51 protein-coding genes, 6 pseudogenes and 1 riboswitch (1 of these 58 running past the window's edge) are annotated in these 57,671 nt (G+C 35.2%); of the genes and pseudogenes, 39 read left to right on the forward strand and 18 right to left on the reverse strand.

Annotated features, from left to right (window positions below; all coding sequences use genetic code 11):
- Positions 1-386 precede the first annotated feature (386 nt).
- Positions 387-565, forward strand: a riboswitch (Lysine riboswitch).
- A gap of 129 nt (positions 566-694) precedes the next feature.
- Positions 695-1,582, forward strand: coding sequence for a 4-hydroxy-tetrahydrodipicolinate synthase (gene dapA, locus ACN6NE_RS19805; RefSeq protein ID WP_129707587.1), 888 nt, complete (start codon positions 695-697; stop codon positions 1,580-1,582).
- Between the two features lie 261 nt (positions 1,583-1,843).
- Here the strand turns inward: dapA and ACN6NE_RS19810 are convergent, their stop codons facing one another.
- Complete coding sequence (locus ACN6NE_RS19810) at positions 1,844-2,689, reverse strand: DMT family transporter (RefSeq protein ID WP_474326794.1); 846 nt, start codon at positions 2,687-2,689, stop codon at positions 1,844-1,846.
- A 346-nt stretch (positions 2,690-3,035) separates the two neighbouring features.
- On the opposite strand from ACN6NE_RS19810, the pseudogene gltC reads away from it, so the two are divergent.
- The 16 genes and pseudogenes from gltC to ACN6NE_RS19890 form a co-directional block, all read left to right on the forward strand.
- A pseudogene (gene gltC / locus ACN6NE_RS19815) lies at positions 3,036-3,790 on the forward strand (glutamate biosynthesis transcriptional regulator GltC); the annotation flags it as partial.
- Positions 3,791-4,333: 543 nt separating this feature from the next.
- A complete protein-coding gene (gene nikA, locus ACN6NE_RS19820) occupies positions 4,334-5,959 on the forward strand; it encodes a nickel ABC transporter substrate-binding protein (protein ID WP_129707591.1) in 1,626 nt (541 codons plus the stop codon).
- A 16-nt stretch (positions 5,960-5,975) separates the two neighbouring features.
- Complete coding sequence (gene nikB, locus ACN6NE_RS19825) at positions 5,976-6,920, forward strand: nickel ABC transporter permease subunit NikB (protein ID WP_013082614.1); 945 nt, start codon at positions 5,976-5,978, stop codon at positions 6,918-6,920.
- A complete protein-coding gene (gene nikC / locus ACN6NE_RS19830; RefSeq protein ID WP_129707596.1) occupies positions 6,917-7,750 on the forward strand; it encodes a nickel ABC transporter permease subunit NikC in 834 nt (277 codons plus the stop codon). The genes nikB and nikC overlap by 4 nt, the downstream gene beginning before the upstream one ends.
- A gap of 16 nt (positions 7,751-7,766) precedes the next feature.
- Positions 7,767-8,594, forward strand: coding sequence for a nickel import ATP-binding protein NikD (gene nikD, locus ACN6NE_RS19835; protein WP_474326797.1), 828 nt, complete (start codon positions 7,767-7,769; stop codon positions 8,592-8,594).
- 31 nt (positions 8,595-8,625) lie between these two features.
- Positions 8,626-9,447, forward strand: coding sequence for a nickel import ATP-binding protein NikE (nikE, locus tag ACN6NE_RS19840; RefSeq protein ID WP_268577628.1), 822 nt, complete (start codon positions 8,626-8,628; stop codon positions 9,445-9,447).
- A 101-nt stretch (positions 9,448-9,548) separates the two neighbouring features.
- Positions 9,549-10,865 carry an MATE family efflux transporter gene (locus ACN6NE_RS19845; RefSeq protein WP_474326799.1) on the forward strand — a complete coding sequence of 439 codons (1,317 nt, stop codon included), beginning with the start codon at positions 9,549-9,551 and terminating at the stop codon, positions 10,863-10,865.
- A 156-nt stretch (positions 10,866-11,021) separates the two neighbouring features.
- Positions 11,022-11,108, forward strand: a pseudogene (locus ACN6NE_RS19850) (IS6 family transposase); the annotation flags it as partial.
- Positions 11,109-11,467: 359 nt separating this feature from the next.
- Entirely contained in the window at positions 11,468-12,163 is a 696-nt protein-coding gene (locus ACN6NE_RS19855) for a Na-translocating system protein MpsC family protein (RefSeq protein WP_016766397.1), read from the forward strand.
- A 177-nt stretch (positions 12,164-12,340) separates the two neighbouring features.
- Positions 12,341-12,556, forward strand: coding sequence for a hypothetical protein (locus ACN6NE_RS19860; protein ID WP_129707605.1), 216 nt, complete (start codon positions 12,341-12,343; stop codon positions 12,554-12,556).
- A 139-nt stretch (positions 12,557-12,695) separates the two neighbouring features.
- The gene (locus ACN6NE_RS19865; RefSeq protein ID WP_129707607.1) at positions 12,696-13,385 is read left to right on the forward strand and encodes a Na-translocating system protein MpsC family protein; all 690 of its coding nucleotides are present in this window, start codon (positions 12,696-12,698) and stop codon (positions 13,383-13,385) included.
- A gap of 120 nt (positions 13,386-13,505) precedes the next feature.
- Positions 13,506-13,934, forward strand: a complete 429-nt coding sequence (locus ACN6NE_RS19870) for an ATP-binding protein (RefSeq protein ID WP_129707609.1) — start codon at positions 13,506-13,508, stop codon at positions 13,932-13,934.
- Between the two features lie 504 nt (positions 13,935-14,438).
- On the forward strand, positions 14,439-15,827 hold the full coding sequence (locus ACN6NE_RS19875) for an aminotransferase-like domain-containing protein (RefSeq protein ID WP_474326803.1): 1,389 nt from the start codon (positions 14,439-14,441) through the stop codon (positions 15,825-15,827).
- A 112-nt stretch (positions 15,828-15,939) separates the two neighbouring features.
- Entirely contained in the window at positions 15,940-17,268 is a 1,329-nt protein-coding gene (locus tag ACN6NE_RS19880; protein WP_474326805.1) for an MFS transporter, read from the forward strand.
- A gap of 499 nt (positions 17,269-17,767) precedes the next feature.
- Positions 17,768-19,030 carry a glycoside hydrolase family 18 protein gene (locus tag ACN6NE_RS19885; RefSeq protein ID WP_129707615.1) on the forward strand — a complete coding sequence of 421 codons (1,263 nt, stop codon included), beginning with the start codon at positions 17,768-17,770 and terminating at the stop codon, positions 19,028-19,030.
- Positions 19,031-19,149: 119 nt separating this feature from the next.
- Positions 19,150-19,485, forward strand: coding sequence for a L,D-transpeptidase (locus tag ACN6NE_RS19890; protein WP_129707617.1), 336 nt, complete (start codon positions 19,150-19,152; stop codon positions 19,483-19,485).
- A gap of 147 nt (positions 19,486-19,632) precedes the next feature.
- Here the strand turns inward: ACN6NE_RS19890 and ACN6NE_RS19895 are convergent, their stop codons facing one another.
- From ACN6NE_RS19895 to lgt, 3 genes are all read right to left on the reverse strand, one after another.
- Positions 19,633-20,592 carry an aldolase catalytic domain-containing protein gene (locus ACN6NE_RS19895; RefSeq protein ID WP_129707619.1) on the reverse strand — a complete coding sequence of 320 codons (960 nt, stop codon included), beginning with the start codon at positions 20,590-20,592 and terminating at the stop codon, positions 19,633-19,635.
- 580 nt (positions 20,593-21,172) lie between these two features.
- Positions 21,173-22,219 carry a YeiH family protein gene (locus ACN6NE_RS19900; RefSeq protein ID WP_474326808.1) on the reverse strand — a complete coding sequence of 349 codons (1,047 nt, stop codon included), beginning with the start codon at positions 22,217-22,219 and terminating at the stop codon, positions 21,173-21,175.
- Between the two features lie 248 nt (positions 22,220-22,467).
- Positions 22,468-23,283, reverse strand: a complete 816-nt coding sequence (gene lgt / locus ACN6NE_RS19905) for a prolipoprotein diacylglyceryl transferase (protein ID WP_129707625.1) — start codon at positions 23,281-23,283, stop codon at positions 22,468-22,470.
- Between the two features lie 260 nt (positions 23,284-23,543).
- Between lgt and ACN6NE_RS19910 the strand changes: the two genes are divergently transcribed.
- From ACN6NE_RS19910 to ACN6NE_RS19935, 6 genes and pseudogenes are all read left to right on the forward strand, one after another.
- On the forward strand, positions 23,544-24,113 hold the full coding sequence (locus ACN6NE_RS19910) for a MarR family winged helix-turn-helix transcriptional regulator (RefSeq protein WP_129707627.1): 570 nt from the start codon (positions 23,544-23,546) through the stop codon (positions 24,111-24,113).
- Positions 24,114-24,203: 90 nt separating this feature from the next.
- Positions 24,204-25,232 (forward strand): serine hydrolase domain-containing protein, encoded by a 1,029-nt coding sequence (locus ACN6NE_RS19915; RefSeq protein ID WP_474326810.1) that lies wholly within the window; start codon positions 24,204-24,206, stop codon positions 25,230-25,232.
- Between the two features lie 232 nt (positions 25,233-25,464).
- A complete protein-coding gene (locus ACN6NE_RS19920; protein ID WP_231504547.1) occupies positions 25,465-26,292 on the forward strand; it encodes a mechanosensitive ion channel family protein in 828 nt (275 codons plus the stop codon).
- 266 nt (positions 26,293-26,558) lie between these two features.
- A pseudogene (locus tag ACN6NE_RS19925) lies at positions 26,559-26,948 on the forward strand (class I SAM-dependent methyltransferase); the annotation flags it as partial.
- A 174-nt stretch (positions 26,949-27,122) separates the two neighbouring features.
- A pseudogene (locus tag ACN6NE_RS19930) lies at positions 27,123-27,410 on the forward strand (cupin domain-containing protein); the annotation flags it as partial.
- A gap of 178 nt (positions 27,411-27,588) precedes the next feature.
- A pseudogene (locus tag ACN6NE_RS19935) lies at positions 27,589-28,296 on the forward strand (SDR family oxidoreductase).
- Between the two features lie 189 nt (positions 28,297-28,485).
- On the opposite strand, the gene ACN6NE_RS19940 reads toward ACN6NE_RS19935, so the two are convergent.
- The 3 genes from ACN6NE_RS19940 to ACN6NE_RS19950 form a co-directional block, all read right to left on the reverse strand.
- On the reverse strand, positions 28,486-29,655 hold the full coding sequence (locus ACN6NE_RS19940) for an MFS transporter (RefSeq protein ID WP_474326811.1): 1,170 nt from the start codon (positions 29,653-29,655) through the stop codon (positions 28,486-28,488).
- Between the two features lie 217 nt (positions 29,656-29,872).
- Positions 29,873-30,619, reverse strand: coding sequence for an SDR family oxidoreductase (locus ACN6NE_RS19945; protein ID WP_129707633.1), 747 nt, complete (start codon positions 30,617-30,619; stop codon positions 29,873-29,875).
- 82 nt (positions 30,620-30,701) lie between these two features.
- Positions 30,702-31,655, reverse strand: coding sequence for an alpha/beta hydrolase (locus tag ACN6NE_RS19950; protein ID WP_474326813.1), 954 nt, complete (start codon positions 31,653-31,655; stop codon positions 30,702-30,704).
- A gap of 511 nt (positions 31,656-32,166) precedes the next feature.
- Between ACN6NE_RS19950 and ACN6NE_RS19955 the strand changes: the two genes are divergently transcribed.
- From ACN6NE_RS19955 to ACN6NE_RS19965, 3 genes are all read left to right on the forward strand, one after another.
- On the forward strand, positions 32,167-32,712 hold the full coding sequence (locus tag ACN6NE_RS19955; RefSeq protein ID WP_129707637.1) for a TetR/AcrR family transcriptional regulator: 546 nt from the start codon (positions 32,167-32,169) through the stop codon (positions 32,710-32,712).
- Between the two features lie 137 nt (positions 32,713-32,849).
- Entirely contained in the window at positions 32,850-33,323 is a 474-nt protein-coding gene (locus ACN6NE_RS19960) for a stress protein (RefSeq protein WP_474326815.1), read from the forward strand.
- 156 nt (positions 33,324-33,479) lie between these two features.
- On the forward strand, positions 33,480-34,817 hold the full coding sequence (locus tag ACN6NE_RS19965; RefSeq protein ID WP_474326817.1) for a DUF1565 domain-containing protein: 1,338 nt from the start codon (positions 33,480-33,482) through the stop codon (positions 34,815-34,817).
- Between the two features lie 379 nt (positions 34,818-35,196).
- Here ACN6NE_RS19965 and ACN6NE_RS19970 read toward each other — a convergent pair whose 3' ends face one another.
- A complete protein-coding gene (locus ACN6NE_RS19970; RefSeq protein ID WP_474326819.1) occupies positions 35,197-35,649 on the reverse strand; it encodes a VOC family protein in 453 nt (150 codons plus the stop codon).
- A 67-nt stretch (positions 35,650-35,716) separates the two neighbouring features.
- On the opposite strand from ACN6NE_RS19970, the gene ACN6NE_RS19975 reads away from it, so the two are divergent.
- The gene (locus ACN6NE_RS19975; RefSeq protein WP_474326861.1) at positions 35,717-36,031 is read left to right on the forward strand and encodes an ABC transporter six-transmembrane domain-containing protein; all 315 of its coding nucleotides are present in this window, start codon (positions 35,717-35,719) and stop codon (positions 36,029-36,031) included.
- Positions 36,032-36,232: 201 nt separating this feature from the next.
- Here ACN6NE_RS19975 and recA read toward each other — a convergent pair whose 3' ends face one another.
- Positions 36,233-37,267: a recombinase RecA gene (recA, locus tag ACN6NE_RS19980; protein WP_474326821.1), complete on the reverse strand. Its 1,035-nt coding sequence runs from the start codon at positions 37,265-37,267 to the stop codon at positions 36,233-36,235.
- Between the two features lie 396 nt (positions 37,268-37,663).
- Between recA and ACN6NE_RS19985 the strand changes: the two are divergent.
- Together ACN6NE_RS19985 and ACN6NE_RS19990 are read left to right on the forward strand one after the other, a co-directional pair.
- Positions 37,664-38,005, forward strand: a pseudogene (locus ACN6NE_RS19985) (VOC family protein); the annotation flags it as partial.
- 292 nt (positions 38,006-38,297) lie between these two features.
- Complete coding sequence (locus ACN6NE_RS19990; RefSeq protein ID WP_474326823.1) at positions 38,298-39,653, forward strand: TrkH family potassium uptake protein; 1,356 nt, start codon at positions 38,298-38,300, stop codon at positions 39,651-39,653.
- 265 nt (positions 39,654-39,918) lie between these two features.
- On the opposite strand, the gene guaC is transcribed toward ACN6NE_RS19990, so the two are convergent.
- Entirely contained in the window at positions 39,919-40,902 is a 984-nt protein-coding gene (guaC, locus tag ACN6NE_RS19995; RefSeq protein WP_057242603.1) for a GMP reductase, read from the reverse strand.
- 380 nt (positions 40,903-41,282) lie between these two features.
- Between guaC and ACN6NE_RS20000 the strand changes: the two genes are divergently transcribed.
- Positions 41,283-41,477, forward strand: coding sequence for a hypothetical protein (locus ACN6NE_RS20000; RefSeq protein WP_474326826.1), 195 nt, complete (start codon positions 41,283-41,285; stop codon positions 41,475-41,477).
- A gap of 142 nt (positions 41,478-41,619) precedes the next feature.
- Here the strand turns inward: ACN6NE_RS20000 and ACN6NE_RS20005 are convergent, their stop codons facing one another.
- The 4 genes from ACN6NE_RS20005 to ACN6NE_RS20020 all read right to left on the reverse strand — a co-directional run bounded on the left by ACN6NE_RS20005 (position 41,620) and on the right by ACN6NE_RS20020 (position 45,753).
- Positions 41,620-42,471 carry a TIGR03943 family putative permease subunit gene (locus tag ACN6NE_RS20005; RefSeq protein ID WP_474326828.1) on the reverse strand — a complete coding sequence of 284 codons (852 nt, stop codon included), beginning with the start codon at positions 42,469-42,471 and terminating at the stop codon, positions 41,620-41,622.
- Positions 42,472-42,486: 15 nt separating this feature from the next.
- Positions 42,487-43,356, reverse strand: a complete 870-nt coding sequence (locus tag ACN6NE_RS20010; RefSeq protein WP_129707651.1) for a permease — start codon at positions 43,354-43,356, stop codon at positions 42,487-42,489.
- 433 nt (positions 43,357-43,789) lie between these two features.
- Positions 43,790-44,752 (reverse strand): TIGR03943 family putative permease subunit, encoded by a 963-nt coding sequence (locus tag ACN6NE_RS20015; RefSeq protein WP_474326830.1) that lies wholly within the window; start codon positions 44,750-44,752, stop codon positions 43,790-43,792.
- Between the two features lie 14 nt (positions 44,753-44,766).
- Positions 44,767-45,753: a permease gene (locus tag ACN6NE_RS20020; protein WP_474326832.1), complete on the reverse strand. Its 987-nt coding sequence runs from the start codon at positions 45,751-45,753 to the stop codon at positions 44,767-44,769.
- Positions 45,754-46,486: 733 nt separating this feature from the next.
- On the opposite strand from ACN6NE_RS20020, the gene ACN6NE_RS20025 reads away from it, so the two are divergent.
- The 6 genes from ACN6NE_RS20025 (at position 46,487) to ACN6NE_RS20050 (ending at position 50,978) form a co-directional block, all read left to right on the forward strand.
- Positions 46,487-46,834, forward strand: coding sequence for an EamA family transporter (locus ACN6NE_RS20025; RefSeq protein ID WP_129707657.1), 348 nt, complete (start codon positions 46,487-46,489; stop codon positions 46,832-46,834).
- 316 nt (positions 46,835-47,150) lie between these two features.
- Positions 47,151-47,459 carry an HMA2 domain-containing protein gene (locus ACN6NE_RS20030; protein ID WP_240702638.1) on the forward strand — a complete coding sequence of 103 codons (309 nt, stop codon included), beginning with the start codon at positions 47,151-47,153 and terminating at the stop codon, positions 47,457-47,459.
- An 18-nt stretch (positions 47,460-47,477) separates the two neighbouring features.
- Positions 47,478-48,011: an HMA2 domain-containing protein gene (locus ACN6NE_RS20035; protein ID WP_474326835.1), complete on the forward strand. Its 534-nt coding sequence runs from the start codon at positions 47,478-47,480 to the stop codon at positions 48,009-48,011.
- Positions 48,011-50,092: a heavy metal translocating P-type ATPase gene (locus ACN6NE_RS20040; protein WP_240702646.1), complete on the forward strand. Its 2,082-nt coding sequence runs from the start codon at positions 48,011-48,013 to the stop codon at positions 50,090-50,092. Before ACN6NE_RS20035 ends, ACN6NE_RS20040 begins: the two co-directional genes overlap by 1 nt.
- A 4-nt stretch (positions 50,093-50,096) precedes the next feature.
- Entirely contained in the window at positions 50,097-50,687 is a 591-nt protein-coding gene (locus ACN6NE_RS20045) for an HMA2 domain-containing protein (protein WP_129707663.1), read from the forward strand.
- 66 nt (positions 50,688-50,753) lie between these two features.
- The gene (locus ACN6NE_RS20050; RefSeq protein ID WP_129707665.1) at positions 50,754-50,978 is read left to right on the forward strand and encodes a hypothetical protein; all 225 of its coding nucleotides are present in this window, start codon (positions 50,754-50,756) and stop codon (positions 50,976-50,978) included.
- Between the two features lie 257 nt (positions 50,979-51,235).
- Here ACN6NE_RS20050 and ACN6NE_RS20055 read toward each other — a convergent pair whose 3' ends face one another.
- The 3 genes from ACN6NE_RS20055 to ACN6NE_RS20065 form a co-directional block, all read right to left on the reverse strand.
- Positions 51,236-51,961 carry a ZIP family metal transporter gene (locus ACN6NE_RS20055; protein WP_129707667.1) on the reverse strand — a complete coding sequence of 242 codons (726 nt, stop codon included), beginning with the start codon at positions 51,959-51,961 and terminating at the stop codon, positions 51,236-51,238.
- Between the two features lie 997 nt (positions 51,962-52,958).
- Positions 52,959-53,519, reverse strand: a complete 561-nt coding sequence (locus ACN6NE_RS20060; protein ID WP_474326838.1) for a cysteine dioxygenase — start codon at positions 53,517-53,519, stop codon at positions 52,959-52,961.
- Between the two features lie 50 nt (positions 53,520-53,569).
- The gene (locus tag ACN6NE_RS20065; protein WP_474326840.1) at positions 53,570-54,499 is read right to left on the reverse strand and encodes a DMT family transporter; all 930 of its coding nucleotides are present in this window, start codon (positions 54,497-54,499) and stop codon (positions 53,570-53,572) included.
- 485 nt (positions 54,500-54,984) lie between these two features.
- On the opposite strand from ACN6NE_RS20065, the gene ACN6NE_RS20070 reads away from it, so the two are divergent.
- Complete coding sequence (locus ACN6NE_RS20070; protein WP_474326842.1) at positions 54,985-55,383, forward strand: IDEAL domain-containing protein; 399 nt, start codon at positions 54,985-54,987, stop codon at positions 55,381-55,383.
- A 491-nt stretch (positions 55,384-55,874) separates the two neighbouring features.
- Here the strand turns inward: ACN6NE_RS20070 and ACN6NE_RS20075 are convergent, their stop codons facing one another.
- Positions 55,875-56,252: a winged helix-turn-helix transcriptional regulator gene (locus ACN6NE_RS20075; protein WP_129707675.1), complete on the reverse strand. Its 378-nt coding sequence runs from the start codon at positions 56,250-56,252 to the stop codon at positions 55,875-55,877.
- A gap of 102 nt (positions 56,253-56,354) precedes the next feature.
- Between ACN6NE_RS20075 and ACN6NE_RS20080 the strand changes: the two genes are divergently transcribed.
- Complete coding sequence (locus ACN6NE_RS20080) at positions 56,355-57,014, forward strand: MBL fold metallo-hydrolase (RefSeq protein WP_474326844.1); 660 nt, start codon at positions 56,355-56,357, stop codon at positions 57,012-57,014.
- Between the two features lie 11 nt (positions 57,015-57,025).
- Positions 57,026-57,671 carry the 5' portion of a carbon-nitrogen family hydrolase gene (locus ACN6NE_RS20085; protein ID WP_474326846.1) on the forward strand. 161 nt of this gene lie beyond the right edge of the window, so only the first 646 of its 807 coding nucleotides appear in the window; the start codon lies at positions 57,026-57,028; the stop codon falls past the right edge of the window.

Here is a 57,671-nt window from a genome sequence, read left to right on the forward strand (position 1 = left end):
CCCTATATGAGTTGCGCTTATTTAGGTACAAATCAATAGCCTTCAACTTATCTTCAAATGTATGTCTAGACATACAAGCACCCCAATCATTAGAGTTTCTTTGTCTAACAATTGGGGTGCAGTTCAAAGCGGGTGGCTTTTTATTATGTGCACAATATGTAAGTTAAAATATGTGGTGAATAGCAAAAAGAAAGGTGGAATAGTAATATGAGTGATACTGAGATCGTAGGTTTGAGTCAATAATTCGGAGGCATTCTCTCAAAAATAAGTGTAAGGACTTAATTACATGGTGTCCATGAAATTATACTTAAATGATTCTTGCGTGAAAGGAAATTTACTGTTATATTAGATTCAATTAAATATTTTCTTATTTCAATATTTTTTGAAGTGAGGATAGAGGTGCAAAGATCATAAGTATACAATTTGAGGAGAATGAGATCCAATGACAATTGTGGAAAGGGGTATTTGCCGAAGCCGAAAGAATCTCATGTTCTTGAAGCTGGTTCTGCTATTGAATAAATACAGAACTGTCATATAGGAAACTATATGGAGGGCTATCTTATGCACGGAAACTATTTTTGATAAATATTGTTTCTACTGCAGCAACGAATCCCTCGTTGCTGCTTTTTTTTGTGCTTCTTATGAATGAGCCTAACCCCTCTAATTTAAAAATTTTTATAAAGGGTGTGTAGTTATGAAATTTGGCCAAGTATTAACAGCAATGGTTACGCCGTTTGACGATAATGGTGAAATTGATTTTAACGCGACGAAAACGTTAGTTGAGCATTTAATTACAAATGGCACAGATGGCCTAGTTGTAGCTGGTACAACTGGAGAGTCTCCAACATTAACCACCGAAGAGAAAATTGAATTATTCAAATGTGTTGTAGAGGCTGCTGCGGGAAGAGTCCCCGTCATCGCTGGAACTGGCTCAAACAACACGAAAGCATCAATCAGCTTAACGAAACTTGCAGAGGAAACAGGAGTCGATGGTATCATGCTCGTTGCTCCATACTATAATAAGCCTTCTCAAGAAGGGTTGTACCAACACTTTAAAACGATTGCCGAATCAACCTCTTTACCAGTTATGCTTTATAATATCCCAGGACGAAGCGTAGTTAACATTTCTGTTGAAACAATTGTTCGTCTATCAGAGATCCCTAATGTTGTGTCAATTAAGGAAGCAAGTGGCGACTTGGATGCCATGGCAGAGATCATTAGCAAAACACCTAGTGACTTTACCCTATATAGTGGCGATGATGGGTTAACAATACCAGTATTAGCAATTGGCGGAGCAGGAGTTGTTTCAGTTGCTTCCCACATCATTGGCAATGATATGCAAAAAATGATCAATGCCTTCAAAAATGGCGATGTCCAAAACGCTGCTACTACACACCGCAATCTGCTTCCACTTATGAGAGCATTGTTTATTGCGCCAAGTCCTTCACCGGTAAAAGCTGCATTAAATCTAAATGGCACACATGTTGGTGGTGTTCGCTTGCCAATGGTTCCTTTAAGCAATGAAGAGCAAAGTGCACTAGAAAAAGTTCTGCAAACTAGCGGCATTAACGTTACCTGTTGAAATAAATAAAAACAGATTAGGAGAGAGAGCATAGCTAAAACGACCGATTCAATCGACGCATTAAGGCAAGATTGTGCCAAAAGCTCAAGATGGATGAATCATCATTTAGCTAACTCCTAAAAACAGAAAAACTCCCTTAACACATTGGGGGAGTTTTTCTGTTTTTTCTATGTATGTATACTATATACATCTTCAGTTGCCATACAGAGGGAGACCTATTTCACTATATGTTCGTTCTTCTGTCGGTATTGGTGCAAAAACTTATATCTTAGTCAACACAACTCCGCATAAAGTAAGAATAATTCCTATTAATTGATATTTTTTAAGTCTTTCTTTAAAGATAACTAAGCTCCCAATTAAAACAACAATACAATTTAAACTAATGATTGGATAAACCACACTGGATGGCCCTTCCTTTAGGGCGAATAAATAACAGCTGTAACCAATCGTACTTAATATACCAACTAGTATACCTATCTTTATTTCGATTTTATGTGCAGTTATTTTTTTAAGTTCTTTCCGAGCTAATAAACTTAAATAGACAGCTCCTCCGCCATACATCGAAACAAGCATTTCACCCATGCTAAAGTGCTGATACGTGCTGAATTTCATAATAACACCAACTGTGCCGATAGATAGAAGAGCTAAACAGCAGCTTAAAATCCATAATTTATACTCTACATGTGCCGTTTTGTTTGGTTGATACTGAATAATACAAGCTGCCAATATAATAATGACGATACCAATCCAATTTGTTAAAGGAATGGATTGAGGAAATAATAAGGATGTAGCTAGAACAACAATGACTGTATTCATCGCAATAATGGTAGATGTAATACTTGCAGGTCCTTTCTCAAAGGCTTTCAACATTTGGATATTACCATTGGCATTTAAGATACCGATTAGTGCCCCCGTTAAAATAGGTAAAATGTGAAATTCAAAACTTCCTTTAATAAGAGTAAATAATAAGAGGATAAAAAAAGAAATCCAATAAAAGAAAAGTTGAATACACACTTTAGATAAATGTTGAAGGGCACCCCATTTAAATAAAGTATTGTTTACTCCGAAGCATACAGCTGTCCCTAAAGCAGATATAAACCATAACATAGTGTGTAATTCCTTCCCAGTAGTTTTTATACTACTAAATTATACAATTTATATAATAGTTTTAATATTTCAATTTAATGAAAAATAACTTCGGATAACTCTTTTGTAAAAGTATAAAGAGGAGAAGTATAAATTTATTACGAATCAACGGGTTTTGCTCTTTTATTAAAACCTCGTTTCCTATCATTCTTACACCTTTTTACTGTCCAATAAAATGCGATGAATTTTTCAAATCCATTCACCATTTTCTTCTCATTAAAACCTAAAGCTTTGTATCCTAAAACTCAAATGGACGTTTTAGAAGATGAGGTGCGGGAATCAAGTGAAGTAAGACAATGATTAAATACAAGGAAGAAGGGTACATTTAACGCCAATTGGAAAAATATTTTTTGAATGAATGAAACATGCCATGAATGTGATAGACGATGCGAGATGTGAGGTTAAGGAATATTTAGATCCTGAAAAAGGAACAATACGCATTACTTTTCCGATAAGTTTAGCAGCGTATACATTACCAACTGTAATCTATGCATTTAGATTGCGCTATCCGGAAGCAAAATTTCAGTTAAAACAAGCGCTTTACCAGGAATTAATTGAAGGTGTGATTAAAGGAGATTTTAATCTTGGTCTGATAGGTCCACTTCCTCTCAAAGAAAAAAACTTCAACAAAAAGTTTTATTTACAGAAAATATTGTGGCTCTTTTGCCAATTCACCACCGCCTTGCAAAAGAATCCTCCGTAAAACTTCAAGAACTAGTAGACGAACCGTTTGTTTTATTACCTCAGGGTTTTGTCTTTCGAGATATTGTTTTGAATGCTTGTCAGAATCTTGGTTTCATACCAAATGTTGCCTTTGAAGGGGATGATATCGATGCGTTGAAAGGGTTAGTTTCTGCTGGTTTAGGTGTAACACTCATGCCAGAAGTCACGCTAGTCGATAGCTTGCCACGCTCAACAGTGAAATTACCATTGGTTGAACCAAGCGTAACAAGGACTGTAGGCGTTATTACCCCAAAGGAACGAGCACTACTTCCAACGGAAAAGTTATTTTATGATTTCCTTCAGGAATTTTTCACTAGATTAGATGATTTTAAGAGTTGATTTATACTCAAGAAAAAGCACGTGATTAGCAGAGAAAAGTAATATATTATATTTTTCGTTACTATAATCCCTTTTTCTAGAATCTGAACAAAAAAGAATTCCTTGAAAACAAGGGACTTAAGAAAGGCTACGATTATGAATTATGCAGCTTTTATACATATGCTTATTCTTATAATAAATCGCTTTCATGAAAAAATATGTTGTAATTGATTTACTAACACATATTTCATATCTAGTTTTATAAAAAGCTGCCTCTCCTGACGCTCCGAGGCAGCTTTTTATCTCGTTAACATGTTAATAATAGCTGTTCAGTCAACTTTACTTTGGTTTGTATAACAATTTTTAAATACTCAAGTCTTTTGATTTTTTCTTAAATCTCAAGGGCTTTTTCTTTAAAAAGGGCAAGCATTCCGTCCGGAAAAGTTACTTTCACAGATAGATAACAATATTAAAAATAAAGTTTTCAATATTACATTGACAAGAATGCGAATCCTGCTTACAATTGAAAACGATTATCAACATCAAGTGGGAGGAGACACCGTTATGTCTAAGGGTAAAACTAGTCTGAAAATTAAGTTAACATTTGTGTTTATTTTAATTTTGTCAACATTATTAGTTGGTTGTTCAAATAATAATAATGGGGAATCAACATCGAAAGGCAGTCATGATAATATGCTTACGATTGCTTGGCCGAGAGATGTAGGGGAAATGAACCCACATGTCTACAACCCTTCACAATTATTTGCTCAATCTATGGTGTATGAACCATTAGTAAGCTACCAAGCTGGCGGTAAGATAAAACCAAGTCTAGCTAAGTCATGGGAAATCTCTGAGGACGGTAAAGTATACACGTTTCATTTGCGTGAAGGTGTAAAATTTTCTGATGGGACAGATTTTAATGCAGAAATTGTTAAAAAGAATTTTGATACTATTTTGAATAATACTAAATTACATAGTTGGTTGGGTTTCATTACGAAAGTATCTCAAACAGAAGTAGTGGATAAAAACACTTTTAAATTAACGTTGACTGAACCATATTATCCAACAATTCAGGAGCTAGCTGTAGTTCGACCAGTTCGTTTTTTAGGTGAAGCTGGTTTTCCTAAAGATGGTGATACTTCAAAAGGTATTGTTAAACCCGTAGGTACAGGTCCATGGATTTTAGAAAAGTATAAAGCTGACGAATATGCTATTTACAAACGCAATGAAAATTATTGGGGAGAGCTTCCAAAAGTAGAAAAAATCAAAGTGAAAGTTATTCCGGATGCGGAAACGAGAGTACTGGCATTTGAAAAAGGTGATTTGGACATGATTTATGGAGAAGGAGTTATCAGTCTAGATACGTTTAAACAATTAAAGTCTACTGGAAAATATGAAACTAGCGTTTCTGAACCGATTGCAACAAGACAGCTTGTTATGAATACAAAAACAGAACAGCTTTCAGATGAACGTGTACGTGAAGCGCTGCATTATGGTTTTAATAAAGAAGCGATGGTTAAAGGAGTTACTTCAGGTTTAGAAGAGGAGGCAGACCATATCTTACCTACAAATCTACCTTATACTAACGATATTGATGTTAAGTCAGTAGGATATGATGTAGAAAAAGCAAAGGCACTATTAGACAAAGCAGGATGGAAACTTCCTAAAGGAAAAACGGTTCGTGAAAAAGATGGAAAATTGCTTGAAATTGAGCTAATGTATGATTCAGCAGAATCCATTCAAAAGGCAATGGCAGAAACTCTTCAATCTGAATGGGCGGCAATTGGTGTGAAATTAAACATTGTGGGCGTTGAATTAGCAGACCAAGTTCAAAGATTTAAAGATAATAAATTTGATATTAATTTCTTTAGTAACTATGGAGCTCCTTATGATCCTCATACATTTTTAAACATTGTCGCATCAAAAGGATATGGATTTAATGAAGCTATTTCAGCATATCCAAATAAAGATGAGTTAATCAAACAAATGGTGAAGGTTCCTCAAACAACAGATGAAAAAGAGCGTCAACAGCTTTATGCGTCTATTTTAAAGTCGCTACAAGATCAAGGAGCTATTATTCCTGTTTCTTATATTAAGAAAACAGCCATTTATCAAAAAAACGTAACAAACTTTAAGTTCCCTGCTAATCGTGACGAGAATCCATTCACAGGAATTAGCATCAAACAGTAAATAGCAGGAGGTTTTCATGGGCAATTATATACTAAAACGAATTATGTCCATCATTCCAGTTTTTCTTTTGGCTGCCCTTCTCACGACTGGAATGATTCATCTTTCACCGGTGGATCCAGCTGAAGCTTATTTAACAGCAGCACACATCCAGCCGACCGATGAGATCTTGGCTCAAAAAAGACATGAGTTTGGTTTAGATCAGCCATTCTTTATTCAATATGTAAACTCTATTATGAAGATATGCCAACTTGATTTTGGCATATCTTATGTTTCAAATAAGCCCGTTTGGAATGAAGTTATATATCGAATACCAGCTACCGTTCAACTAGCCATAGCGAGTATATTAATAGCGGTGTTTGTCAGCGTGCCTCTTGGGTTTCTCGCAGGAGTAAAGAAAGGCAGCGTTATTGATCATTTTAGTCGTTTACTCTCCTTTTTTGGTGCGTCTATTCCAACTTTTTGGCTGGGCTACATACTGGTTTTTTTCTTTTCTGTTAAGCTTAATCTTTTTCCAGTAGAGGGAATCGGAACATGGCAGCACCTTGTACTGCCTTCCATTACGCTAGCTCTTCCTTTAATAGCAATGTATACAAGATTGTTACGTGCGAGTGTTCTTGAAAACTTGCAACAACCATATGTGCTATTTGCTCGAACTAGAGGACTTAAAGAAAAAACGATTATGACAAAACATGTGCTGAGAATTGCTATTTCCCCAATGATAACTGGGCTTGGAATGAATCTTGGAAAATTGCTTACGGGCACAATTATCGTTGAATCGGTCTTTTCTTGGCCTGGATTTGGGCGTTATTTCATTGAAGCTATTTTTAATCGTGATATACCTGTTATACAATGCTACGTGCTAATAGCAGCCAGTTTGTTTATTTTGAGTAATTTAATTGTAGATATAGTTCAAATGTATATAGACCCGCGTATTTCCAGGAAAGAAGGACAGCATCGATGATAACAAGTATACGTACGATATTTAAAAGTCAAAAAGTAATTCCCATATGTTCAACAATATTAGGTATTCTTTTTATCATCACCATATTGGCCCCTTGGATTACACCAAATGATCCCATTGCCGTCAATTTAGCTTATAAATTGCAGCCTCCAAGCTGGGATTTTCCATTAGGAACTGATCATTTAGGAAGATGTAACTTGTCACGTATTTTATATGGGGCACGTATCTCATTAGGTTTTGCTATACTTATTTTCATTTCATCGTTAGCAATTGGTTTAATTATTGGAACGTTTTCAGGTTATAAAGGCGGCTGGATTGATCATATTTTAATGAGATTTTGCGATGGTGTTATGGCTTTTCCAAGCCTTATTCTTGTACTAGGATTGGTTGGTATATTTGGACCTGGACTGTCACAAGTAATCTTAGCGCTGATGCTTGTACAATGGGTTTATTACGCGAGAATGTTCCGAGGAATGGTCCTTAGTTTGAAAGAACAGAACTTCATCTCCGCTGCGAAGATCAGCGGTTCTTCTCAATGGAAGATCATTAAAAATCATATTATCCCCAATGTGTTACCTCCGCTTGTTGTAATGGGTACGTTGGAAATGGGATGGGCTATCATGGATATATCTGCTATGTCTTTTCTGGGATTAGGCGTCCAGTCTCCTACACCTGAATGGGGAGCAATGATTCACGAAGGAAAATCATATATTCGAACGAATCCAGAACTGATGCTTTATCCAGGTTTGTCTATTATGCTTGTTATTGTTACATTCAATCTATTAGGCGAAGCGTTATCAGAACGTTACGGTGTCAAACGTCGATTTTGAAAAGGAATGAAGAAAGTTGGGAACAGAAGAGTCAAAAGTGTTACAAGTTAGAGATTTACGTGTTCAAATAAAAACAAAAAATGGTGTTACAACTCTTGTTCAAGATATAAATTTTGAACTGAAGCCTGGGGAAATTCTTGGTCTTATTGGTGAAAGCGGTTGTGGTAAAACCGTTACAAGCATGTCCATTCTCCAGCTCCTCAATCGTAAGGAAACAACAATTGAAGGGAGCATAATGCTAAAAGGCCAAGAATTAAATGGTTTAGCTGAGAAAGAAATGCGTAAGATTCGTGGAAAGGATATAGCCTTTATTATGCAAAACCCGATGAATGCTTTTACGCCAGTTTTTACTATTGGACACCAATTTATTGAGGCTATTCGCTCTCATACGCATTGGAATAAAAAACAGGCAACAGAGCTTGCCGTTGAGTCAATGAAACAAGTGAATTTACCTGACCCTGACAAGCTTTTGAAATACTATCCTTTTCAACTGAGTGGGGGTATGCTTCAACGAGTAATGATTGCTATTGCCGCAAGCCTGCATCCCGCTATTATTATTGCAGATGAACCGACAACCGCGTTAGATGTAAACAATCAGAAGAATGTACTACATCATTTAGATAAAATTCGTTCTGAATATGGTTCAGCAATTTTATTAATCTCTCACGACCTAGGAGTTATCTCTGAAATGGCAGATGAAGTAGCCGTTATGCAACATGGGAAAATAGTAGAAAAAGCAGGTATATTTCAGCTATTTGATTCACCAACGCATGAGTATACAAAGAAACTGCTAAATGCAAGGCCAGCATTATATTTAGAAGAACCTGTGATCAACTTAATTTGATATGTAAAAGCATTTTATAAGAGGTGAACAAGTGAGTTTATTACAAGTAAATGAAGTCACTCATAGCTACGGAAACCGAACATTTTTCAAATGGCAAAATCGTTCTAAGAAAGTACTTTCTGATATCTCCTTCTCTATTGAAGAAGGGACATGCTTAGGAATGCTTGGTACGAGTGGAGCCGGTAAAAGTACTTTAGGAAAAGTAATTCTTGGCTTGGAAAAGCCGCAGCATGGACAGGTTCTCTTTCAAGGACATGACATCTATACTGTAGATAAATATACTCGCCAAAAAATTCGGCGTGATCTTCAAGTTGTTTTTCAAGATTCGTACTCAGCAGTTAATCCCCGAATGACGGCTGAACGTATTATTGGAGAACCGTTAGAAAACTATGAAAAATTAACATTGGTTGAACAAAAACGAACCGTGATTGAGTTATTAGAAAGAGTAGGGCTTGATGAAAAAGACTTAAAAAAATATCCGCATCAATTTAGCGGCGGTCAGCTACAAAGGATCAATATTGCAAGGGCAGTCTCTCTTAAGCCAAAGCTCATTGTCTTAGACGAATCTGTAAGCAGTCTAGACATGGTTACGCAAACTCTCATTTTAGAACTATTAAAGGAGTTAAAAGAAGACTTTGGTCTGTCGTATTTTTTTATTACACATGATATCAAAGCTGCTTATATGATTAGCGATACATTAGGTGTATTAGAAAAAGGAGAATTAATCGAATACTATAATTCGAAAAATCAGTTCTTTACTTCAAAAAATCCTGTGGTAAAAGAGATGAGAGGTTCTATACTTGCAGAGCATCCCCGTTTTCGTTCAATTAGAGCAAGGAATAATCATATCTAATTTAAAGGTATACCCATGTATTTAAAGGCCTCGATTTCATCCACGTAATCGAGGCTATTGCTTTTGTGTTTAACTCAAAATGATAGAAGGAGGCCGGTTGGATGAATCATCGTACGTATCTTACTTTGGCGATTCCCCTGACAATCTCAACGATGACTACGCCTTTATTAGGTGCGGTTGATACCGCTGTTGTAGGGCAACTTCCAGCTCCAGCTTATATTGGAGGAGTTGCGGTAGGAACTCTTATTTTTAATACGTTATATTGGGTATTTGGCTTTTTAAGAGTTAGTACATCCGCCTTTGCCGCACAAGCAAATGGGGCAAGTGATCCAGATCAGGGAGTACTTGCTTTATCCCGGCCATTTTTATTAGCTGTAATAGTAGGGCTGCTTTTTATTCTTTTACAATGGCCGATTGAACATGCGGCTCTCCTAATAATTTCTCCTGATGCTGATGTAAGTAGGTTTGCAGTAGAATATTTTAGGATTAGAATATGGGGAGCACCTTTTACACTGATGAACTATGTGATTCTTGGTTGGTTAATGGGAATGGCTAAGATTAAAGAATCTCTATGTTTACAGATACTTACAAATGTTTTGAATATGTTTTTAGCTATTCTTTTTGTCCATGTTTTTTCTTTTGATGTACAAGGGGTCGCTACAGCAACCTTGATTGCTGAAGTTACAGCCTTCATATTAGGAGTATTCATCATTGTGAAAGCATCTCCGTTTAAATGGAAAATGCCATCAATTCAGGCACTTATGGATACAAATTCTATGAAGAGGATGTTTAATGTTAACAAGGATTTGTTTATTCGTACTATTTGTTTACTGGTCGTTATTAATATGTTCACAGCAAAAGGTGCTTCGTTTGGCACAGAATTTCTAGCTGCAAATGCTGTATTATTTCAAATCCACTACATAATGGCTTATTTCTTTGATGGATTTGCTAATGCTTCCAGTATTCTTGTTGGTAAAGCAGTAGGTTCAAATGATAAAGAGCTATATAAAAAAATACTTACTTTATCTAGACAGTGGTCGGTAATAACAGCAGTTACTATAGCCAGTTTATATGCACTTTTTCAAGAGCAGGTTATTGGGCTATTTACAAATTTGCCTGATGTGATCGAACTTTCACTTACGTATGGAGTATGGCTTATCATCTATCCCTTTGTTGCTTGTTTTGGCCTTGTCCTTTATGGGGTTTTTACAGGAGCAACTGAAATTGCTCCCGTTCGAAATTCCATGATTTACGCGATGATTGTCTATATCATTATACAGATTGCGGCAACTCCTATCTGGCATAATCATGGCCTATGGCTGGCTTTCATCATCTATACTATAGGGCGATCAGGGTTCCTAGTTATGTACACTCCTCAATTAAATAAAAAATTGTTACAGCTAAAGGGAGAAGGCTGAAAAATTTATAACAAAATAGCTCCGGTTCATTCATAAGGGAATCCCTCAAAAACGGATATGCTAACGGTGCTGCTACTCTCCTAAATAGATGGGGTCATTAAGAAAGTAGCCAGGGAGGACGGCCTCCTTTCTTAATAAAGGTGTGTTAAATGATTAGTGGATTTTTATCTAAGTAAAGCAAGAAATAAGCAAGCCGCCAAGTGCTTTTTTAAGAAAGCTTTGGCTTTTTTGCACGTTTCCAAAGTTTAATTCTCTTTTACAAACAATTGTCCTTGCTCTAAAAATATATAGATTTCTACTAAGAAATAAAAAAATTCGTTATCTGTCCCGACTGAATAAAAAAATTCCATTCATCATCGTATAATAAATTTCTTTATTGAAAACAGTAATACGAATCTAACGGATTCGTATTTTCCGGTGACATTCAAAATGCGTCCCAAGCAATAGAAAGAAGAGGTTTTGAACGTTTATAATTCGGTTAAACATAAGGCAACAAATTATTTTTTATTTATTCTGTATATTTAAATTATTCGTTCGTAATGGTACAATAAAATGATGGAAAGAAGATATGATGCTTCTTTCTTAATAAAGGATGAAGAAATATGGATATTAAGGCTCAGCAAACAAAGCTGGCGAATAATGTGGGCAAATTGTTACGAGATAACTTTGGAAAAGGCCCCGAGGCTGTTCATGTTACGATTTATGAACCGTATGTTGTTATTTATGTCAGTGGCTTTGTCTCGCCGATGGAACAAGTACTGTTAAACCAGAATGAAGAACTTCAGGTTATGACTACAAGAGAGCTTTTAGTAAAGACTCTTGAGCCTCAAATCACTGGGCAAATTAAAGGGATTACAGACCTTGACATACAGCATTTATATTATGATTGGAATTTAGATCATCACTCCGGAATTTTTGTGGGAGTTTGTCTGGACGATTTGAAAGCCGATTTGACTGAGGGTGACCCTTACCCAGGAAAACAAGCAATTCATGATCGGATTATAAAGATGAGTGAAATTGCACAAAAAGGGCCTGAAAAAATCTCTTCATATAAGTTAAGTGATCGTACATTGGTCATCGTACGCGAAGGAATACTGGTCGCTATTGAAAAGCAGCTAATTTCGTTGGGTTTTGATGACACCTTACGCATTTCTAAACGTCCTTTGGAAAAAGGAATCTTACGACAAAACGATGACTATGATGAGATATTAAATGCAGACATTCTTGATATTTTTGTAGATTGGGATTTTGAAAAGGATAATAGTATTATTACGCTTATCCTAAAACCAAAAAATTAATGAGGCAGTAATGAATTGGACACACTGTGCCAAACATAAGCCGAGGAAGCAAAGGACATACCTTTTCTTTTTCGGCTTATTTTTGTTGTCTAAAAAGAGTAAGTCCTTTTGTAACGGAATAATTCCCTAAAACAGCACCTAAAAATAGGATGCGCCAACAGAAAGGATTTGGTCGGTATGGCTGATAATCATGAGATTGTATTGTTTATAAAAGAACTTCGTCGATTGTTGCAGGATTACCAAAAGCATGACAATGAATTTTACAAAGAAGAAATTAGCAAGGATATAATACTTTTAAGTACCATTATCTATGGAAGTAAAAGCGGAATTTTAAATAAAAGAAGAATCTTTAAACACAGGAAATACAAAGGTAAACAGAAACCAATCTATTAAAGATATACCAGTATGCCTCGTTTACACTTTGTAAAAAGTGAATTCTTACTACCGAAAATGATCTTATGATGAAGAAGGAGTTTTCATAAAACATCACGAATAGTATACCTTATGAAACTAGAAACTAGGTGCACCATCTATGGATAAAACGAAACTGGAAAAAGAATTAAGTAGCTATATGGGAAGGTTACTTCGTGAAAACTTTGGAAGAGGTCCTGGAGGTGTATTCACCGTCATTTCTCCTCCTTTTATAACCGTTTATTTTAAAGCCTTTTTATTACCTTTAGAAAAGGCTTTGTTAGACAAGGGACAAGTTATCTATGTTCAAAAAACACGTGATTTGTTAATGGGGACTTTAATTGAAGAGATAAAAGGATATATACAATTAAATATACATTTAGATATCGAAGAATTTTACTATGATTGGAATTTAGAGCTGCAGTCTGGCATGTTTATCATGATCCATTCTGATAAAGAAAACATAGTCAATCATTCCTATAAAAATCAGAAATTGCTGCATAAAGAAGTTGAGGAAGTGACTCAAAAAGCAGAAAAACTCCCTCAAGATGTTTCTTCTTATTTATTAGATCAGAGAACACTCCTTATAATCAGGAAAGGTATTATGGTAAGTATAGAGAAAGAATTAGTCCAATTAGGGTTTGAAGAAAACCTTACATTGGCTAAAAGAAATCTCGAAAAAAGGCTACTTCATGAACATAGTCAATCATTAGAAGTGATTTTAGATTCAAAGGTAACAGATATACTAGTCGCATGGGACTTTCATAAAGATAAAAGTACAATTCTTCTGATTTTAAACCCAACTTCATAACGGCACTGATAAGCTAGGCACTGAACTAGATGTAGGCCAAAAAGAAAGGTTAGATAACCTTTCTTTTTGGCCTATTGTTTTTTTACTACTACTATCAAAATAGAGAAAGTGGTGATAATTATGCTATTTCAATCAGATGAAGGAAAGGAACCTTTAACTGTTGAGATACACACTGAAGTGGATATAGTAGAAGCGCGTCAGAAAGGGCGAATGTTCTCTAACTGCTTAGGCTTCAGCACACTTGATCAAGCCCGAATTATTACGACTATTTCAGAATTGTCCAGAAATATATATAAATATGCCACTACGGGAAAAATTATAATGGAAATAATAGAGAATCAACTTGAAATAGGACTCAAAATAATAGCTATAGATAAAGGACCAGGCATTAAAAATATTCAAAAAGCGCTAGAAAGTGGCTATACAACGTCAGGAGGGTTAGGCGTTGGTTTATCAGGAGTAAAAAAATTAATGGACGAATTCACCATATCATCTCAAGAAGACCATGGCGTTAACATCGAGGTTATAAAATGGAAAAAAAATAAGTAAAAGGAGCACAAGTTAAAATGTAAACGTTTATCTACAACAGTAGGTGAAGATTTGTATAGGTTCATCAGTAGTTAGACTGAAAAATAGATTTTTTATTAAGCCCTATTAGGATCAAAAAATTTTAAAAAGTTTAAGAAAGAACTGACTTCCTCTTTACAAAAACTCCTTTATTGAATAGGAGATAGCTTCTAAAAATATCATCCCCTGATGATCCTGCTCTAGGATACGGTTAAGATATTTCACATGCTTGAGTTGGTACTTTCAGCATGTGCTTCTTCTCTATTAACTCTTAGCAGTAGGACAAAAATTTTTCTCCGCAGTAATCACAAGAGGCTTAGAAACATGAGAAAAAGGTGTAGAAAATTATGAGCAATTGTATTTAATCGTTAAAATAATTGATCATAATCAAGTCTCAAAAGTCATAGATTCTTAGAAATTATTAACAATGATAATTGTGATATAAACGGGACAAGTATATAATTTTGTGAAAAAAGGATGGATACTATGCCAATTAATTCTTTTGAAAACTATCCAATGAGCTGGAAGCCATCTGTTGACAAAACAAGAAAACCTATTTACCAAGCCATTGCAGACCAGTTGGAACAGGATATTCTCAAGGGAGCTTTATTACCTGGAACAAAACTTCCTCCACAGAGAGAGCTAGCCGATTATTTAGATTTAAATTTGAGTACGATTTCAAAAGCGTTTAAGGTGTGTGAACTAAAGGGTTTATTAAGTGCTACTGTTGGAAGCGGTACATTCGTATCATATGATGCGTTATCAAATGCGTATTTACTCGAAGATATAAAGCCTAGCCACTTAATTGAAATGGGCGCGACACTCCCAGACAATGATTCATACGAGCCGCTTCTACTTCAACTAAAAGATATGCTCCAAGAGGCGGATTATGAAAAGTGGTTCGGTTACGGGAGGCCAGGTGAAAGTCTTTGGCAAAAAGATGCAGCTGTAAAGTTAATGAGAAGAGGTGGATTTAAAACAACAGTTGATCACATTTTATTTGCAAATGGAGGACAAAATGCAATTGCTGCAACACTAGCGAGTCTTTGTCAGCCTGGAGATCGAATTGGTGTTGATCATCACACTTATCCAGGTTTAAAAACAGTTGCAGCTATGCTTAGTGTGCAATTAGTACCGATAAAATCAAAGAATTATGAAATGAGTCCAACTGCTTTTGAATATGCATGTAAAAATGACAATATTAAAGGCATTTACTTGATACCACACTATCATAATTCAACTGCTTGCTGTATGTCTGTTGAAAACCGAGAAAGGCTTGCCGTGATTGCAAAAAAATATAACCAATTTATTATTGAAGATGCAACGTATCATCTCCATCATGAGCAACCAATGCCAGCAGTGGCATCTTATGCACCAGAACAAGTCATCTATATTGCGAGTTTATCAAAATCAATAGCACCAGGGTTACGACTAGCATATGTAGCAGCGCCTAGTCGATTTAAAGAGCCTATTTCAAAGGCACTTTATAATTTAAATATATCAATTTCACCATTATTAGCAGAGCTAACAGCACGTATTATTGTGTCAAATCAATTTGAGTCCTTAGTAGAGAGTCATCGTCAACAAGCTATTCTCAGAAATCGAATTGCAAATCAACATTTAGAAAATTACACCTGTTTAGGTGTGGAAACTGGTATATTTCGTTGGTTACTATTACCAGGAAAGATTACAGGTGCTGAATTTGAAACATTAGCTGCGCAGCAGGGCGTACAAGTGTATGCAGCAGAACGCTTTGTAGTGGGAAACAGTTGTCCAGACAGAGCTGTAAGGATCGCTGTTTGTGCACCTAAAACGATTGGAGAGCTTGAGCAAGGATTGATTATCCTTAAACGTTTACTTAACGACTATTTATAATATTGTTTGCCAAACAATTATAATATTGTATGGCTTTTTTATGCATGTTATGATAATCCAAATCTAGTGAGAATATTTTTAAAAATAGAATGAGTTTTCTGAAAGGAAGGTTATGATGGTAAACGAGGATCATGTAAAAGCTCTAGACAACCAATCAACTTGTTTACAAGAATATGTTAATTCACCAGAGAAACAAAAAGCTTTATATAAACGAACCTTATTTGTTGTAAGTGTTTCTCAAATCTTTGGCGGTGCGGGATTGGCAGCAGGAGTTACTGTCGGTGCACTTATTGCACAGCAAATGCTTGGTACAGATGCCTATGCAGGAGTACCGACGGCTCTATTTACCTTAGGATCTGCAGGAGCTGCTTGGTTAGTAGGAAAGCTTTCTCAAAAAAAAGGGCGTCGTGCAGGACTTACGACGGGTTTTATCCTAGGGGGAGTTGGAGCGATTGGTGTTATTTTTTCTGCCATTCTTAATAGTATTTTTCTTCTTTTTCTTTCGCTCCTCGTTTATGGATCAGGAACAGCTACTAATCTACAAGCGCGTTATGCAGGAACAGATTTAGCCAAAGCAAAACAACGGGGGACTGCCGTTAGTATGGCCATGGTTTTCACTACATTTGGAGCCGTTGCAGGCCCGAATTTAGTTGATGTGATGGGGGATTTTGCTCTTTCTATTGGTGTCCCAGCACTTGCGGGACCTTTCATTTTAGCAGCAGTTGCATATATAGTAGCTGGTCTTGTATTTTATATTCTGCTGCGTCCGGATCCGTTACTGATTGCAAGAGCAATAGAAGCGAATAAACAAGAACGTGATGCTCAAAAAAATTTAATAAATACTGAGCGATCAACGAACAAAAAAGGAGTGGCTGTTGGAGCCACAGTTATGGTCCTTACTCAAATTGTAATGGTTGCTATCATGACCATGACGCCTGTGCACATGAGACATCATGGCCACGGGCTAACTGAAGTAGGGGTTGTAATTGGATTTCATATTGGTTCCATGTATCTTCCTTCATTATTTACAGGGGTCTTAATTGATAAAATTGGACGAACGGCGATGACAATTGCTTCAGGAATTACCCTTCTTTTAGCTGGGCTGGTGGCAGCTGTGGCACCGAGTGATTCAATGGTTCTTCTAGTGGTTGCTCTATCGTTACTTGGATTAGGATGGAACTTAGGGTTAATTAGCGGGACAGCTCAAATAGTGGATGCTACAGAACCATTAACACGTGCGAAAACACAAGGTACTATAGACGTTTTAATTGCTTTAGCAGGAGCTTCAGGAGGGGCTTTATCAGGAATGGTTGTAGCTCAATCAAGTTATGGCGTTTTATCATTAAGTGGAGGAATTCTATCTTTAGGATTAATTCCGGTTATCGTATGGGCTTATAGAGATACAGGGGAAAATAAAGCTAAAGTAGGTCAAGAACTTTAATTTATCTGGGATATGGAAGCCTGGCTCTCAAATAAATGATGTTACTCAAATTTACTCGTATTCTTCCACTTCCATGTAAAGAATTGAATTCTTTTTTACAGAGACTACATTGACATTTCAATTACACGAATGACTTTCTACTTAACAGAGTAGAAGGTTTTTCGATTTTAATTATGAATTAAGACTAACATTAATCGCCGCGTTGTCTATATTGTTTAAAATAGTTTTATTTCTTAATGTAATCCTACCTGACAAACAATCGTCCTTTTTCAAGTACGCTAAAAGCATAAGTTTATGATATATAGATTTTGGTGTAATCTCTGGAACATTTCTACCCGTATTAGGGGCGCAATAGAGGGGAGAGTGTGTAAAGAGGTTCCCCCCTCACTTAACTCAGTTATATAAACAAACAATACTCATATACATTTATTGAATGGCTTCTTTAAACTTGTCACGAAATAAAACATAATTCGATAAAGAGTACATAGGAGGAGAAAACATGTTTGTTCATATAGTTCAACCTGGTGATACCTTGTCTTCAATAAGCAGCAGATATGGTTACCCCATTGCTCAGCTTAGGAGTGTGAATGGGTTAGAAGAAACGAATATTGTTCCAGGTCAGGCCTTACTTATAGCTTCTTATGTATACACAGTTCAACCTGGTGATACAATGAGCAGCATTGCTAAAAAAGCTTATGTATCCTTAGAAGAATTAAAAAGGGTTAATTCTTCAGTCCATTATAATTATTTGCAGGTGGGAATGAAAATAAAAATTCCTAACATATCAAACTACATTGCAGGTACACTGCAATATTATGCTGTTCGAAATCCAGAGTTAGATCGCAGTTTAATTACTGATTTTGCAACTTATTCCTCGTCCATTTCTATCTTTGAATATCATTTTGGCAGCAATGGAGATATTATGAATGATTTAAACGATTTAGTAGCGATTGAAACGACTTGGAAAAACCGAGTTACACCGTTAGTTACGATTACTAATCTAACTTCTGAAGGATTTAGTTCTGATCTTGCCCATCAAGTTTTAAATAATCCTCAGGCAAGAAACAATCTTGTTAATAATATCTTTTATTTAGTATCTAGAAAAGGATATGGCGGGGTAAATATTGATTTTGAACGCGTAAAGGCCGAGGATAGAGATCTTTTCACAGGATTTTTACGTCAGCTGGGTGAACGTTTAAAACCTGCAGGCTATGTGCTGACCATAGCGATTCCGGCCAAGACAAGCGAAGATATTCCTTGGCTAAAGGGATATGATTACGGGGGGATAGGTGCAGTTGTTAACTATATGTTCATTATGGCATATGATTGGCATCATGCAGGCAGCGAACCAGGACCTGTTGCACCTATTACTGAAGTACAAAGAACCATAGAATTTGCGATAAAAAGTGTTCCGCGAAGAAAACTCATCATTGGAGTACCTTTATATGGATATAATTGGTCAATTCCTTACAAGCCTGGCACAGTAGCATCCGCTATATCCAATCAAGATGCGATTAAAACAGCGATGAGATATCAGTCGCCCATCCAATATTCTAAGGAGTATAAATCCCCATTTTTTCAGTATAGAGATCAAGCGGGACAGATGCATGAAGTATGGTTTGAAGATGTAAGAAGCATGAGTGAAAAAATGGTGTTAGTTCGTAAATTTGGTTTGCAAGCAATAGGAGCTTGGCAATTAACACTCGGATTTACGCCAGGGCCTTGGCTTTTAAAGAAATTTTTCACTATTAGAACGGTATAAATAGCACTAATTTTTATGAATCAATTTAAATATTTTTCAGTTAATAGTTATTCGATATACGTGGTTAACAATAAAAAAATTCTATTTATAGTAACTTATAAGAGATTGGGGGTACTGCTATGGCAAAAAGGATAGATGTCTCAATAAAGAAGCATCAATTAAAACTATATGATGGGGCTAAATTAGTAAAGACATATCCTATTGCTGCAGGGAAAATGATTACTCCAACTCCAACTGGAAAATTTAAAATTATTAATAAAGATACTACCCCTCCACCTGTATTTGGCCCTCTATGGATGGGACTGTCAAAGCCTACATATGGAATACACGGGACTAATGATCCAGCTTCTATTGGCAGAGATATGTCACATGGATGTGTCAGAATGAGTAATAAAGATGTTCTAGAGCTTTCCTCTGCAGTTCCCATTGGAACGCCGGTTTATATACACAAATAATAGTTTAAGAAGAGCACGATTTTTTACATGTAGTTAATTGTCGAAATCCAGGGTATCAAAGTTTAAGTATATGCTATACAATCATGGGTTTTTTATGTAATAACAAAAAAGTACCCCGGTTAACAGAGGTACTTTTAGCATTTTAACTTATTTTGATGCTGGAGACGTAGTAACTTCTGGAGAAGTTACTTTGTCATAAAAATCTACGAATTTGTCACGATCTTCGCTATCACGGTAAGCCATAGCAACACGTGGATGTTCATTCAGCACACCAGAAATCATGTAAGGAATGATATAGCCCCATTCCCACTTTTGACGCATTTCTAGCATATGCTTTTCAATTACGCCAAGGACCGGCTTCATCTCATAGCTTGGTTTTGGTATGTAGCTAACAAGCAGCTCTGTGTTACAGTTACCAGCTGCACGTCCCATGCCATAAACAGACGAATCGAGGAATGTAACGCCATTGCGCATCGCAGTTAATGTATTAGCAAAAGCTAGCTGCATATTGTTATGTGTATGGATTCCAAGCTGTTTACTAGGAATCATGGCTTGGAACTTTTTCACTTGATGCTCAATATCCGCAGGATCTAGGCTTCCGAAGGAGTCAACGATATACACAACATCTACCGGACTTTTCTTTACCATTTCAAATGCTTCAATAAGCTGATTTTCCGGCACGCTAGATAGCGCCATAATGTTAAGTGAAGTCTCATAGCCCAAATCATGGAACATTTTTATAAGCTCTAAGCCTTTATCTACTTCGCGAACGTAGCATGCCACTCGAATCATATCTAACATACTTTGTTCACGCGGCAGGATGTCATTTGGATCTACACGGCCAATATCTACTAAAGCAGATAGCTTCGTGAACTTTTTCTCAGGGATAATTTCTTTGAGAAAGTTATCGTCAAGAAATCTCCATGGATTGGGCTCAGTCGCTTGAAGAAGCTTAGGGGAATTTTTATAACCAATTTCCATATATTCGACGCCGGCTGCGTTTAGGCCGTTATATAAGTCTTGAACAAATTCAACGCTAAAATCCCAATTATTAATTAAACCTCCATCACGGATGGTGCAGTCTATAATTTTGCTGTTATGTTCCATGGTAGTGATTTCCTCCTATGTATTCATATTCGTATTATTTAAAACTTTATCACTTTTATGCTTTTAAGCACTAAACTATCTATTGTGTTTATACCACGACTGATTCAAAGGAGTCAATGTATTTTCTCCAAAAGACTCTCTATTTCACCATATTTTAGGGGTTAAGAGGTGTTTCGTTTTTTATCGAGCTTATGCTCTTAAAAAATCAAGTTCGGAAGTACACCTCTAGTATATACAAACACAGCACATATTACATCACTATCATTGTCCAAAGAGGCACCCTTAAAATATAAGGGTGGCACAGCCGAGAGCTCAGAATATACGGCCTCTTTCTTTTGCCAGCCTTACAATAGATCAGTGTGATGAGTTGGTTGCGCGTTACATGCAGTGACTATTAAGCATGTAAAAACAGAAAATATCAGCTGCTGAGTAATTATCCTTTTTTGATGGACCTTGTTTTTCTATTGTCATATTTTCAGGTGCAAGTAATTTCTCAACAATACTACAACAGCCTCAGATTCACTATCAAAAAAGTGAATCCGAGGCTGTTTAATAGCTATTTGTAATAATTTATTTCTCGTTACATCGTTAAAAATGTAAAGAATGATAAAAGTATAGAAGTAATAAACATCGCAATCAACGGCTTTAATGCTTTTGTTCGAAGAGCCTTCATACTTACATTTAACCCTAACCCGACCATAGCCATTGTTAAAAGAAAGGTAGTTAGAGTTGAAATATCATTCATGATCGTTTTAGGTATTGTAAGGTGCTTGCCTACGACATAACTTCCAAAAATACTCATAATTATAAAACCTATTAAAAACCAAGGGAATTCAATCTTCGTGCCCTTTTCAATTTTTCCTGTTCGCTGCATCCAGTACATTAAGAGAAAGCTTAATGGCACAAGTAAGAGCACTCTGCCTAACTTAGCCAACAGGCCAACAGCTAGGGCATCGCGTCCAGCCGGTGCTGCAGCTAGAGCTACGTGGGCAATTTCATGGAGGCCTACGCCTGACCAAATTCCATATTGAATATTGGTTAAATGTATATAAGGTCTTAAAATGGTATATCCAATCGCAAATAGGGTTCCCACTAAAGCAATAACACCAGCTCCGATAGCTGTATCTTCTTCTTTTGCTTTTATAATTGGAGAAACAGCTGCAATAGCGGCTGCACCGCATATTCCTGTTCCTATCCCTAAAAGAAGGGATAAACTACTATCAGCCTTCATCCATTTGGCTAGAAAAACCGTTAAAATAATCGCAAATACAGCCGTTCCCACATCGCGGAGTAACAATCCCAACCCGTGATGAATAACAACATCAATATTAAGCTTTAGTCCATATAAAACAATCGCATAGCGTAACAGCTTTTTAGAAGAAAATTCAATTCCAGATCTTATTTTTTCAGGGTATCCCCAAATCTGACGATAGATGACGGCCATTATAATTGAACAGGCTAGTGGACCAATCTGATTAAACCCCGGGACTTTAGCTAAGCCATAAGCAAGTAAAGCAAACAGAAAAGTAAAAGCAACTCCTCCAGCCCATAAAGAAACAGTAGATGATGTTTTAACATTTGTTCCTGAGAATAGATTCTGCTTTTGGGCTTTATTTATAGTGATCATGCATTTCATCTCCAATATGAATTCTTATTAAGCGCAGCTTCACACAAGAAGTGTATGCTTTAACTATAAAAGACACTTTATCATTAGTAAAATATAGATAAATCATGATTATAATTAAAAAAAATAATAATTAACACAAAAAAGCAGCAAGTTGATTTTCAGTGACTTTAAAGATCAACTTACTGCTTTTGTACGTTTTTATCCTTTAATTCTTTAAAAGAAGATGATCCATACAAAAATGTATGTGCTTATGAGAAAGAGACAGCCTTACTAGTTGCTAAGCCTTTTTTGCGTCTATACCATAGCAGAATCAAGCTGCCTAGCACGCAAAGGAAAGAAACTAACTGAGCTATTCTGATATGAGAGGTTAACATTAAGCTATCTGTACGCAATCCCTCTATGAAAAATCTTCCTATCGAATACCATAGTAGGTAAGTAAGAAAGACCTCGCCTTTTTTTAACAAGGATTTTCTTAATATAATTAAGACAAGGACGCCCATTATATTCCAAATTGATTCATAGAGAAACGTAGGGTGATAGTAGGTTCCATTAATATACATTTGGTTAATAATAAAATCAGGTAAATGTAAAGCTTCTAAAAACTGACGTGTAACAGGTCCGCCGTGTGCTTCTTGATTCATGAAATTTCCCCAACGGCCAATAGCTTGACCTAATAATAAGCTAGGTGCTAAAATATCAGCCATTTTCCAAAAAGAGAGATTCTTTTTTCTACAAAACCATATAGCTGTTAATACAGATCCAATAATTCCACCGTGAATGGCTATACCCCCATGCCAAATTGCGATAATTTCACCTGGGTGTTCTTTATAATAACTCCATTCAAAAAATACGTAGTAAATTCGAGCTGTAATGATAGCAATGGGTAGTGCTAGCAGAAGTAAATCAGAGATGGTTTCTGAAAATATACCTCGTTTCTTTCCTTCTTTCGAGGCTAACAAGAAGCCTAAGAAAGCTCCTATCCCTATGATAATTCCATACCAATGGACCTCAAGTGGACCAAGGTGGAAGGCGATAGGGTTTAAAGGTTGTGTGTGCTGGTTCATGTTTTTTCTCCTTTACTTCATATCGGTTTTCTTACATTTTTTTAAAGTAATATTAAATTAGAGTGCCTTTTTAGTATATCTAATTAGATAAAGAAAGGACAACTTTTGCTTACAAACGATCATTATTTCTTTGCCTACTTTAATGTAACAGAATAGTCTCCTTAGAATAGTCAAAATTAAAATAGACAGTACATTGACTTAATTACCAAAATATACTATTCTTATTTTAGACAATATACTGTCTAAAATGGAGGGTGGATATGGATATTTATAAAGAGCTTTTCTTAATGCAGCAAACTTACGCTACCTTATTTTCTCTGGCAAATAAAATTCAAGTAAAGGGTGATAAATCTCTTAAACTTTTAACATCAAGACAGCATATGGCGATGGTGGCAATTGCTCATTTACCTGAAGGTGAAACAACGTTGAATAATATTGCTAGAAAATTAGGAACCACAAAACAAAGCGTCAAACAGTTAATTACCATTGTGGAAAAGAAGGGTTATGTCGACATAGTTCCTAGCAGTAAAGACAAGCGTGCAGTTAACGTAGAAATTACAAAAGCGGGAAAAGAGGCACTGCTTGTTGTTTCAGAAAAAGGAATCTTCTTTTTAGAAGAACTTTTTAACAAGTTCTCAACTGAAGAGTTGGAAATAATGTGGAAGCTTTTAAAGAAACTTTATAGCTTTGATGGGGAAGAACATGATGGATTTGAAGAAGAAGGTAACGTAGAAATGGATGAAGATCACACTGAATTACAGTTGAGAGTAATAAGGGAGCTTAAAAGTCGAAGAAGAGAAGCAATTAATAATATGAGGAAGAACACATAAAAATAAATCCGATAGGCTACTTTATCTTAAAGCAGACTGTTCAATCCTTTTAACGATTTTTGAAATAAAGAATAAAGGAGAGCAATCATTATGTTTGAAATCAGCGACGAAACATTATCATTAATTAATAAAACCTGTAAAGGAAAAAAACACTTAAAATTAACCGTTGGCTACTTAAAGGACAATCAGCCTGTTACAAAAACTTATAACGAAAGCGGTGAAATAGATCCATCAAAAAAATATCATTACGAAATTGGTTCTATTACGAAAACTTTCACTGTCTCGCTGCTATCAAAATATGTATCTGAAAACAAGCTGTCACTAAACGATTCTATCCAAAAATACATAAAAGAACTTAAAGAAGACACGTATTACCCTACACTGCTCCTCCTTGCTACGCACTCTTCTGGATATTCAGCGAGATTACCTTTAAATAAACGAGAGTATTTTAAACTAATGTTAGGTGTGACTTTTGGCGGAAATGATTTGAACAAAAATAATCCGCTGCATATGGATTTTAACAAAATGAAGATGCTAATTGAAAGAACTAAATTGAAAGAAGTAGATTATTCATGGAAATATTCTAATTTCGGTATTTCACTTATTGGGTATGTGTTAGGAACTATCTCAGGCAGAGGATATTGGGACACTATGAATGACTTTCTTCATAATGAGCTTAGACTAAAGGATACGTGTTTAGGCACTTCAAATAATAATTTACAGGGTTATGACCGCAAACATAATGATTGCGGCAACTGGCAGTGGGACAAAGAAAATTTTATATCACCTGCGGGGGCAGTATCCTCAACCGCTGAGGATTTACTTAAATACGCAAAAATAAATATGTACGAAGATAAACCATATCTTTCTTCTTGTCATAAAAAACATGGAAATGGAACAAAGAAGTTTGATATGGGTCTTGGATGGTTGCTTTTAAAGAAAAACAGTAACGTGATGCTGCACGGCGGTGGAACAGGATGCTTCAGCTCATTTTTAGGGATTGATAAAGAAAAGAAAGTTGCTTCCGTCGTTTTGGCTAATTATAGACTAGGCAGAAATGATGATGAGAATATAGGAATGTCTTTATTAGAAAGCCTGCAAAAAAATTGTGAGAATTAGTCTATTACAGTGCACCTTATCTCTTTAATTTTAATTTACGTAGATATTTTATTATTGCTTGCATAAGCATCACTACATTTATGTTTTTTATTGCCCAATATAACTGCTCTTCAAGAAGCGTAGATACCGCTTCTTTTTTTGATGAAACCGTGCTATTATCATTAAGGTTTGTGAAGAGCAGAAGATTTTTGTCTTTACATACATTCGTTTGGTATAGTGTTAGAAATAAGGAGTGGGTAAGTTGGTTTTTACTGAATTTTTTCAGCAGTTTCCCGTAAAGGTTTTAACGGTAGCGCTGCTGATTATACTTATCGTTTATTTTATTCGCAAATTCATCAAGCTTTTCTTTGATAAAACGAGCTTTTTAGATGAAAAACGAGAAGAGACGCTGATGCACTTTTCTAATCAGGTAACAAGAGTAGTGGGATTGGCTTTTTTCTTTATTTATGTGCTTAGCCATTTCTTTGACTTCGGAAAGATTCTCACTAGTTCGGTAGTGTTAGCCAGTGCCCTGGCCATAATTCTCCAGCATATCATTCGTGATTATATAATGGGATTGACTTACTTGTTTGAACGCCAGATCCATCACGGAGATTATGTTATTCTCAACGGAAACCGCCAAGGGAAAATAGAAGAAATTACTATGCGCTATCTAAAGATTCGTCAGTATGACGGATACCTCTATACAGTCTCATATAGCAACATTACGGAACTTCAGAACGGAACCCGAGGAAGACGCCGGGTAAATGAAAGTCTTATTCTCAACTATAGACAAAATCCGGACGATGCCTTCAAAGTAATGGAGCAAGTAGCACAAACATGTAACGAGAAATATGGTCAATATTTGTTGAAAGATGTGAATGGAATTCCTATAGAGAGCTTTCAATTCAATCAAATTACTGAACTGAACGTAGATTTTAAAGGTCACCAATATTCATTATCAGGCCTTGTGAAGGAAGCTGATTTTGTAGAAGCGGGCCAAAAGGTGAGATATGAACTCGCAATGGCTGCCTACAAAAATGACCTAATGATGGCTGAAAGCTTCGAGACAAGCCATTAAAAATAAAACTCGTACCTTGTTTATATACAAGCTTTTATATTTAAGATACAAACACCCTTCTGATTTTTTAAAAGGGTGTTTTGTATTTTAAAAAATATCTATTAAGTACTTCTCCAGTACAGATTAATTATCTGAAACAGAACAAATTAATTAGTACATATAAATTATTTTTCTAGTAATATGGTAAAATTAAACAAAATACTCAAAAAGGTACAGGGAGATTAACTATGTCACAAAAAGCTAATTATACAAAAATAAACTCCGAAATGTGGGATGAGTGGGCTTCAGCTGGAGGAGAATGGTCATTAGCTATTAATCATCAAGACTTTGTAGATGCAACTCAAGGTATTTTTGATATTTACTTAACACCTTGTAAGGCTGTTCCACATAACTGGTTTATTCCATTTAAAAAAGCAAAAATATTGGGACTTGCTAGCGGAGGAGGACAGCAATGCCCAGTTTTTGCAGCACAACACGCGGAAGTTACGGTTTTTGACTACTCTGATAAGCAATTAGAATTAGAAAAAATGGTGGCCACTAGAGAAGGGTATTGTATTGATTTAGTTAATGGAGATATGAGTAAGACATTTCCTTTTGAAGATGAGACGTTTGATATGATTTTTAATCCCGTATCAAACTGCTATATTCAAGATGTTGAACACGTTTGTCAAGAATGTTTTAGAGTTCTTAAAAAAGGTGGCGTTCTGCTATCCGGCTTTGCGAATCCTGCTCTCTATTTATTTGGAGAAGATGAGAAAGAATTACAAGTGGTTAATAAATTACCTTATGATGGAACTAAAAACACGTTGGAAAATGATGAAGAACCGCTTAATACACCTATTGGTAATGTAACTTTTGCTCCCGGAGCTCGTAATAACTGGCACTCCCATAAAGGTGGACAAGTACTATTAATAACAGGTGGGGAAGGCTGGTATCAAGAAGAAGGAAAATCAGCACAATTACTTAAAAAAGGTGATGTTGTGAACATTCCACCCAATGTGAAACATTGGCATGGTGCAACAAAGGATAGCTGCTTTGTGCACTTAGCAATGACACCAGGAGAAACGGAGTGGCTAGAACCTGTCGATGATGAATGGTTTAATAAGCTATACGCATGACGTATATATGTTGTTTTAAGAAACTGCTTTCATGATTATTCGCTTTCTTGCTTTCAAACTCAATGTCTTATTTTCAACTAAATGATTTTGCAAAAAAAGTAAAAAAACTAATTGTCTTTAAACACGATTAATTTTGTGCTAGCACTCGTAGAATTCTTTAGAATGTGGAGGGGGATAAATGTCGGATGAAAAACAAGTTGCGCTTGTTACAGGAGGCAACCGAGGAATTGGATATGAGTTGGTCAAGCAATTAGCTTCGAGTGGTTTTAAAGTTATTTTGACTAGCCGAAGTTCAGAAAGCGGTGATAAAGTTACGCAATAACTTAGAGAATTAAATATAGATGTTTCATTTGTCTTAATGGATGTAGATGACCAAAAAAGTATCGAACAGGCAGCTACTAAAGTACATGAGCAATACGGAAGAATAGACGTATTAATTAATAATGCTGGCGTGTACTTGGATGAACATCAACACTTGTTAGATATGGATCCCTCTATTGTAGAGAAAACGATGAAAACAAATTTCTTTGGTCCACTCTATGTTATGCGTTCTATTATCCCGCTCATGGAAAAGAGAGGGTATGGAAGAGTGATCAATATATCTTCAGAATATGGAGAAATGAGAGCGTTATCCAGTCCAGGAGTGGGCGCTTATAAATTATCTAAGTTTTCTTTAAATGGATTAACCCGGTTGATAGCTGCAGAAGTGAAAGGCAATATTAAAATAAATGCTGCTGATCCGGGGTGGGTCAGTACAGATATGGGAGGACCCTCTGCTCCGAGAATGCCTGAAGAAACAGCTAAATCTATTTTATGGCTAGCCACAATTGGCCCTGAAGGACCTAACGGAAAGTTTTTCAGAGATAAGAAACAAATCGATTGGTAACAAACGTGAGTAAAGACCAAACAGGATTGATAAAGAGAAAAGCTGTATGTAAAACTAAATAGATTATTACTTAAAGCCTAAGCCCTTTCTTCAGAAAGGGCTTAGGTTTTAGATATATGCTTTTATAATAAAGAATGATGTTAGTTTCTGTTAAGAATAAGGGACGTAGTAAATTAATAATCACATAGCTCATTTAGAGAGTTTTTGTACAGGGGCGAATCTGTAGACTCTTAAAAAGATAGTTATTAAGCTTAGGATCAATGATAGAATTCCCACTAATATAACGTATTGGGTACCTAATTGTGAAATAAACACTCCACCTGCAGCTGTACCAACTGTGGTTCCTATATTAGCGGATGTTACAAATAATCCATTAGCAAAATCCGGAGCTTCAGGAGCTGCAGATGTAATCCAATACTGATTAATGTTGTTCCCGATACCAGCGAATATTCCCCAAACTAACGTAATAATTACCATAGGTACAGTGAATTGTCCGGTTAAGAAAAGAATAATATAAACGATTCCTAATAAGAATGGGTAAGCAGCAACAGGCTTAATTATATCTTTTGTTAATAATTTTCCTGCCACAATATTTCCTATAATGTTTGCTACGCCAAATACAACTAATATTAAACTAACGATAGTAGGAGACAGTTTCGTAACCGTTTTTAGATACTCGGCAAGGTAACTATATACGCCAAATATGGCTGAATTAATTAAAACAACAGTTCCTATAGAAAGCCACGTGATTTTTTTGCGCAATACACTCACTTGTGCACCGTAAGAAAGACTTTCTTTAACAGGCATGGAAGGAAAATATAGTAATGTAGCCATAAATGTTAAAGCATTCACAATAGCGAAAAACAACATAGCTGTTTGAAGCGAAGCGCTACTCGCTAAAAAACTTGCGATGGGCACACCTAATACCATACCAGCAGAGACGCCCATAAGTACCTTAGCAACAGCTTTTGGAGCTTCTTCCTTCTTAACCGTGTTAGCAGCTATCGTAAACGCTGCTGAAAAATAAATAGGGTGAAAGATGGCTGGAATGACACGAGCAATTAGTGCAACGGTAAAGTTTGTTGCAAACAAAGAAACAATGTTACCTACAAGAAAAATACCGAGTACAAGCAGCATAACCGCCTTTCGACTTATCTTTGAAAACAATAGCGGCATCGTTGGACCACACAGTGCAACAGTAAGTGCAAAGGCACTCACTAGCCATCCAGCCTTAGAAACACTGATATGAAAGTGTTCAGCAATGTCAGGTAATATTCCGATTACTCCCATCTCGGTGTTAATGATTCCAAAAACTCCTACGGTCAATATTAAAATAAGCAATTTATTTCGTTTAACCAAAAGAAAACTCCTCTCATTATCTATGTGTAATATAGTATCAGTGTTGGTACATATTCTTTTTCAAACGTGACACCTTATCAAAGCATGAATGTGTTTAGCATTAGCCTCTAGGTGGAGTAAATAAGAATTTATAGCGTTAAGAAGATGTAAAAAGAAAGAGTTCAATTTCTCAGCCTTACGATTGAGAAATTGAACTCTTTATCGTGCCTTTTAATTATTACCAAGGTTGACTTGTCGGTCCAATAGTGAACTCATTGACGTTCGTATCTTCCGGCTGATCAATCGCAAATGCAACAACATTGGCAACACGATCTGGTGAAATACCATATTGTTCGTACAACGCCGTCATACCTTCAGAGCTATTCTTATCCGTAATCGTATCCAACAATTCTGTGTTAATGGCGGCTGGATAAATCGTTGCGGTGCGGATATTCGTACCTTCTTGGGCTGATTCCATACGCAAAACTTCCATCAAGTCACGCACAGCCCACTTTGTTGCACCATAAACTGCTCCGCCTGTATAAGCTTTAAGACCTGCTACTGATGAAGTAGTAATAATATGTCCAGATTTTTGCGATGTAAATGTTGGTAACACGGCTGCAATACCATTCAATACACCTTTAATATTAACATCGACCATACTGTTCCACTCGTCCGTTTTTAATTCTGAAAGTGGTGAATTAGGCATTAATCCAGCATTCAAGAAAATTACATCGAAACCACCAAACGTGTCTTTAGCGAGTTGAACAAGCTGCTTGCTATCCTCTGGATCAACAACATCTGTAACGCGATATGCCACTTGGCCGCCATTCGATTTGATTTCTTCAGCTAATTTTCCTAAACGCTCTTCACGTCTCGCACCAAGTACAACTTTTGCACCTTTTTCAGCTAATAGCTTAGCTGTAGCTTCACCAATACCTGAACTTGCACCTGTAATTACAACTACTTTGTTTTCAATTGTCATTTCGTTTTTTCATCCTTTCAAACATTAATAATGGGGTTTTAGTGTATCCATTCTGACTAAATCCTCCTCTTTGAAGTAATCATTACTTCAAATTCTCGGTAAAGAATGTCTTCAACTTATCGAATGGAATAAGGTTCGTTTTATCGTATAAATCAACGTGTCCTGCATTTGGAACAACGTATAATTCTTTAGGCTCTGCTGCCATTTCATACGCATCTTCACTAAAATAGCGAGAGTGAGCCTGCTCTCCTATAATGAATAAAATCGGTCTTGGCGAAATTGACTTAATATACGTCATAAGAGGGAAGTTCATAAATGACATGCTGCTTGTTATAGTAAATTGCGTAATTGAGTTTGGATGATATCCGCGAGGTGTAGAATAGAACTCACCAAACTCACGGCCAATAGGATCTGTATTGTCGTCAAATCCAATTGGTGCTCCTCTTGGAGTCAGTACTGGTTGGCCGCCTTCAAACTCCGCATAACGTTGTTCAGCAATTGCATCAAGCATCTCGTTACGCTCTTTCTCAGTTAATGTATCGTTGAAACCTTGAGATTGCGCACGAGAGATATCGTACATGCTGACCGTAGCTACGGCCTTGATTCGTCTGTCAACCTGAGCTGCACTAATTGCAAAACCGCCGCTTCCACACATACCGATAGCACCAATTTGATTTCTATCTACAAATGGACGTGTACCTACATAATCAACGGCTGCACTGAAATCCTCTACGAACAAATCCGGTGAGGAAAGGTGTCTAGGCTCTCCGCCGCTATATCCGTTGTACGATGGATCAAAGGTTAGGGCGACAAATCCACGCTCTGCCATGTTTTGAGCATAAATACCAGCACCTTGTTCTTTAACGCCACCATAAGGCGAACCGATAATAACGGCTGCATGCTTTTTTGAATCATCACAGTCTTTTGGTAAGTAAAGATCTGCTGCAATGTTAATTCCAAATCTGTTCGTGTATGAAACAGACTTTCTGATTACATTCTCGCTTAGTTCAAAAATATAGTTACCTGTCGATGCCATGGTTTACAACCCTCTTCCTTTATTTTTTAACTTCATCTAGAATGAACACCTTTGTTCATACCATCTGTCTATGAGATTGTTTATTCAGCTATTATCATATTTACCTATACGGGTTACGGTATATAATTTGTGTATATCAAGTCTACAATCTACTTGGGCTTAGAAAGTATGAATAACGGGTTTCATCCCAAAATAAATAGTATATTCAGTTGATAAAAGGTGACTAGTAATACTCTTTCAACTATAGTCCCATATACGTATTAATGAATCAAAAACACTTTTAAAATAATTTGCTGGTTAAGCCGAAGGGAACATTTTTCGTCTTTTATGCAACTTTTCTAGTCACTAAACAAAAAATACAATTGATGCTTTAACAACATCTGTCTATAATTTATAATACAAATATACGCAAAACAAGGGATAAAAATCGTTGATTTCATTGGATTTGTTGCTTAGACAACAAATGAATAAAAATTGTCGAATATCTTGATAAAGAAAGGGGATTCATAACATGGTGAAAGTAGATAGAAGAATAGCTAGAACCCAAGAAGCAATAAAAAAAGCTTTCCTTGAGTTAATGTCAGAAAAAAATTTCGATGGTATTACAATTCAAGACATTGCTGATCGAGCAAATATCAATCGGGCAACTGTTTATCTTCATTATTTAGATAAATTTGATCTGTTGGATAAGGTTATGGAAGAGCATATTACAAACATGAGTGATTTTTGTGAATCAGAAGCTGAAATGGATTGGATTGAATCGACTGTACACTGCATGGAATATCTTGAAAGCAATTATTTGTTTTTTTCAACGATGCTAGCAAGTGAAGGAGCTCGATATTTCCGTAGTCGGTTTGTTCAACACAATATCGAAGAGTTTAAAAAAGATGTTGATATAACAAAAGGAAAAAACTTAGGTCAAAACGAAGAGATAGTAGTTGAGTTTGTTGCCAATGCTTACGTTGGCGTAGTGGAGTGGTGGCTCAAAAATGAAATGCCATATTCACCGAGAGAAATGGCAGAAAAAGTAGGAGAGCTTTTAGAAAGAAATTTATAAGCCTAGGTTTGGTTGAACAAAAGCTTCAAAAGAGTAAAATTATCCACCTCCTATTCTTAATTATAGTATCTTTTTGTTTTAATATGGTAATAAAGGGTAATTGTTCTAATAATCACCTAAAAATAGGAGGAGATCAAATGAGAAAAGCGAAACAAGCTGTTGTAGCTTCTGCCGTAGGTTTAGCTGTGTTAGCGATGCCATTAGCTCTACCGAATTTAGGAGGTTCTGCAGGCTCCGCAGAAGCTGCAGAAGTGGGAGGAGACGTAACAGTTGATACCGTAGCCATAGGACAAGCGATTGCAGATGCGGCTAAAACAGCCGACAATCGAAGTGGGTTCGTCAAGGGAGCAATGGAAAAAGCGTTTTTTGAATCGGGTCAACAATATAATGTAATGGTCATGAATTTGAGTCAAAGTTATAATTCAGATCAATTACAAGGTGTTCAGTATTTTGATACCGTAGATTATGATGGTATTACGTATGGAGTCTGGATATTTGAAGAAGGAACATTTATTAATGAAGGTGATGGAGGTTATGATAACTGGGCCTTCAGAGGTTGGTTTGAACGCACAGGAGATGACGAGAAAACAGTCAATTTTCATAGACCTTAATTAAAAATAGAGATGAAGATAAAACGAGATCCCCATCAGGGAAAAAAGCCTTTACCGTCAAGGTAAAGGCTTTTTTCATTTAATAAGTTTTTGTTTTAATTAAATTAAAGGAGAAAAAGCTTATAAGTGAAATTCATTAATTTTAAGGAGTATCTTATGAAAAAAGCAGTTGGTATACTTCTTATTTTACTGTGTTGTATACACCAAAGGGTTGAGGCAGCTAATCAACCTTCATTAACTCCTATAGTACATCATGAAATCTACGTTTCTCCTACAGGAGATGACAAAAACCTAGGTACTAAAAGTAAACCTTTTAAAACACTAAGAAGGGCAAGTGAAGTAGCTCAACCTGGAACTACGGTTTATATCAGGGGCGGCATCTATTATGAGCAATTAATCATTAGTCGTTCAGGTACTAAACAAAAGCCTATTATTTTTAGGAACTATAAAAGCGAAAAGCCACTTATTAGTGGAGAGAAAATAAAGAGGCGTTCTACAGACGGAGGGCTAGTTAGCATAGAAAATAAGAGTTACATAACAATTCAAGGTTTGAATATAGGTCATTTTTCTACTTCTAAGAAACAAAACACACCATGTGGTATCTTAGTAGAGGGAAGTGGGAAAAACCTTCGAATCATTAATAATCATGTTTTCGATGTTAAGACTGCACATAAAAATGGAAACGCACATGGAATAGCTTTTTATGGATCCAAAGCGCCACGTCCATTACAAAACATTGAAATATCGGGAAACCTACTTGAAAACCTAACCTTAGGTTTTAGTGAAGCGCTGATTTTAAATGGGAATGTTAAAGATTTTATGGTCAATGCCAATACAATTCGAAACGTTGATAATATTGGGATTGACGTAATTGGCTTTGAAAAAGTAGCTCCTATCGAGAAATATGACCAAGCCCGTGAAGGACTTATTAGTGAAAACCATATTTACAACGTCAGCAGTTATTCAAACCCTGCTTATAAACATGCATACTCCGCTGGCGGAATCTACGTAGACGGAGGAAAAGATGTTACTATCGAGCATAACGTTTCAAGTCATAACGATATAGGAATAGAAATTGCAAGTGAACACTACGATAAACAAACTAGCAATGTTCAAGTCATAGGGAATATGATTTATAAGAATCGTTTTACGGGAATTTCAATCGGAGGCTATGATAAAAAACGTGGAGGGACGATAAATACTCTTATTAAACATAATATTTTATACGGAAATGATACGATGAACATGGATGGTGGTCAATTACTAATGCAATATCATGCAATTCATAACACTATCAACAATAATGTTATGGTTTCAGTAAAATCTAATTTGCTTCTAGCCAATCTTCATTACTCAAATAAATATAATCAACTTAGTAATAATGTATATCTAAATAAAAGTAGAGATACAACGAATCGATGGATATGGAAGGGGCAAGAAATAGAAAGTCCTACCATTATATCCCCTAAGCTTTTTAATAAAAGTTTCTTTTAAGAAGATATTCTTTATTGAGTTGTTTGCTGGGATTCTGGAATTCTGTTTGAGTCTGGAAAATTATTCACTGCACTATCTGCTGGTTATACTTTTTATTTCATTATAATATGGGCTTGGTAAGAGGGTAGCTGCTTTAGACCGCAAAGTATGGTTTCCCTCCTTTAGTCAATAGATTACACTAAAGTTAGTAATTACATTAAGATTAGTAGCAAAAACTAGCTAATCACTTCACAGGCCATTAGAGTGTTTTTGCTGCTAATACATAAATGTGAAAAGAGCGCATTTCCAGAAAAGCGCCGTTTTATTGAATAAGCATTTTCTTCAAATATTTTCATTTTAGTAATGTATATTTCAGTAAACCCCTTATATAAAACGTCACTTACTTGGTACCGAGTTGTTCCGCCAAACCGATTAGAAGTCCTTCGACTCCACGAATGTAGCAGAGTCGATACGAGTCCTCGTACTGAACCACTTCGCCAACGAGCTGAGCACCATACTTAGTGAGTCTGGATACCATTTCATCAATGTCTTCAACGGTAAACATGACGCGTAGATAACCGAGGGAGTTTACAGGAGCAGCTCGGTTATCTGATATAGGAGGTGGGGTGAGAAATCGCGAAAGTTCAAGTCGGCTGTGGCCATCGGGGGTAACCATCATAGCAATCTCTACACATTGAGAACCCAGCCCGGTTACGCGACCAGCCCATTCACCTTCAACAGTGGCTCGTCCTTCGGGGCTCAAGCCAATCTCCTCAAAGAAAGAAATTGCGTCATCAAGGGATTCTACAACGATACCGACATTGTCCATTCTTAGTAAGTTGTTTTTTGCCATAGTTTTATCTCCTTATGTGTGAAAATTTATTGATCATTCTCATAATTATTCTATTAAAAAGTTACAAATTCCTTCCAAACGCGCTAATGGAGTAAAAGGAACTCAAATTGTAGGACGAGTCTCACTGTCTAGAGAGATAGTAGATTTCTTTCAGATGAAGTTACCGGCAGTTGCAACAACTGTAATTCGATTTTTAGGTGCTATTACCATGTTATTTGGGATCTTAAGTTTATTGGCAATGATTCTAATACTGGTAATAAACCATTGGTTCGGTCGACGTTCTTACCGTCTAAATCATGTACTTAATAATCGTATTGAAGAAGAGGCAGGTACTTATTCCATCGGTTGGGATTTTAATGCTCAATATGAAGATAAAGGGTAATTGAGCGAAAGTGTGAAGGCGTTCCTCGAGTATCTGTTTATTCAAATGGATTGCAAGAAGATTTATTCTGTTTCTCTATATGAGTTGCGCTTATTTAGGTGCAACACGATAGTCTTGCATAAAAACACCCCAATCATTAGAGTTTTTTATCTAACAATTGGGGTGCAGTGTAAGCTGTGGGAAAGGTGTTTTACACTTTTATTAGTTTTCGTTTTCTCTATCGTTATCAATACCATTATTGTTGTTAATATTATCACTATATTTGAAATCAATAATTCTTTTTCTAATTTCTTCTCTAATTTCAGGGTTTTCTTTTAAGAAAATCTTAGCGTTTTCTCGTCCCTGTCCTAACCGCTCCTCATTGTATGAAAACCAAGATCCAGACTTTTGAACAATATCTACTTCAGAACCGATATCTAAGATTTCTCCTTCTTTTGAGATACCTTCTCCATACATAATATCTACTTCAGCAATGCGGAAAGGAGGTGCCATTTTATTTTTGACTACTTTAATTCTTGTTTTATTACCAACTATGTCATTTCCTAGTTTAAGTTGTTCAGCACGGCGAACCTCAAGACGAACGGAAGAATAGAATTTTAGTGCTCTTCCACCTGGCGTTGTTTCCGGATTTCCAAACATAACGCCTACTTTCTCCCTGATTTGGTTGATGAAGATGGCAATGGTTTTGGACTTATTGATTGCTCCAGATAGTTTACGAAGAGCTTGAGACATCAAACGAGCTTGTAGACCTACGTGAGAATCTCCCATTTCTCCTTCAATTTCTTTTTGTGGAACTAATGCTGCTACTGAGTCAACAACAATAATATCTACAGCACCACTTCTAACTAATGCTTCAGCAATTTCAAGTGCCTGTTCACCAGTATCTGGTTGAGATAACAGCAGCTCATCAATATCTACACCTAGTTTTCTTGCATAAACTGGATCCAGTGCGTGTTCAGCATCAATAAAGGCAGCTCGACCTCCATTTTTTTGTACTTCTGCAATTGCGTGTAAGGAAACGGTTGTTTTACCTGAACTTTCAGGCCCGTAAACTTCCATAATTCTTCCTTTGGGATAACCATTAATTCCAAGAGCTATATCTAAAGCTAATGAGCCGGAGCTAGATGCCTCAACTTTTGTATGTGTGCCTTCTCCCATCTTAATAATTGATCCTGTGCCGAATTGTTTTTCAATTTGTTTTAGAGCCATATCTAGTGCTGCTTTTTTATCATTCATAATTTGAAACCTCCGATTGTTATTACGTTTACAATAAACGCCAAGGTATTTCGATAAAGAATAAGAGTTGGCTCAAATGTTTTTGCTCCGTGCGAGAAAGTTTTGTGTTTAACTGTCTTAGTTTGTTCTGTTATTCCTTTATTCATCTCTAAACCCTTAATATCGAACAAATGTTCTTGTTATGTAATCATACAATAAACGCATCTAATTGTAAAGACGAAAGTTCTTCTACAAACTAGCTAGAAGAATATCTTATATTCATAAAAAGTAAGTTTATGCTTTTACATAAGTTAAATTAAATAAGAACCATTTTTAAATTTGTATGTATATGAATCTACCAATCTGATTAGACTAATAACGTATTCCTCATATTCCTAGTTACTATAAAACAGTTTTAAAGTAGATTATGCTAAATTCTTATTAGATAAACCAGGATTAAATTTCACCTCAAATGTACGTGAGGAAGTAAAAGGTAATCAAGTAAACCATTTCGGCTTCCAAGTAGAAACTCTTGAAGAAATCAATTCTCATATATCACGATTAGAAAATGAGGGATTCTTTGCTCGTGAAGAGATGAATACAACTTGCTGCTACGCTGTACAAGATAAATTTTGAATAACAGATCCTGACGGAAACGAATGAGAATTCTTCTATACAAAATCAAATAGCGAGGTTGATAAGACTGAGGATAACGTTGGACCAACTGAAAAATCACCTGCAAATAATTCTTGCTGTTAATTCTCCATCTTAAAATACAGCTCTTATTAGTAAGAATTATAAATGCGATTCTTGAGCAAACTACCCAAGACTCCGTGAGGCATCACACCAAATTTCCTATTCTAAACATGGGAAACCTACTGTACAGGAGCAGTAGGTTTTTCTATTTTTCGACTATATATGATATGCAATCTTAGTTAACATAAAGCTTGTACTTGAAAGTTATGAGCACAAAAAAATAACCATATTTTCAAATAAATAGGTATGATATATAATAAGCCTTTACTCAAAATATTTTGAAGGGAAATGTAATATGATAATTTCTAAGTCACGCAAAAAACATAAAGTGAAGCACCTAGAACCTGCAAGTATCTTGTTCGTAGGTTTTTTAGGATTAATATTGCTGGGAACCGGCTTATTAATGATCCCTGCTGCTACAAGTGATAGACATCATTTAAGCTTTATTGATGCTCTTTTTGAAGCCACTTCTGCTGTATGTGTAACAGGCCTAGCTGTGGTAGATACCGGAACTACATTTACTTTATTTGGACAGCTCATTCTGCTTGTGCTCATCCAAGTTGGTGGATGGGGATTCATGACTATTGGTATACTCATGTTTATTGTACTAGGTAAAAAAATTGGATTACAACAAAGGTTAATACTTAAAGAATCTCTAAATGCTTTTTCGCTGCAAGGCGTTATTGCATTAGTCCAACGTGTTGTGCTAATTACATTGGCTGTGGAAGGTATTGGAGCGCTTATCCTAGCTATTCGTTGGTCACAAGAAATGAGCTGGGGAAGAGCAATCTATTATGGGATATTCCATTCTATATCGGCTTTTAACAATGCCGGATTTGGTTTGGAACCAGACAATTTAAGTAAATGGGTAGGAGATCCAACCGTAAATATTATGATTACGTTACTTTTCATAATAGGTGGAACTGGATTTTTTGTCATTGCAGATATTTTTCGGAAACGAAATATAAGGAAGTTTTCTCTTCACACTAAAATTGTATTAGTTTCAACTATCCTACTAAATGTCGTGAGCACACTAATTATTTTTGCTTTAGAATATAATAACCCTCATACTTTAGGCCAATTGAGCATGGGCGATAAATGGTGGGCAGCTTACTTTCAAGGAGTAGTTCCCCGTACTGCTGGTTTTAATACCTTGGATATTGGGGCACTAACATTACCTTCGAAAGTGTATATGATGGGGCTTATGTTTATTGGAGCAGCCCCAGGATCAACAGGCGGTGGAATTAAAATAACGACGTTTGTCTTAATATTATTTGCTTTATGGTCAGTATTGACAAATAAAGAAGAGATTAATGTTTTTCGACGCCGAATTCCTAAATCGCTTGTTTATAGAGCTTTTTCTATTGCTACTTCTGGAATTATTTTTGTTTCTATTATTTTCTTTCTACTTACAATCACAGAAGAAGGTGTAGATATGTCTACTCTTTTGTTTGAAACGTTCTCTGCTTCCGGAACAGTTGGATTAAGTGCTAACTTTACAGGCGACTTAAGTCCTATCGGACGAGTTCTCATTACGATTATGATGTTCATTGGCAGAGTGGGGCCTCTTACTATTGGTTTTGTGCTTGCAATTCGCTCAAATAAGCAATCTAAAATTCGGTATGCAGAAGAAAAGATTCTTATTGGCTAAGAAATCTACTTTAAATATATACTTTGGTCAACATGTTCATAATTGTCGGAAGGCTTAAAAAAGCAGCCCCATTCTTTAGGGCTGCTTTTAATTAACTATATTATCCCATCTATATTCATGAAAACGTAGGGGATTGCCTTTCTTGTGCAAAAAAAGACGCCTATTATGGCACCTATATCCAATGAAATAGTTTGGAAAAAGGGAAAGATGTTAACTCTAAGAATTAACATGATCTTATTTGGTTTTTACCCTACTTAAAAGGTTCTTAATATGTCTTATCTCCGTTAAAGATAGAATTCTTTACAATAACATAATCAACATTACGAATTGCTTCTAGTTTATTTCCTCCCGCATAAGAAATAGAAGACTGAAGATCTTGCTCCATTTCTATAAGAGTATTTTTCATAGACCCTTTGTGTTTTACCAACATCTTTTTACCTTCTACATTTTTCTTTTCACCTTTTTGGAATTCAGAGGCAGAACCAAAGTATTCTTTATATAGAATTCCGTCTTTCTCAACTGATTCACCTGGAGACTCTTCATGTCCAGCAAATAGTGATCCAATCATTATCATGGACGCACCAAATCTGATTGATTTCGCAATATCACCATGAGTACGAATACCACCGTCTGCAATGATAGGCTTGCTTGCTGCCTTTGCACACCAACGCAAAGCTGCTAATTGCCAACCACCCGTTCCAAATCCAGTTTTAATCTTTGTAATACATACTTTCCCTGGTCCAATTCCTACTTTTGTTGCATCAGCACCAGCACGCTCTAGATCTCTTACTGCTTCTGGAGTTCCCACATTTCCTGCAATAACAAAGCTATGAGGCAAGTATTTTTTTATATGCTGAATCATCTGTATAACGGCATCTGAATGACCATGTGCGATATCAATCGTAATGTATTCAGGTGAAAGTTCTTCTTCTGCTAGTTGTTGGATAAATTTATATTCCTCTTCTTTAACTCCTACACTAATAGAAGCAAATAACCCACGTTCTTTCATATCTTTAACAAAAGACATTCGCTTCTCTGGCTGAAAACGATGCATTACATAAAAATAGCCGTTTTCTGCTAAGTAAATTGACAGTTTTTCATCTATAATTGTTTGCATATTGGCGGGCACGACAGGTAGCTTAAATTTACGCTCCCCAAACGTTATAGTCGTATCACACTCAGTCCTGCTGTTCACTACTGATTTCGCAGGAATTAGCTGGATATCTTCGTAATCAAACACATTTTCCATTAAATACACCTCTAAAAACGAATAATTAATAATTAAAAACTAACAAAAGTTCGTGCTATGATAATATAGTTTATTTCTATAAGTATGTCAAAAATTTAGCCTATTTATGCTACATAATCAGTTCAAATCTGCACCTAAGCTCAATTATTTAAGCTTAGTTCTCATGTTAGAATATAGGATATCAACGACCAATTAAACCAAAGGATAATGAACATTTATAAGATGTATACTCTATACAATTGTAGTTAAAATAATGGTTTTTCTAGGAGCCTAACACCTAAAAAAACATTTCTATTTCATTGTGTTGCTTCTCACTTGTTCTAAAATGTTTAATGTTTTTGCCTGCTATTTAAAAAAATCACTCTACTGAGTGATTTTCTTTGTTTAAGGCTAAACTTTTACTAAGAATGAGTGTTATAAAACAAGAATCTATAGGTGAAAAAGAAAACACGGCTACTAATGAAACAACTAACAATGACTCCAATGCTACGCTTCCTACTACTCTTTCCATTATTGCGTTAGTATTAGGCATTGTTTCATTAATTTTAAGTTTAAGAAGAAAGAAGCAGAGCTAATTATTAAAAAAAGATATAAAAATAAAAGTAAGCTAATTCGTCTGAAGATTAGAGTTAACTTTTGTTTTTTATTAAAAGTTCGATTATACAGCAATCTAAAAACGCAGGTTAACAAATGTTAACCTGCGTTTTCTATTCTTATTTATTGATTATTACGATATACATAAGGGTCATCTGGTTTTTCTTCACGTTTTACTTTTGTTACTTTTACAATAGGAATTGTCTTTTTAAATGGTTGATAATACATCGTACTTACTTCACCCGTTACCGTTACCCAATCATCATTTTTAAATGATACATCATCCGGAAATTGAACTAACATACCAAACACACCTGAATCAGCTATACAATGAATGATACCAAAACGAAATAAAAAGTACTGATTGTCTTTTAATTCTTTCGTGTGGTACATAAATCCCTTAAACTTAATTTGTTTTCCGGTAAACTCACCAGGATATCGATAAATGGTTTCCATTGCATTTAAAAACTCTTCATCTTCTAAATTAATGGTTTTTCCTTTTGAAAACTTTTTTAAATCCTTATGAATCATTTTATCGTATGCATCTTCTCCATAAAAAGAACTCGTATCTGGCTGTAGAAACTGATGCGAAGAGTAAGGATCTTTTTTATCATAAATAGGAAAATGAAATCCTTTTGCTTCAACAATATTTGAATCGAGTGTAGCTACAGGTAAAAAGAAGACAGTTACAACAGGTAAGAAATAAAGAGGGTACCATGCCCGTCTTTTCCACTTGTTCGGTGATTCATGACTATGACCGCATCGGCAGTCACAATTATGGTCATGACCTTGCTCTTTCTCATCAGATCCTGTCATATAAAAAACTAGTTCTGCAATAGTTAAAAACCACAGTAAAAAAATCGTTCCATATGAAATCCATGAATATTTCATGTTTATATATTTTGAAATATCTCCAGTGGCATGAAGATGCATAAAAATCATAGTAAAGCCTAATAAAATCAAAACCCTAAACATAAATGTCCCTCCTTATTAATGAACAATGAGTAGAGATAGGACTAGTACGAGAATAAACACGTATGCAAATAGTGAGAAAACAAATTTTGTCTTAAATTGACTCAACATCATTAATGTATTTTTTATATCAAACATAGGGCCAAATACTAGAAAGGCAATAACTGCACTATCATTAAATGTACTTCGAAACGATGAAGCAATAAAAGCATCAGCTGAAGAACATAGCGATAAAATATAAGATAGGCCCATCATTACTACATTTGAAGATACTGCTCCATGCCCGAGAGCCATGAGGGTAGAGGTCTTTACATAAGTTTGCATGGCGGCCGCGATTAACCCACCGATAATGACAAATTTTCCAACAGAAAAGAATTCATCAATAGTATGTTTAAGAGCATCTCCTATTTTTTCACTCATCTTCTTGGAAGCAGTGTGTGCATGGATTTCATTTTTAACTTGTGGCGTTTTAAATTGAAAGGCTAAAATTAAACCTACTGTTAAAGATACAAGAAAGGCAACAACACCACGTTCAATCATGATTTTCCAATCGTTACCGAAAGCTACAAAAGTCCCGAATAGGACAACAGGATTAATAATAGGGCCTGTTAACATGAACGGAATAGCAGCATATAAGGGAACCCCTTTTGCCATTAAACGTCTTGTAATAGGAACAATCCCACATTCACAAGCTGGAAATAAAGCCCCAATTACACTTGCCAGAACAATTGCCCCAAATTTATTTTTAGGGATAGCTTTTGCCATCATTTCATCCGTTACAAAAATTTGAATAATACCAGAAATAATTACACCTAGTAATATAAAAGGTAAAGCTTCAATTAAGATACTTATAAAAATGGTGTTCATTTGTAAAAGAGATGAACTCATTATACTCACTCCAACTAAGAAATAATCATGTTGTTTTCTATTTGTTTCTAAACATAGAAAAAGCCCCTTTAAATAGAGAGGAATATCACTTATAAACAGTGATATTACACTATTTACCTAAAGGGGATAAGCTTACAATTAAATGCATATATACAATAGCCCTAATAAAAAATGATCTTGATAACATAAATAAAGAGTAGTCTCTAGGAAAGTGAACTTAATCAAAACCAGATCCTTTAATATTTACATGAACATTTCTTTTTACTTTACCATAGAAAAATGAAAGGTTGGTGAAATGCCGTTTAACAATTTCTTATTCTTAATTCTAAACATACATTTTACAATACTCTAGCACAATAATTTGAGTATGTAAATGATGGATGGTATGCAGCTAGATCGTAGTGGCCTACCCTAAAACTGTCATATATTCTTTTTAGTTACCAGGACCTATCAGTTGTTCACCTTGGTAAAGTTCGTATACGTATGGGTTATCCGGTTGGGGAATGTCCTCAATCTGTTGAACTTGAACATAAGGGACATCTTCTCCATTATACGTAGTTTTTTGTATTATCCCTTTTATACGAACCCAGCTATCGTTTTTTAATGTTGACGCATTTTCCAATTTAGATAATAAACCGTATACAGATGCATCTGCTGCACAACAAGAGATACCAAAGCGAGCAACAACAAATTGGTTATCTTTAAATCCTTTTTCACGATATACAAAGCCATTGACCTCGATTTTTTTCCCAATGAACTGCTCTGTGTTGTTTTCAATAATATTCATAACTGGAATATAATCGGTGTCATTTATAGAAATCTTCGTTTGTTTGACTAGCTTCTTTTCAAGTAATTCATAGAGACCTTTAGGAGCCACTTTAGCAGCAATACTATTTTGATGTGTTGTCGGAACATTCTTTGGTGCTTCCTCTGAATTTCCAGACAATAAATCATTCGTATCTTTTTCTAGTTCTGAATTAGTGGCGTCAATGTTTTTATCACTTCCGGTTTGTTGCTGAGTATCAGGTTCAGTAACTGAAAAAGTTAATCCTCTTTTTACTGCAACGGAACTATCAAGTGTGTGATTAGAAAATAAAAAGCCCGTCATAATAGGTAATAGAAATAAAGAGTAAATAAACGTTGTTCGAATTTTGCCTTTTTCCGCATGATCATGACCGCATTCACAAGTTAGATCCTTATTTACGCTACTTCGCCAAATTTGGATAATGCCCAACAAAAAAAAGGTGCCAGAAGAAAATAATATAAAAGGCATCATTTTGGGCGCGATAAATTGAACGATTTTACCCGTTAATATGAGTTTAAACATAAGTAGTGAAAAGCCAATTAGTAATATCCCCCTTATATAGAGAACAAACTGCTGATCAATTTTTTTCATACCACTTCTCCTATCTACTTACTAACTATTCCATAAGTCATGCCGACGAGATACACAATCACAGTGATGATAAAAATAAGGCTAAATGCGAAACGTTTTTTAAAAAAAGATAATAGCATAATTGTGTTTTTAAAATCGATCATAGGCCCATATAGTAGAAAGGCAAGAAGAGCTGTAGGTGAAAATGTATGAGAAAAAGATGAAGCAACAAAAGCATCTGCTTCTGAACAAAGTGACAGTACATAGGCAAATCCCATCATAACGGCAGAAGACATAAAATCATTGCTTGCAAGGCTTGTTAATAGGTGTCTATCTAAAAAGGTTTGAAACAGGCTGGCTACGAGTGCACCAAATAATAAGTATTTGCCCATGTCGAAAAATTCATCACCGGCATGATATAACGTTTGTTTTAATTTGTTGCCTACGTTTGCTTCTTCATGTTCGTGAACATGTACATGCCGTAGCTGATTCGAATTTTTAAAAAAGAAATAAACGGATAAACCAATTAACAGACAAGCCACAACAGCCAGGCCCATACGACTGTAGACTATGGAAGTATTTGATTGAAAGGCATAAAAAGTAGAAGCAAAGACAATGGGGTTTAAAATAGGTGCACCCACTAGAATGGCAACGCCAATGTGAAGAGGCAATCCTTTTTTTAATAATCTCCTTATAACCGGAATAATGGCACATTCGCAAACAGGTAAAAGAGCACTTACTAGAACAGCTGGTAAAAGAGCTATATATGGATTTTTTGGAATCAGACGTTGAATGAGTTCTTCAGAAACAAATACTTGAATAAGAGCAGATGCAAATACTCCGAGCAAAATGAAGGGTATAGCTTCAAGTACAATACTTAAAAAAATGGAATTTACATTTAATAGAGATGCTGGAATAGCTAAATCATTTGTATTTATATCCACAAAGAAAAAGCAGTAACCAAAAAGCCCTAGTAACAGCACACCTATTAGGTCTTTACTTAACTGTGATAGAGTTGTCATAATCTATCGTTCCACCTCCAATTACTAGAACTATATGATAGAGTTTGAACAAATTGTGCAGCTAATAAAAAAGAGTTAATATAAAATCTCAAGACAAGTACAATTTTACATACGCTATATAATATATAAAAAATTTTATTGGAAAAAGATAAAAAAACTTAAAAATAATAATTTTACACCTTTAATAAAACGTAGTGTTTACGATTTACTTTATATACTATGTGAAAAGTATAAGCTAAAGAACTGAGAAAAATTAACACATTTAGTTTTTCAATTTCTTAATTGAAATTTAGTAATAAGAATATAGTGAATTTTTCAAGAACATAGTTACTAATTGGGGATTTGGCTTTATGTAATCTCATAGTTTCATTGTAAAATATTATGGAAATATATTTTTGGAGGATTAGGCTCAAATAAATAGATAGCTTTTCGTAAAGAAACCAACGAGACAGTCGATTCCATAATATTCTTACCGTTAACGTAAAGGAAATTGAAAGTAGTACGGTAAATTGGACACTAAACTAAATTAACAGGAAGATGACTGACTAAGACAGTATATAGAATTTCTTATAAATATTACTCTTTATAATCTGTTTTAGGATAACAATATTTTTATTATCATTCATATTTATTGCTTTTGAGTTAACATTTTTCCTTAAGGAAAAATTCATGGTATAAAGAAAAATATTTGGCTCATTATAATACTAAATATGGATATAGTGAGAGTGGATATATGAATTATTTGTACGGTGGAACCTTCTTGTTTGTTGGCCTATTTTTGATTAATCTTTTGTTTTCATATCAAAATAAGCATATTGATCCAGCTTTTTGGGCTACATTAAAATATCAAATTTACGCTTTCCCGTTATTTTTAATCGCTAATATGTTAATTGGATATGGAATCAAATTTGGATTTAAAGCTGTTCATAACTTAACATTTGTTTTACTGACATCGAAAGGGATGGAAATAATAATTGCCGTATTAATGGGTTACCTTTTTTTAAAAGAAGCTCCTACATGGAAAACCTTACTAGGAATTTTCATTATGGTCATAGGGGTAGTTATTTCTAAAATGAAGTAGAGAGGTGAAATTTCATTATAAACTAATTAAAAAGAGAGAGGTATTATAAAGAAATCAATAAAATGTTCTTTAACTATCAAATAAAGAGACTTTAAACATCTACAATAAAGAAAAAGCATGAAAAATAATCCCTTTCATGCTTTTTTGTATAAATTAATTCTTTCTATAAAGAATATATCTATTGTTATCCTAAAACGGAAAGAATTTTATTACTTACTTGTACGTAATAAAATTTACAGTATTTTAATACTTATATTGTTATAAAATATATAAGTTGGTAAAATAAGAGAAAAAGATTGGTGGTATCTAGAAATTGATGAGTATTAAAGAAAAGATACTGATGAAGCATGCAGAAAGAAAATTACATAAATTACAAATCGATCTTGTGCATTTCATTCCAGGAAGAATTAGACTTCGATCAACTGTTTGGAAAGAAAATAAAAAACTAGTTGAATTAATTATTTTAAATTTAAAATCTCAAGCTCTCGTCTATGACGCAGTATTTACACCAGATACGGGAAGTTTACTTGTTACATATAATGCTTTTCATATGACAACTAGCAAAGAAATCGAAGAGTGGTTTCAACTTATTGAGCAAATATATCAAGAAGAATCTAGAATTTAAGGAGAGGGAGGAATAAGCATGCTTCCTACTGTAATTGGTTTAGGTGCCTCTTTTATTGCTCCTAAAATTATGTCTCAATTCCGTGATCAAAAAATAAAAGTATTACATGCGATGCCAGGGCGGCTGCGTATACAATGTGACAGCTGGAAGCACCGTATCATTGCACATGCTCTAACAGAAGAAGTAAAAAAACATCCTCTTATTCTAACATCAAAAGCTTCAGAACTAACGGGAAGTTTAGTGCTTCAATTTGTTGTACCGCATATTAACCAGGAAGAGCTAGACGAACTGATGAGTTATATCGTACAAATAGCATCTAACGCCATTTTAAACAAAGATGCTACCTTAATGAATGGTATGGCTAACACACTTGGATTAATAGATAAAGGGATTAAAAAGCAAACCAATGGCTTTGCTGACTTTGATAGTTTATTTGTTCTGTTTTTATTAGGAAAAGGAATTCAGACCTTTGGAAGTGCGTCTGCGTTTTCTGCCAGCTTACTTTATTGGTCATACAACATCATTAAGGGTAAGGGGGAAAAGAATAGGTGATGGTGTTTGGGATAAAGGTAGCTCATTCTCTTCCTGGAAGAACCCGGTTTTATATACCTAAACAGCTAGAAATAAGTCATATTGAAACTTGGTTACGCTCTTTTCCAGGGGTATATTCTGCAAACTATAATCAAGTAACCGGAAGTCTACTTATTTATCATCATATTACTCTCTCTTTATACAATCTAAAATCATTCATCTATAAATATAAACACAAACTTAAGCAAGCAACATATTCATGGAAGAAAGCTATACCAATCCTAGCTTGTGGGACTATATTTTTAGTTAATTGGTATCTGCAACGTTCTTCGTATCCTTCTATAGTAAAGGCAGTTTCCTATTGGCTTAGCACCCTTACTGCTATCAGTGCTCCTTATGAGGTAATTAAAGACGGCATTGTTCATGTCCTAAAGGAACGAAGAGGGAATGCCAATACATTAACAGCTGCCTCTATATTTGCTTCTTTGTATATGAAGAATCCAGGATCCGCTTTAATTATTACTTTGATGTCTACTATTAGTGAGCTATTAACAGACTATACGTCTGAACAAACCAAGCATTATATTCACTCCGTCCTAAAATTAGACGTCTCATATGCTTGGAGAGTAAAGGAAAAGGGCGTTGAAGAAAAGGTTTTAGTAGAGGATATTCAAGTTGGTGATCAGGTTGTTGTGTTTACTGGAGAAAAAATTCCTGTAGATGGCATTATAATAGAGGGGAACGGTACAGCAGATGAAGCTTCCATTACTGGGGAGTATATGCCGCGAGAGGTAAGTGGCGGAGATAATGTGTACGCTGGAAGTGTCTTGCAGAGTGGACACATTACAGTGACAGTGGAGAAAGTAGGAGAGGATACGTCTCTTTCTAAAATTATAAAACTGTTAGAGGAAGCACAAGATAAACGCGCTCCTATTCAGAATATAGCCGATACAGTAGCTGAAAAAATGGTGCCTGTTTCTTTTGGCTTAGCACTACTTACATTTTTCTTCACTCGAAATCTTAATAGGGCTATGAGTATGTTAGTTATTGATTTTATTTGCGGGATTAAATTATCAACGGCCACAGCTTTATACGCATCCATTGGACGTGCTGCTAAAGAAGGAGCTATTGTTAAAGGCAGTGATCATATTGAAAAGATGTCTAAGCTAAATACAGTTATTCTTGATAAGACCGGAACTATTACAGAAGGAGCGCCTGTGGTTCAGCAAGTGATTGCTGCTGAAGGCTTTAATCAAGAAGATGTCATTCGTTTAGCTGCAGCAGCTGAGAAAAATTCTACCCATCCTATTGCTGATGCAATTATAAAACAAGCAAAAGACTGGAACATTTTGATTCCTATTAGAGACAATAATGCTCAGGTAGAAACAACGGTAGGAAAAGGAATCTCCACTTGGTTAAATGGCAAAAAAGTTGTTGTTGGAAGTTTACGTTTTATGAATGAATTAAAGATTAAAACAACTACCTTACTTCAACAAATGCAAAACGACGAAAATGTGATTTATGTAGCTTATGATCAAACACTTGTAGGAGTAGTTAGTATTTTTGACAAAATACGTTCTGGTATGCACCGCGCAGTGCATAATCTCCGTCATCAAGGTATTAACGACATCATTATGCTCACAGGAGACAAGAGAACGGTCGCAAGAGAAATGGCGCGTCGTTTAAAATTGAACTGGTATCATGCAGAGGCTTTGCCAGAGGATAAAGCCTCTTATGTAAAAAGGTATAGGAGAACAGGGGCTGTCATGATGGTAGGTGATGGCATTAATGATGCTCCAGCTCTAGCTCATGCCCATGTAGGTGTAACGATGGGCGCTAAACGAACAGATATTGCTTCAGAAGCCAGCGACGTTATCATTACGTCTGATAACCCAGAGATGCTTTCTGAGTTAGTTGGATTGTCTAGAAAGACAATGAACATTATTAAACAAAATTTTGTTGCCACATTTGCTATTAATGGTATAGCAATTTTATTCGGTGCTTTAGGTATCTTCTCTCCAATTGTGGGAGCAGCTATTCATAATGCCGCCACTATTGGTGTAGTAATAAATAGTGCAAGAATTTTATGGTTAGGGAGGTAAAGCAATGAATCCCAAATTCTACGTTCTGCATGATATACCAGGTCGTATTCGATTTCATATCCCCGCATTGAGAGATAAGAAAAATCATGTGGAAATTGAGCATATGTTTTCTGCTTTAAAAGGTATAACGAGTGTGAGAATAGAACCTACCATTCAAACAATGCTTATTCACTACGATGTTTCACAACTTTCTCGCAATACCATTTTTCGTTATGTATCTATTTTTTTTCAGCAAACTCGTTTAGATCCACTAGATGATATTATGATTCAAATGGATCCTGCCACACGAAATGATTGGCTACGTACACTGTTTTCCGGAGGATTACTCCTACTAGCAGGTATTCGAAAATCATCTTTTTATAAACCAGATGCACTTGTATATGGGGCAGTAGTCGCAACAGGTTACACGGTCTTGTCTCATGGTACGAGTAATAAAATGAGGCACCCAGACATTTTAACCGGCATTGTTACGATGTTATCTCTAGGGCCATCAAACATGCTCTATGTAGCGATGATTACATGGATTGTAAATGTGTTGGAATTGTTACATGAAAAGCAGAAAGTGCAATCACAAAAGTTATCTGCAATTACTTAAGATATTCATTCATGCTCTTTGTATGAATTGATATAAAAAAACTTATGATTATGGGGGAGTTTTATAATGATTAACCGCGATTTTCTAATGGGATTTGTATCAGGAACAGTGGTAGGCGCAGTAGGCTACCGTTTATATGAACAAAATGGTGGTCAGCTACAACGTCTAGTCCAGCCTAAACAGGCATATGGTGGACAACAAGCTATTTCATCTTATCAACCTTCTATGGAAGAGCTTCAAGCACAGAAAGAGCGTTTAGAAGATATGATTGCTGAGCTACAAGTAAAATAATAATAAAAAGAGTGAGAGATAGTTCCAGGCTACCTCTCACTCTTTTTATTTTGTAATGAGGGAATCATTTTTAAATGATTAAACGCTTATTTGCCGTACGCTAAAAAGTTTCCTGTGGTAAACTCTTGTTATTATTATATTCTGCGATTTGAAAATTATCAATAATTATAGAGGGAAATGTTCTAATTTTATAAATGAAGCAGAGTGAAATACTTACATTTACAGTTGTCTTTTTAACAAAATTAAATTTAATCATTCTAATGTCCGTGTAACAATGAGAGTGAATATTGATAAACATAAATGACTAGCACGCCTAGTGAAATTAATAGCCATACATGCAGATTTCTAAAGTGAGTGATAGTTTTGCCTATGATTTCATGAAAGATAACAAAGGACAATGTACCAATTGCTGCACCAGTCGATAAAGCTTGTAGTTTAAGCGAGGAAGCTTGTACACTATCACCAATTAATAAACTGCCACCTAAGGATAGAGATAGAAGGGCTATAATTAGTAAAAAAAAGAGGTTAGGTACTTTTGCTATAGAGAGGACTGTCATAATTGCCATCCCCTCTGGGACCTGATGTAAAAGTGTAGCTGTGAATACAGAAGCTGATTGGTGCATATCTGTTATTCCAAAGGTAATACCCGTGATGACATTATGAAAAAAGATAGCAACTGTTAATAAGATAAGTGCCTGTAAAGGTGGAATTTCTTTGTTTTGTTTATGCAAAAAGAGGTCAATACATAGCATGATGATATATCCGGCTACAATTCCTAATAAAACTCCTCTTAAATCATATAGATGCCAAGTGGACGGAAGGATATCAAAGAGCAATAAGCCTAGTAAGATTCCTCCGCATATAGCGTACATAAATTGAATTCTTCCCCTAGCCAGATGACTTACTAATTTAAGAAGTCCTCCTCCTACTAATAAACCCAGTAAAGAACCTAAAGTAAATAAAAGATTCATTTCTATATGCATAATTGCTACTTCCTTTCGGCTATATTGTTTTTTACAATTAGCCTATTCAAAGGAAGAATAATCATACCTATGTTTTATAAATGGTTAAAAAAATAAAAGTCTATGATATTAACTGGGTAGTGGTTTTTGGGAAAATTAATAATAGCAAGAATACAAGGACTTCTCAATTACTGAAATTTGTTTCGAATGATTTGTTTTATATGTAAAACTAGAGTTAATTTCCTCAGAGATTTAGATGCCAAGTCGAAATTATTTTTAACGTTTATATATGCTTTCTTAGGTATTATGGCTCTTATTATATAAACTAAATTCCTTTCAAGTCTTAAATAATATTTAACCTATTTTAGTTACAATTATAATATTTTAATCTATTACACATCGTGTAGAAAAACGTTGTATTTGTCGTCAGTTAGAGTAAATAGTGAAACTTTAATTTTTATAAGTAAGTTTATTTACTTCTTTATATAAGAGAAATTAGCTTCATGTTTTAGTATTAATGTATCTTGTTAAATATACATTAATACTAAATACTTATAAAATTTAGGTTTAGATAAAATAAATAAAACAATTTTTTAAAAGGTAAACAGAAGAGAGCGTGGTATATGATAAGAGATTAAAACCTCTATTTTTCGCCGATTGATTTAAATAATAAACCTAATCAATTTAACGAGATACTTTGTTTATACTGAAATTATTATGATTGGTAATAAAAACCCAGTTAATATTGTTATCATATTAGCTGGGTTTTTATAGATTTTCTTACTATATCTTATTCTCGTAACCATCTAAAATATTGTCCAATCTCTCAGCGAAATCTTCACGATGGGTTATGTTAAACTCTACATGGTGTGCGGGTAAATCCACAATTTCTGTTCTTAGTTTTCTTACTAATGTAGCTGAACAGCTGTAAGGGAGAAAATCTTATGGTGCACTTCCTTTGGCTGGACTTACAGTTGATTCGCTTCTGCATGAGAAATATTATAAGGGTCAATAAATATCATTCTCTCTTCTTTAATTGAATCTCTCTTACCTTTTGAAGAAGATGATCTGGCCACCATGCTCCACAATCATCCGACACAATGCAAGCAGCGCATGTTTTTAAATCATAAACCATCATCTCTTTAATCGGTGGAGAGTAGAGGTGAAGAGTAACGAGACTCGTATCTTCTGCACTATTCATCTTATGCACTCCTTTCTTAGGAGCAAAAAAAATTCTTCCTTCGCCCTGATACTGGGAAAACAGCTCTTCCGGCATTTGGTTTTCTTTCACTTCGTAAACGGTATTTATAGCTGTGCCATTCACTACTTGGATCCATCCATATGAATGACCGTGATCGTGAGGAGCACACTCTATTCCCGACCAATTCATAACGAGTAATTCTACTTCATCATTTTGGTAGAGAAGCTTTCTGTAATATGGCTTGTCTTCTGCCGACTTCAATAGTGGCTTTAACTCATTAAAATTTAGATCTAAAGCCAAAAGAGCTTCTCTCAATTCCAAGTTGGTAGGGGAATTCAAGTTATCTAAAATGTTCTTTACCTGTTTAATTAAGCTCATACAAAGATTACCTCCTTATGAGTAGAGCAAATTTGGTAGTTTCAATATAGTTACAAACTCTTGTTTCTCCATGGCAAGTAGCTTAGAAAAGTTAGTAATCTTCCATTAACTAAAATGACTCCTATTATAATTATGATGCCTCCTAATATGCTTAGGGGAATAATCTTTTCCTGTAATAGTAGAATGGCTGTTATCAATGTCGCTACTGGTTCTAAATAAAGGAACACAGATACCTGGGACGCCTCTAAAACCTCTAATGCCTTTGCCCAGTACCAATAGGCAACACCTGAAACGAATACACCGAGAAATAATAAATGAGCCCACTCAACGCTTGTTAAAAAAGGAATCATCTCCCATCCTTTATTCCTTACGAGAAAGGGAGTCGTTAGAGTAAATCCTATTAAACACATATAAAACGTAACAACAAGAAAGGGAAGCTGGATATGTAACCTTTTTAATAGGACAGAATAGATTGCCCAATTTAACGTACTTAAGATCATTAACAAGTAACCAACATTGATTGAGGGCTGAAAGGACTGCTGATTGGTAGCAGTGGTCACCAGTAGAACTCCAATGATGGCTACAATCATCCCAGATGCTTTTAGTACGGTCATCTTTTCATGTAAAAAAAATACTGAGAGAATGACCGTAAATACGGGAGAAAACGAAATGATCCACCCTGCTGCAGAAGCATTTATTGTGAGAAGTGCTGTTGCCTGAATCACTTGGTGAACAAACACCCCAAGGATACCTAACACAATCAGATGAGGAATATACTTAAGTGGAATGTTTAATGAATATCGCTTTAGCACTAATAATACCAATAAAAAAAGTGCCCCAATTCCAAACCGAAGGACAAGGAGTGTATATGGATCAAGCTTATCTAAGACAGCTTTGGTAGAGACAAAGGAGACTCCCCAAAAACTAATAGACATTATTGCATATAACGAGGCAGCAAATTTAACCTTTGACGCAATCATAGGCACAATTTTCCTTTCAAAAATAAAGGTATCTTCTATTAACTAACATATGCCTTTTCTAAAGGAAAATGAAAAAAATCAGGCCATTCTAAAAAAAATGGTAGAAACTTTAGTATTTGTATCGTTATCACTATCTTTTAATCTTCATTAAAGCAATTATAGATATCATTTATAAAAAACTAAATTTTGGAGTTTATAGCCATGTATAGACTAAATTCTAAAGAGTCCGTTACCAAAAATAACAACGCCAACTTTCATAAAGATTTTTCGGAATTTTAAAAGCACAGTATTCTCTATTTATATGTATTAATTGCAAGTCATAAAACTTTTGTACGAGAACAGGTAAGAGTAACCAAAACACAATTGACATCGATCATAAACATCATATAAAATGATAATGATTATCAATATCAATTATAATCGTGTTTGTATTTATAATAAAAAGGAAATTTAACAAAATAGAAGGAAATAGAGGAGAATCAGCTATGGATAAACATTTTGTCATAATGGAACCATTTTGTCATGAAGTAGGATGCTGTTGTCCAGAACAGCAGCATCAACATATGATTAACTTCCGTGAAGGAGATGTTTGGACAATTACAAACAACCGCAAGTACGTCGATTGCTTAGGATGGCATTGTTTAATCGATATTAATAACGAATTTCAGTTCTTTATCTATGTAGACGATATTCACGAATTACATATTAAGGGCAGTATTTGCTCTTTTTCAGATTTGGACCTAAAGATTAATTACTTGAACTTCAAAATAAACGAAGCACTTGATGCACAGAATAAAGAAGCGTTTCTTTCTCTTTCTAATAAATTACAACATGCACAACAGGTAAAAAGTAAAATCTCCAACGCTGGGGGGGAGATTTTTTAAGCAACTTGAACAGAGATCTCTAACGTTTATTTATTATTGTATTTGAAATGGATGCATGAGAAGAGAACGTCTTTTACAAGGCATTATCCACTCTCATGCATCATCATTTTCTTTATTTAGAAGACAGACTGTTTCAGGTTTCCTCTCACTGATATTTACTAGTCCACCACGCATAACTACTGTACTATTAGCAAATTTACGTTCACATATTGGAATCGTGCAACGACCCAATTACTTTTACGAAATATAGAAATTTTTGATTTATATTACATTATGATAACTAAGGCTGTTTGTGATATTTGCCTTTTAAATTTAAATATAAGTTGGTAAATCTTTTATAGTATTTAATTGATATATATTTTCTTACTTAGAGTTAGAACTTATTCCTATCCCAAAACTTTATTATGGTAACTAAAAATATATGCTCATATGAACGATAGATTTGATTTCATGTTAAATATTAAAGGAATAAAGTGAGGGATTCTTCTTAATTATTGAGATTTTTTTAATCCTTCTTCCTGCTTGTTTATATAAGCATTGCCCCATTGTTCTAAAGATTTAAGTATTGGGATAAAACTTTCTCCAAGCTCTGTTAAATAATATAAAACTCTTTTAGGGTTATCATTTGTTTCTTCTCTTTCTATTAATCCGTCTTTTTCCATATCTCTAAGCTGTAGTGTAAGGATGCGCTGAGTAACACCCGGTATTTCACGCCGCATTGCATTATAGTACATAGGTGATTTTGATAATAAAGATAAAATAATGCCTTTCCATTTACCGCCCATAATATGCATCGCTAATTCAATTGGACAGGCTTGCTTTACAGTTAACGTACAAGCACCGTATTGATCACTTTTAAATTCTGACATTTTCTCACCTCAATGGGTAGTAACAAAATTGTACCTTCTTGTTACGCCTGTTTTTTCTTATTAAACTTATGATATCAAATAAATGAGAAGAAGGTGGATGAATTGGAATTCGTTCAAATTTCCCAACATATTTATAAGCTCACTTATGAAACCGTCGTTGGTATTCCAGTTAAGATTAGTACATGGTATGTAGTGAATGGTGAGGATGTTTATATCATCGATACCGGAATGGAAGACTATGCGTATGCACAGTTGAATGCAGCAAAATCTTTAGGCATCCCTAACAGTATCTTACTGACACATGGCCATTTAGATCACATTAATGGTGCCAGGTATTTAAAAGACCATTTAAATATTCCTATTTACGCCCACGAAATTGAAACTCCGTTTATCAATGGTGAAAAGTCTTATCCAAACAAGGTAGAAAAAGAAACAACAGGCGTGGAACATCAAGTTGAAAGTCTAAGTGACAACATCATTAAAACGTTACCTTTAGATGTATATTTAACACCTGGTCATACGCCCGGACATGTAATATACCACCATAAAGATGACAATGTGCTGCTAACTGGAGACTTATTCTTTTCTAATGCTGAATCCTTACATCCGCCGATTCGAAAGTTCACAGTTAATATGAACGAAAACATTAATAGTGGACGAATTATAGACAGAATTAAACCGTCTATTATTTCTTCTTCACATGGTGAAGATGTCAAATACAATAATGATTTATATTCTATTTATAAATTTATATATGAATAAGAGGGGGAAACATGAAAGTACAATTATTTCAAATGGAGATTATAGAAGGAGAAGTTAAGCAAAATGAAAGCCGTATTAACTCCTTATTTGAAGAAAAGCTGGATATAGATACGGAGATTGTTCTGATACCTGAAATGTGGAATACTGGTTATGATTTAAAAAATGTAGCAGAAAAAGCAGACATTGATTTAAAGAGAACTTTTCCTTTTATCCAAAGTTTAGCAACTAAATATCAAGTGAATATCATTGCAGGTTCAGTTTCGAATAAAAGGAATAACAACATTTATAATACAGCCTTTGCGGTATCAAAAACAGGGGAGCTACTTTATCAAAAAGATAAGATACATCTCGTGCCGATGTTAGATGAACATCATTATTTAACAGGTGGAGATGAAGTCCCAAATGTCTTTGAGATTAACGATATTAAAGCTAGTCAAATTATATGTTACGACTTACGCTTTCCAGAAATTACACGCTATCCAGCGTCTCAAGGTGCAAAAGTTATATTCTACGTTGCACAATGGACTACCAAAAATATAGACCATTGGAAAACACTATTGAAGGCAAGAGCTATAGAAAATGGTGTATACGTCATTGCATGTAACAGCGTGGGGAATGTGAATCATGAAAATCATGCCGGCAACACATACGCGGGAC

It is taken from the genome of Priestia sp. 53B2, from assembly GCF_056099005.1.

Bases quoted from the DNA above. Each gene is read 5' to 3' on its own strand.
- guaC (WP_057242603.1), bottom strand. From the start codon at position 40,902: ATGGAAAATGTGTTTGATTACGAAGATATCCAGCTAATTCCTGCGAAA.
- ACN6NE_RS20035 (WP_474326835.1), top strand. From the start codon at position 47,478: ATGCTTCCTACTGTAATTGGTTTAGGTGCCTCTTTTATTGCTCCTAAA.
- ACN6NE_RS19945 (WP_129707633.1), bottom strand. From the start codon at position 30,619: ATGACAATTGAAAACAAAGTAGTTGTAATTACAGGTGCAAGTTCAGGT.
- ACN6NE_RS20010 (WP_129707651.1), bottom strand. From the start codon at position 43,356: ATGAGTTCATCTCTTTTACAAATGAACACCATTTTTATAAGTATCTTA.
- ACN6NE_RS20055 (WP_129707667.1), bottom strand. From the start codon at position 51,961: ATGCATATAGAAATGAATCTTTTATTTACTTTAGGTTCTTTACTGGGT.
- ACN6NE_RS20015 (WP_474326830.1), bottom strand. From the start codon at position 44,752: ATGAAAAAAATTGATCAGCAGTTTGTTCTCTATATAAGGGGGATATTA.
- ACN6NE_RS20020 (WP_474326832.1), bottom strand. From the start codon at position 45,753: ATGACAACTCTATCACAGTTAAGTAAAGACCTAATAGGTGTGCTGTTA.
- ACN6NE_RS19915 (WP_474326810.1), top strand. From the start codon at position 24,204: ATGTTTGAAATCAGCGACGAAACATTATCATTAATTAATAAAACCTGT.
- ACN6NE_RS19950 (WP_474326813.1), bottom strand. From the start codon at position 31,655: ATGGCATCGACAGGTAACTATATTTTTGAACTAAGCGAGAATGTAATC.
- dapA (WP_129707587.1), top strand. From the start codon at position 695: ATGAAATTTGGCCAAGTATTAACAGCAATGGTTACGCCGTTTGACGAT.
- ACN6NE_RS19890 (WP_129707617.1), top strand. From the start codon at position 19,150: ATGGCAAAAAGGATAGATGTCTCAATAAAGAAGCATCAATTAAAACTA.
- ACN6NE_RS19965 (WP_474326817.1), top strand. From the start codon at position 33,480: ATGAAAAAAGCAGTTGGTATACTTCTTATTTTACTGTGTTGTATACAC.
- ACN6NE_RS19885 (WP_129707615.1), top strand. From the start codon at position 17,768: ATGTTTGTTCATATAGTTCAACCTGGTGATACCTTGTCTTCAATAAGC.
- ACN6NE_RS19855 (WP_016766397.1), top strand. From the start codon at position 11,468: ATGGATATTAAGGCTCAGCAAACAAAGCTGGCGAATAATGTGGGCAAA.
- ACN6NE_RS19870 (WP_129707609.1), top strand. From the start codon at position 13,506: ATGCTATTTCAATCAGATGAAGGAAAGGAACCTTTAACTGTTGAGATA.
- ACN6NE_RS19955 (WP_129707637.1), top strand. From the start codon at position 32,167: ATGGTGAAAGTAGATAGAAGAATAGCTAGAACCCAAGAAGCAATAAAA.
- ACN6NE_RS19880 (WP_474326805.1), top strand. From the start codon at position 15,940: ATGATGGTAAACGAGGATCATGTAAAAGCTCTAGACAACCAATCAACT.
- ACN6NE_RS19860 (WP_129707605.1), top strand. From the start codon at position 12,341: ATGGCTGATAATCATGAGATTGTATTGTTTATAAAAGAACTTCGTCGA.
- ACN6NE_RS19970 (WP_474326819.1), bottom strand. From the start codon at position 35,649: ATGGCAAAAAACAACTTACTAAGAATGGACAATGTCGGTATCGTTGTA.
- nikA (WP_129707591.1), top strand. From the start codon at position 4,334: ATGTCTAAGGGTAAAACTAGTCTGAAAATTAAGTTAACATTTGTGTTT.
- ACN6NE_RS19895 (WP_129707619.1), bottom strand. From the start codon at position 20,592: ATGGAACATAACAGCAAAATTATAGACTGCACCATCCGTGATGGAGGT.
- ACN6NE_RS19875 (WP_474326803.1), top strand. From the start codon at position 14,439: ATGCCAATTAATTCTTTTGAAAACTATCCAATGAGCTGGAAGCCATCT.
- ACN6NE_RS20025 (WP_129707657.1), top strand. From the start codon at position 46,487: ATGAATTATTTGTACGGTGGAACCTTCTTGTTTGTTGGCCTATTTTTG.
- nikB (WP_013082614.1), top strand. From the start codon at position 5,976: ATGGGCAATTATATACTAAAACGAATTATGTCCATCATTCCAGTTTTT.
- ACN6NE_RS20030 (WP_240702638.1), top strand. From the start codon at position 47,151: ATGAGTATTAAAGAAAAGATACTGATGAAGCATGCAGAAAGAAAATTA.
- ACN6NE_RS19900 (WP_474326808.1), bottom strand. From the start codon at position 22,219: ATGATCACTATAAATAAAGCCCAAAAGCAGAATCTATTCTCAGGAACA.
- ACN6NE_RS20045 (WP_129707663.1), top strand. From the start codon at position 50,097: ATGAATCCCAAATTCTACGTTCTGCATGATATACCAGGTCGTATTCGA.
- ACN6NE_RS19865 (WP_129707607.1), top strand. From the start codon at position 12,696: ATGGATAAAACGAAACTGGAAAAAGAATTAAGTAGCTATATGGGAAGG.
- ACN6NE_RS19845 (WP_474326799.1), top strand. From the start codon at position 9,549: ATGAATCATCGTACGTATCTTACTTTGGCGATTCCCCTGACAATCTCA.
- ACN6NE_RS19810 (WP_474326794.1), bottom strand. From the start codon at position 2,689: ATGTTATGGTTTATATCTGCTTTAGGGACAGCTGTATGCTTCGGAGTA.
- ACN6NE_RS20050 (WP_129707665.1), top strand. From the start codon at position 50,754: ATGATTAACCGCGATTTTCTAATGGGATTTGTATCAGGAACAGTGGTA.
- recA (WP_474326821.1), bottom strand. From the start codon at position 37,267: ATGAATGATAAAAAAGCAGCACTAGATATGGCTCTAAAACAAATTGAA.
- lgt (WP_129707625.1), bottom strand. From the start codon at position 23,283: ATGAACCAGCACACACAACCTTTAAACCCTATCGCCTTCCACCTTGGT.
- ACN6NE_RS20040 (WP_240702646.1), top strand. From the start codon at position 48,011: ATGGTGTTTGGGATAAAGGTAGCTCATTCTCTTCCTGGAAGAACCCGG.
- ACN6NE_RS20065 (WP_474326840.1), bottom strand. From the start codon at position 54,499: ATGATTGCGTCAAAGGTTAAATTTGCTGCCTCGTTATATGCAATAATG.
- nikC (WP_129707596.1), top strand. From the start codon at position 6,917: ATGATAACAAGTATACGTACGATATTTAAAAGTCAAAAAGTAATTCCC.
- ACN6NE_RS19990 (WP_474326823.1), top strand. From the start codon at position 38,298: ATGATAATTTCTAAGTCACGCAAAAAACATAAAGTGAAGCACCTAGAA.
- ACN6NE_RS19960 (WP_474326815.1), top strand. From the start codon at position 32,850: ATGAGAAAAGCGAAACAAGCTGTTGTAGCTTCTGCCGTAGGTTTAGCT.
- ACN6NE_RS20060 (WP_474326838.1), bottom strand. From the start codon at position 53,519: ATGAGCTTAATTAAACAGGTAAAGAACATTTTAGATAACTTGAATTCC.
- ACN6NE_RS20075 (WP_129707675.1), bottom strand. From the start codon at position 56,252: ATGTCAGAATTTAAAAGTGATCAATACGGTGCTTGTACGTTAACTGTA.
- ACN6NE_RS20005 (WP_474326828.1), bottom strand. From the start codon at position 42,471: ATGTTTAGGGTTTTGATTTTATTAGGCTTTACTATGATTTTTATGCAT.
- ACN6NE_RS20070 (WP_474326842.1), top strand. From the start codon at position 54,985: ATGGATAAACATTTTGTCATAATGGAACCATTTTGTCATGAAGTAGGA.
- ACN6NE_RS19910 (WP_129707627.1), top strand. From the start codon at position 23,544: ATGGATATTTATAAAGAGCTTTTCTTAATGCAGCAAACTTACGCTACC.